The 57671-nt window shown below is 69.3% G+C and carries 51 protein-coding genes and 1 pseudogene (2 of these 52 running past the window's edge); 32 read left to right on the forward strand and 20 right to left on the reverse strand.

Features of this window, described 5'->3' with window-relative positions; all coding sequences use genetic code 11:
- On the reverse strand, positions 1–712 hold the 5' portion of the coding sequence (locus tag OG246_RS28365) for an MFS transporter (protein ID WP_266470965.1). Its footprint begins 452 nt before the window's first position; only the first 712 of its 1164 coding nucleotides appear in the window; its start codon is at positions 710–712; its stop codon lies beyond the left edge, outside the window.
- Between the two features lie 306 nt (positions 713–1018).
- Here OG246_RS28365 and OG246_RS42820 point away from each other — a divergent pair, with 306 nt between their 5' ends.
- The 6 genes from OG246_RS42820 (at position 1019) to OG246_RS28395 (ending at position 8220) form a co-directional block, all read left to right on the forward strand.
- Positions 1019–1273, forward strand: a complete 255-nt coding sequence (locus OG246_RS42820) for a hypothetical protein (protein ID WP_323178334.1) — start codon at positions 1019–1021, stop codon at positions 1271–1273.
- Between the two features lie 75 nt (positions 1274–1348).
- Entirely contained in the window at positions 1349–1804 is a 456-nt protein-coding gene (locus OG246_RS28375; RefSeq protein WP_266469587.1) for a PaaI family thioesterase, read from the forward strand.
- Positions 1805–1850: 46 nt separating this feature from the next.
- Complete coding sequence (locus OG246_RS28380) at positions 1851–2831, forward strand: MBL fold metallo-hydrolase (RefSeq protein WP_266469588.1); 981 nt, start codon at positions 1851–1853, stop codon at positions 2829–2831.
- Between the two features lie 162 nt (positions 2832–2993).
- The gene (locus tag OG246_RS28385) at positions 2994–3542 is read left to right on the forward strand and encodes a YciI family protein (protein ID WP_266469590.1); all 549 of its coding nucleotides are present in this window, start codon (positions 2994–2996) and stop codon (positions 3540–3542) included.
- 117 nt (positions 3543–3659) lie between these two features.
- Complete coding sequence (locus OG246_RS28390; protein WP_266469592.1) at positions 3660–4574, forward strand: expansin EXLX1 family cellulose-binding protein; 915 nt, start codon at positions 3660–3662, stop codon at positions 4572–4574.
- 205 nt (positions 4575–4779) lie between these two features.
- Positions 4780–8220 (forward strand): S8 family serine peptidase, encoded by a 3441-nt coding sequence (locus OG246_RS28395; protein WP_323178335.1) that lies wholly within the window; start codon positions 4780–4782, stop codon positions 8218–8220.
- A 67-nt stretch (positions 8221–8287) separates the two neighbouring features.
- Here OG246_RS28395 and OG246_RS28400 read toward each other — a convergent pair whose 3' ends face one another.
- From OG246_RS28400 to OG246_RS28415, 4 genes are all read right to left on the reverse strand, one after another.
- Entirely contained in the window at positions 8288–8839 is a 552-nt protein-coding gene (locus OG246_RS28400; protein ID WP_266469594.1) for an HdeD family acid-resistance protein, read from the reverse strand.
- Positions 8840–9036: 197 nt separating this feature from the next.
- Complete coding sequence (locus OG246_RS28405) at positions 9037–9441, reverse strand: STAS domain-containing protein (RefSeq protein WP_266469596.1); 405 nt, start codon at positions 9439–9441, stop codon at positions 9037–9039.
- A gap of 173 nt (positions 9442–9614) precedes the next feature.
- Positions 9615–10613: a 3-hydroxyacyl-CoA dehydrogenase NAD-binding domain-containing protein gene (locus OG246_RS28410; RefSeq protein WP_266469598.1), complete on the reverse strand. Its 999-nt coding sequence runs from the start codon at positions 10611–10613 to the stop codon at positions 9615–9617.
- A 91-nt stretch (positions 10614–10704) separates the two neighbouring features.
- Positions 10705–11256 carry an HdeD family acid-resistance protein gene (locus OG246_RS28415; RefSeq protein WP_266469600.1) on the reverse strand — a complete coding sequence of 184 codons (552 nt, stop codon included), beginning with the start codon at positions 11254–11256 and terminating at the stop codon, positions 10705–10707.
- Positions 11257–11563: 307 nt separating this feature from the next.
- Here OG246_RS28415 and OG246_RS28420 point away from each other — a divergent pair, with 307 nt between their 5' ends.
- The 8 genes from OG246_RS28420 (at position 11564) to OG246_RS28455 (ending at position 22643) form a co-directional block, all read left to right on the forward strand.
- Positions 11564–14086, forward strand: a complete 2523-nt coding sequence (locus OG246_RS28420) for a lysylphosphatidylglycerol synthase transmembrane domain-containing protein (RefSeq protein WP_266469602.1) — start codon at positions 11564–11566, stop codon at positions 14084–14086.
- Positions 14087–14228: 142 nt separating this feature from the next.
- Positions 14229–16916, forward strand: coding sequence for a helix-turn-helix transcriptional regulator (locus OG246_RS28425; protein ID WP_266469604.1), 2688 nt, complete (start codon positions 14229–14231; stop codon positions 16914–16916).
- Between the two features lie 111 nt (positions 16917–17027).
- A complete protein-coding gene (locus OG246_RS28430) occupies positions 17028–19679 on the forward strand; it encodes an AAA family ATPase (RefSeq protein ID WP_266469606.1) in 2652 nt (883 codons plus the stop codon).
- 202 nt (positions 19680–19881) lie between these two features.
- Positions 19882–20799: a LysR family transcriptional regulator gene (locus OG246_RS28435; RefSeq protein ID WP_266470967.1), complete on the forward strand. Its 918-nt coding sequence runs from the start codon at positions 19882–19884 to the stop codon at positions 20797–20799.
- A gap of 29 nt (positions 20800–20828) precedes the next feature.
- Positions 20829–20999, forward strand: a complete 171-nt coding sequence (locus OG246_RS28440; RefSeq protein WP_266469608.1) for a hypothetical protein — start codon at positions 20829–20831, stop codon at positions 20997–20999.
- Complete coding sequence (locus OG246_RS28445; RefSeq protein WP_266469610.1) at positions 20996–21649, forward strand: BON domain-containing protein; 654 nt, start codon at positions 20996–20998, stop codon at positions 21647–21649. The genes OG246_RS28440 and OG246_RS28445 overlap by 4 nt, the downstream gene beginning before the upstream one ends.
- A 148-nt stretch (positions 21650–21797) precedes the next feature.
- Positions 21798–22073 carry a hypothetical protein gene (locus OG246_RS28450; RefSeq protein WP_266469611.1) on the forward strand — a complete coding sequence of 92 codons (276 nt, stop codon included), beginning with the start codon at positions 21798–21800 and terminating at the stop codon, positions 22071–22073.
- 189 nt (positions 22074–22262) lie between these two features.
- A complete protein-coding gene (locus OG246_RS28455) occupies positions 22263–22643 on the forward strand; it encodes an SsgA family sporulation/cell division regulator (protein ID WP_266469612.1) in 381 nt (126 codons plus the stop codon).
- Here the strand turns inward: OG246_RS28455 and OG246_RS28460 are convergent.
- A complete protein-coding gene (locus OG246_RS28460) occupies positions 22640–23092 on the reverse strand; it encodes a hypothetical protein (RefSeq protein WP_266469613.1) in 453 nt (150 codons plus the stop codon). The two genes, OG246_RS28455 and OG246_RS28460, sit on opposite strands and share 4 nt — an antisense overlap.
- A 207-nt stretch (positions 23093–23299) precedes the next feature.
- Between OG246_RS28460 and OG246_RS28465 the strand changes: the two genes are divergently transcribed.
- The gene (locus OG246_RS28465; RefSeq protein WP_266470970.1) at positions 23300–24679 is read left to right on the forward strand and encodes an NAD(P)/FAD-dependent oxidoreductase; all 1380 of its coding nucleotides are present in this window, start codon (positions 23300–23302) and stop codon (positions 24677–24679) included.
- A 33-nt stretch (positions 24680–24712) separates the two neighbouring features.
- On the opposite strand, the gene OG246_RS28470 is transcribed toward OG246_RS28465, so the two are convergent.
- From OG246_RS28470 to OG246_RS28480, 3 genes are all read right to left on the reverse strand, one after another.
- Complete coding sequence (locus OG246_RS28470) at positions 24713–26164, reverse strand: alpha-amylase family glycosyl hydrolase (RefSeq protein WP_266469615.1); 1452 nt, start codon at positions 26162–26164, stop codon at positions 24713–24715.
- Entirely contained in the window at positions 26161–28851 is a 2691-nt protein-coding gene (locus tag OG246_RS28475) for a glucosidase (RefSeq protein ID WP_266469617.1), read from the reverse strand. Before OG246_RS28475 ends, OG246_RS28470 begins: the two co-directional genes overlap by 4 nt.
- 117 nt (positions 28852–28968) lie before the next feature.
- Positions 28969–29448: a DUF1003 domain-containing protein gene (locus tag OG246_RS28480; RefSeq protein ID WP_266469619.1), complete on the reverse strand. Its 480-nt coding sequence runs from the start codon at positions 29446–29448 to the stop codon at positions 28969–28971.
- 340 nt (positions 29449–29788) lie between these two features.
- Here OG246_RS28480 and OG246_RS28485 point away from each other — a divergent pair, with 340 nt between their 5' ends.
- On the forward strand, positions 29789–32689 hold the full coding sequence (locus OG246_RS28485) for an AAA family ATPase (protein WP_266469621.1): 2901 nt from the start codon (positions 29789–29791) through the stop codon (positions 32687–32689).
- An 89-nt stretch (positions 32690–32778) separates the two neighbouring features.
- A complete protein-coding gene (locus tag OG246_RS42825; RefSeq protein ID WP_323178336.1) occupies positions 32779–34038 on the forward strand; it encodes a helix-turn-helix domain-containing protein in 1260 nt (419 codons plus the stop codon).
- Positions 34039–34042: 4 nt separating this feature from the next.
- Here the strand turns inward: OG246_RS42825 and OG246_RS28500 are convergent, their stop codons facing one another.
- From OG246_RS28500 to OG246_RS28515, 4 genes and pseudogenes are all read right to left on the reverse strand, one after another.
- Positions 34043–35281 (reverse strand): cytochrome P450, encoded by a 1239-nt coding sequence (locus OG246_RS28500; RefSeq protein WP_266469623.1) that lies wholly within the window; start codon positions 35279–35281, stop codon positions 34043–34045.
- A gap of 81 nt (positions 35282–35362) precedes the next feature.
- Positions 35363–36367: a zinc-binding dehydrogenase gene (locus OG246_RS28505; protein ID WP_266470976.1), complete on the reverse strand. Its 1005-nt coding sequence runs from the start codon at positions 36365–36367 to the stop codon at positions 35363–35365.
- 132 nt (positions 36368–36499) lie between these two features.
- Positions 36500–37102, reverse strand: a complete 603-nt coding sequence (wrbA, locus tag OG246_RS28510) for an NAD(P)H:quinone oxidoreductase (RefSeq protein ID WP_266470978.1) — start codon at positions 37100–37102, stop codon at positions 36500–36502.
- Positions 37103–37222: 120 nt separating this feature from the next.
- Positions 37223–37678: pseudogene (locus OG246_RS28515) on the reverse strand (YceI family protein); the annotation flags it as partial.
- Positions 37679–37838: 160 nt separating this feature from the next.
- Here OG246_RS28515 and OG246_RS28520 point away from each other — a divergent pair.
- Complete coding sequence (locus OG246_RS28520) at positions 37839–38387, forward strand: MarR family winged helix-turn-helix transcriptional regulator (protein ID WP_266469624.1); 549 nt, start codon at positions 37839–37841, stop codon at positions 38385–38387.
- A gap of 31 nt (positions 38388–38418) precedes the next feature.
- Positions 38419–39636, forward strand: a complete 1218-nt coding sequence (locus OG246_RS28525; protein WP_266469626.1) for a thiamine pyrophosphate-dependent enzyme — start codon at positions 38419–38421, stop codon at positions 39634–39636.
- On the opposite strand, the gene OG246_RS28530 is transcribed toward OG246_RS28525, so the two are convergent.
- Positions 39633–40241, reverse strand: coding sequence for a TetR/AcrR family transcriptional regulator (locus tag OG246_RS28530; protein ID WP_266469628.1), 609 nt, complete (start codon positions 40239–40241; stop codon positions 39633–39635). The genes OG246_RS28525 and OG246_RS28530 overlap by 4 nt on opposite strands.
- A 111-nt stretch (positions 40242–40352) precedes the next feature.
- Between OG246_RS28530 and OG246_RS28535 the strand changes: the two genes are divergently transcribed.
- The 3 genes from OG246_RS28535 to OG246_RS28545 all read left to right on the forward strand — a co-directional run bounded on the left by OG246_RS28535 (position 40353) and on the right by OG246_RS28545 (position 43763).
- The gene (locus OG246_RS28535) at positions 40353–41780 is read left to right on the forward strand and encodes an aldehyde dehydrogenase (protein ID WP_266469630.1); all 1428 of its coding nucleotides are present in this window, start codon (positions 40353–40355) and stop codon (positions 41778–41780) included.
- Positions 41781–41885: 105 nt separating this feature from the next.
- Positions 41886–43178: a glycosyltransferase gene (locus tag OG246_RS28540; protein ID WP_266469631.1), complete on the forward strand. Its 1293-nt coding sequence runs from the start codon at positions 41886–41888 to the stop codon at positions 43176–43178.
- Positions 43179–43310: 132 nt separating this feature from the next.
- Positions 43311–43763: a MarR family winged helix-turn-helix transcriptional regulator gene (locus OG246_RS28545; RefSeq protein ID WP_266469632.1), complete on the forward strand. Its 453-nt coding sequence runs from the start codon at positions 43311–43313 to the stop codon at positions 43761–43763.
- 136 nt (positions 43764–43899) lie between these two features.
- Here the strand turns inward: OG246_RS28545 and OG246_RS28550 are convergent, their stop codons facing one another.
- Complete coding sequence (locus OG246_RS28550) at positions 43900–44367, reverse strand: nuclear transport factor 2 family protein (RefSeq protein WP_266469634.1); 468 nt, start codon at positions 44365–44367, stop codon at positions 43900–43902.
- Positions 44368–44416: 49 nt separating this feature from the next.
- Between OG246_RS28550 and OG246_RS28555 the strand changes: the two genes are divergently transcribed.
- Complete coding sequence (locus tag OG246_RS28555; RefSeq protein ID WP_266469636.1) at positions 44417–45064, forward strand: TetR/AcrR family transcriptional regulator; 648 nt, start codon at positions 44417–44419, stop codon at positions 45062–45064.
- Between the two features lie 19 nt (positions 45065–45083).
- On the opposite strand, the gene OG246_RS28560 is transcribed toward OG246_RS28555, so the two are convergent.
- Entirely contained in the window at positions 45084–46613 is a 1530-nt protein-coding gene (locus OG246_RS28560; protein WP_266469637.1) for a GMC family oxidoreductase, read from the reverse strand.
- A gap of 70 nt (positions 46614–46683) precedes the next feature.
- Positions 46684–47562 (reverse strand): LLM class F420-dependent oxidoreductase, encoded by an 879-nt coding sequence (locus tag OG246_RS28565; RefSeq protein ID WP_266469638.1) that lies wholly within the window; start codon positions 47560–47562, stop codon positions 46684–46686.
- Between the two features lie 234 nt (positions 47563–47796).
- Here OG246_RS28565 and OG246_RS28570 point away from each other — a divergent pair, with 234 nt between their 5' ends.
- The 5 genes from OG246_RS28570 (at position 47797) to OG246_RS28590 (ending at position 52480) form a co-directional block, all read left to right on the forward strand.
- Positions 47797–48222 carry a WhiB family transcriptional regulator gene (locus tag OG246_RS28570; protein WP_323178337.1) on the forward strand — a complete coding sequence of 142 codons (426 nt, stop codon included), beginning with the start codon at positions 47797–47799 and terminating at the stop codon, positions 48220–48222.
- Between the two features lie 492 nt (positions 48223–48714).
- Positions 48715–49395, forward strand: a complete 681-nt coding sequence (locus OG246_RS28575) for an SDR family NAD(P)-dependent oxidoreductase (protein WP_266469639.1) — start codon at positions 48715–48717, stop codon at positions 49393–49395.
- 55 nt (positions 49396–49450) lie between these two features.
- Complete coding sequence (locus OG246_RS28580) at positions 49451–50248, forward strand: SDR family NAD(P)-dependent oxidoreductase (protein ID WP_266469641.1); 798 nt, start codon at positions 49451–49453, stop codon at positions 50246–50248.
- 106 nt (positions 50249–50354) lie between these two features.
- Positions 50355–51422, forward strand: a complete 1068-nt coding sequence (locus OG246_RS28585; protein ID WP_266469643.1) for an MBL fold metallo-hydrolase — start codon at positions 50355–50357, stop codon at positions 51420–51422.
- A gap of 161 nt (positions 51423–51583) precedes the next feature.
- Complete coding sequence (locus tag OG246_RS28590; protein ID WP_266469645.1) at positions 51584–52480, forward strand: oxidoreductase; 897 nt, start codon at positions 51584–51586, stop codon at positions 52478–52480.
- Between the two features lie 95 nt (positions 52481–52575).
- On the opposite strand, the gene OG246_RS28595 is transcribed toward OG246_RS28590, so the two are convergent.
- Positions 52576–53049: a MarR family winged helix-turn-helix transcriptional regulator gene (locus OG246_RS28595; protein ID WP_266469647.1), complete on the reverse strand. Its 474-nt coding sequence runs from the start codon at positions 53047–53049 to the stop codon at positions 52576–52578.
- Between the two features lie 470 nt (positions 53050–53519).
- Here OG246_RS28595 and OG246_RS28600 point away from each other — a divergent pair, with 470 nt between their 5' ends.
- Together OG246_RS28600 and OG246_RS28605 are read left to right on the forward strand one after the other, a co-directional pair.
- Positions 53520–53936: a nuclear transport factor 2 family protein gene (locus tag OG246_RS28600; protein ID WP_266469649.1), complete on the forward strand. Its 417-nt coding sequence runs from the start codon at positions 53520–53522 to the stop codon at positions 53934–53936.
- 177 nt (positions 53937–54113) lie between these two features.
- Positions 54114–54602 carry a MarR family winged helix-turn-helix transcriptional regulator gene (locus OG246_RS28605; protein WP_266469651.1) on the forward strand — a complete coding sequence of 163 codons (489 nt, stop codon included), beginning with the start codon at positions 54114–54116 and terminating at the stop codon, positions 54600–54602.
- 92 nt (positions 54603–54694) lie between these two features.
- On the opposite strand, the gene OG246_RS28610 is transcribed toward OG246_RS28605, so the two are convergent.
- Together OG246_RS28610 and OG246_RS28615 are read right to left on the reverse strand one after the other, a co-directional pair.
- Positions 54695–55660 (reverse strand): pirin family protein, encoded by a 966-nt coding sequence (locus OG246_RS28610; RefSeq protein ID WP_266469652.1) that lies wholly within the window; start codon positions 55658–55660, stop codon positions 54695–54697.
- A 68-nt stretch (positions 55661–55728) separates the two neighbouring features.
- On the reverse strand, positions 55729–56034 hold the full coding sequence (locus OG246_RS28615) for a GNAT family N-acetyltransferase (protein WP_266469653.1): 306 nt from the start codon (positions 56032–56034) through the stop codon (positions 55729–55731).
- A 140-nt stretch (positions 56035–56174) separates the two neighbouring features.
- Here OG246_RS28615 and OG246_RS28620 point away from each other — a divergent pair, with 140 nt between their 5' ends.
- Together OG246_RS28620 and OG246_RS28625 are read left to right on the forward strand one after the other, a co-directional pair.
- The gene (locus OG246_RS28620; RefSeq protein ID WP_266469655.1) at positions 56175–56642 is read left to right on the forward strand and encodes a MarR family winged helix-turn-helix transcriptional regulator; all 468 of its coding nucleotides are present in this window, start codon (positions 56175–56177) and stop codon (positions 56640–56642) included.
- 124 nt (positions 56643–56766) lie between these two features.
- Positions 56767–57671 carry the 5' portion of an LLM class flavin-dependent oxidoreductase gene (locus OG246_RS28625; RefSeq protein WP_266469657.1) on the forward strand. Its footprint extends 199 nt past the window's final position, so only the first 905 of its 1104 coding nucleotides appear in the window; the start codon lies at positions 56767–56769; the stop codon falls past the right edge of the window.

A 57671-nucleotide genomic window follows, 5' to 3' on the forward strand; every position in this document is an offset into this window, starting at 1 on the left:
CCAGGTGCAGTGCGCTCCAGTCGGCCAGGGCTCCCTCGCCGTAAGCCGTGCACAGGGCGATCAGCCCGAAGGTGATCACGAGACCGCGGGTGCGGGTGTCCAGGCGGCGCGGCGCGGACTCCGCGGGCGAGGCGCCTTCCGGTGCTGTCGGGGGCTGGAGACGCAGCAGGGCGCGGCCCGCGAGGCCGGTGACGAGCAGACCGATCGTGGTGAGGCCGAGCAGGTGCTGGGTGGGGGACAGGACACCGGCGACGAGCCCGCCGAGTCCGGCGCCGGTCATGCCGCCGAGGCTGAAAGCGGCGTGGAAGGTGGGCATGATGGGCCGCTGAAGGGCCCTCACCAAGTCGACGGCGGCGCTGTTGAAGGCGACGTTGATCCCGCCGTACGCCGCTCCGAAGATCAACAGCACCGCGGCCAAGGCCGGAGCGGAGTGCGTCAGCGGAGGCAGCGCGACACTCAGCGACAGCAGGACTCCGCAGACCACCGTCACCACGTGGCTGCCGAAGCGGCGGCACAGACGTCCGGTGAGGACCATCGTGATGACCGCGCCGGCGGAGACTCCGAGCAGGGCGAGTCCGAGCGCACTGGCGGAGGCGCCGGTCTGTTCCTTGATGGCGGGGATGCGGACGACCCATCCGGCGAAGATGAAGCCGTCGAGGGCGAAGAAGACGGTGAGGACGATGCGGAGTCGGGTGAGGTTGCTGTCCGGCACGACGTTGTGCGGAGTTGTTTTGTTTATTAGCGGCACAAAGTCAGGGTAGGTGGGCGACGGAGGCCGGGCAAGGGGCTCTTGCCGGGCTCCATCCGCGGGGCGCGGCCGTCCGGCCGAAGCGGCGAGGGTGTCCACTTGGGGTGGCGGACAGGGGCACTGAGGCGGGTGACGGTGATCTTGTGGCACCCCCTTGGTCATGGGAGATTCGCCGATTCCGGCTCCGTGGAGAGGATCTTGGTCGGGCTGTGTTCCGGACGCCGGGAAACGTTCCGGCAGTCCCGCGAGGAGCATGTGCATCGGCATTGAGTGATCGGCAGGCCGTACTGCCGGACCTGGCGGCGGACCGGCAGCAGCCTGCCGCCCACCGAAAGCGCCGCCCTGATGCTCGCAGCACCCAGCCCCTTCCCGTACGCCGTCACCGTGGCCTACCTCGCCGTTGGTCTCTTGGCACGCACGGTGTTGAAGACCCGGCCGTCGGCGGCCCGGGCGGTCACCCGTGCCTCCGGTGCCATGATGATCGTCATCGGCGGGTTCCTGCTGGCGGAACGTCTGGTCGGCTGACGCACCCGCCCGACTCCGTTCACACGCGGGGATGTTCGCCGATCACACGCTGAGATGTCCGCCGAAGGAGAGCACGTGGAAGAGCAGGTGCAGCAGGACGAGGCGAGCTCCGAGGTGCAGGCGCGCGTCCGGGCCAGTTTCGACCGCCAGGGGCTGATGGGCCACCTCGGTGCGCACGTGTCCCACATCGCGCCGGGCCGCGTCCACATCGTGCTCCCGAGCCGGCCGGCGGTGACGCAGCAGCACGGCTACTTCCACGCCGGTGCCACCAGCGCCATCGCGGACAGTGCTGGCGGCTACGCGGCCTTCACCCTGTTCCCCGAGAACACCGAGGTGCTCACCGTCGAGTACAAGATCAACCTCCTGGCGCCCGCCGTCGGCGACCACATCGAGGCGGTCGGAACCGTCCTGAAGTCCGGACGCACGCTGACCGTGTGTCAGCTGGAGGTGTTCGGCGTCCAGGACGGGCAGCGAAAGCTCGTCGCCACCGGACAGCAGACGCTGATCCGCCTGAACGGGCCCGAGCAGTGACAACTCACCCGGGTCACGGTGCTCCGGCCCCGGAAGGAGGGTGCTGATGGACAGCAGCCACGAGCTGGTGCCGGACTGGGTGACCTGGCAGCAAAGGCCGTTCCCCGACGCCAACCTGCTCCTGCTGCACGGGCGCCAACCGGCCCTGGTCGACAGCGGCTTCGTCGGCCACGCCGAACAGACGGCCGCCTGGGCCCACGCCCGCACCGGGCACATCGACCTGGTCGTGAACACTCACTGGCACTCCGACCACGTCGGCGGCAACGCCCTCCTGCAGACCAAGGGAACTCTCGTCGCGGCCGGAGCACCGGAAGCCGAGGCCGTCACCCGCCGGGACCCGGGCTGCTGTGCGGCGGAGTACCTCGACCAGCCGGTTCCCCCGTACACCGTCGAAATGCCGCTCGACGACGGCCAGGTCCTCCGGCTCGGAGACGCCGACTGGGAAGTCGTCCACACCCCTGGGCACACCCCCGGCCACCTCGCGTTGTGGCAGCCGGACGAGGGGCTCCTCGTGGTCGGCGACGCGCTGTCGGACTACGACGTCGGCTGGGTGAACCTCGCCTTCGACGGACCCGAGGCGTCCACCACCGCGCTCGCCTCCCTGCACAGGCTGGCCGACCTCGTCCCGCGGGTCCTGCTTCCCTCGCACGGCCCGATCCCGGCGGATCCCGGTGCGGCGTTCGCCACCGCACTGCGCCGCGCCCAGCGACTCGTCGACGACCCGGACGGAGCCGTCTGGTACGGCACGCGGCGGGTCTTCGCCTTCGCCCTGATGATCCGTGGCGGGATCCCGGTCGACGAGGTCGAGCCGTATCTGCACGCCCGGGCGTGGCTGACGGACGCGGCACGACTCCTGGGCCGCACGCCCGAGGGACTCGCTGCCGAGTTGACCCGCACCATGCTCCGCAGCGGGGCCATCGTTTCGCGCGACGGGTGCCTTCATGCCGCGGCCGAGCACACCCCCGTCCCGACGGGATCGCTGCGCGTGCCCTACCCACGTGCGTGGCCGGTGACCGAGCCGCGCTGACAGGCGCTGAACTCGGTGGGCGGGCGCTTGCCGTGCGCTCGGGTCGTGCCCGCGCTTCCGCGATGGCTACGCGGTCCGACGGAACGCTGCCGCGTCCGGAGCGTGCGGGCATCGTCGCAAATCCGGTTGAGATGCGCCCGTGCGTTGGGAGAGTCTCCGGGCATGGAGTTCTTCTGCTACCACCGCGATCGGCCCGACTCCGGCAAGTTGCGCGACGAACTGCTGGAAGACCACTGGTCCTACATGGACGGGTACGCGGCGGAGATGATCGCCCGCGGCCCGACCCTCACCGACGACGGTGAAACGGCCACCGGCAGCGTGCACATCCTCGACCTGCCCGATCCCGCCACCGCCCGCGCGTTCGCCTTCGACGAGCCCAACTACCAGGCCGGCGCATACCGGGACGTGCTGTTGCGACGGTGGCGCAACCTGCTGGGGCGCACCATGTGGGATTTCCCCGGGGGCCGGACCGGTGGCAACCGGTATCTGGTGCTCGGCCTCGGCTCGGGGGAGGCCGTCGATCTGGTCGTCCCGCGCGACCGGGACGAGCTGATCGCGTACGGGCCGCTGCTGTCCGACGACGGCGCCACCTGGCTGGGTACGGCGGTACTGCTCCGGGCCCCGGACCCGGACACGGCACGCGCCGTGCTGACCCAGGACCAGTACGCCGACATCGAGGTCCACGACTGGTACTTCGGCGGGCGGTCGTGATGAACACATAGCCTCAACCGCACACCAAAATAGGGGGCTTGCCGCCGTACTCCCGGGTCTGGCAGGATCACTGGCCCCGTCACTCACAGCAAGGGGCGGCGGCGTCAAGGAGGTTCGGTGGACAGGCGGTGGCTGTTCCTGTCGGCGGCCGTGGCGCTCATAGTCGTCTCCTTGGGCGTGGTGCTCCTCCGCGACGACGAGGCCGACACCAGGCGCGCCGCGGACACGCCCGTCGTCAGCACGCAGGCGAACGTCCCGCCCGCGACGAAGTCCCCGTCCCCCTCCGGCAGTACCACCACCGCGTCGCCGAAGCCGTCGGCCAAGACAACCCCGGCCTCCCCCTCCGCAAGTGCCACCAGCGCGTCGGCGAAACCGCCGACGACGGACAGCCCGCAAGCGGCTTCCGCCGGCGCGCCGTTGGCCGGTCGTATACGGCCCAACGTCACCTACCGAGGCATCGCCACCTTCTACGACGCGGACGGCGGAGGCGCCTGCCTGTACGACCCGAGTGGTGACGTCATGACCGCGGCGATGAACTCCACCGACTACGAGACGGCCAAGGCGTGCGGCGCGTACGTGTCCGTCCGCGCGGCCAACGGAACCTCCATCACGGTCCGCATCACCAATGAATGCCCAGGGGAGTGTGCACCCGGGCAGATCGACCTCAGCGCAGAGGCTTTCGCGAAGCTCGCCGACCCGACGGCCGGCCGGATCGCGATCACGTGGAAGCTGGTGAGCCCCAGCACCGTCGGCACGATGTCGGTCCGGTACAAGACCGGGTCCAGCCAGTATTGGTGCGGCATCCAGGTCATTGGTCACCGGAATCCGGTGGCCCGGCTGGAGGTCCGCGCCGGCAGCGGCTGGCGCCAACTCGCCCGTACCGACTACAACTACTTCCTCTCCGAAGACGGCACCGGGTGCGGCGGCGCGATCAGGATCACCGACATCTTCGGAGAACGGCTCACAGTCGACGGAGTCGCGATCCGGCCGGACGCCGTGCAGTCCACCCGGGTCCAGTTCGCCAAGCGCTGACCCCGCTCGCGAGTCCAGTCCGACGCGTCGACGGATCTGACTGCGCAGCTGGCTGATTCCCCGTCAGAAACGAATGCGAAGTTTTGACAACCCGATGACACCCCCGTCCGTCTCTAGGGCGAGCCGTCGGGTGCACGGGTGAGGCTCCGGGGGTGCCCGGGTCGCAGGACGGCTCCTGTCCGATTCCGAATCGTCAGGAGTTCAGGTGGAGTTACGCGGAAAGCTGCGCGGGAGACGAAGGCGTACGGCTGTGGCGGCGGGGGTGGTTTCCACGGTCCTGGTGCTGGCCGGTGTCCCGGGCGGGATGGCCCAGGCCGCGTCGGTCGGCGGGCATGCGGGGGTGATGGCCCAGGGCGCGGAGGGCGCCGGTGGGGCCAAGGTGGTGAAGACGGTGACGCTGGTCACCGGCGACCGGGTTCAGATGGACGGCGCAGGCCGGGTCACCGGGGTTGAGCGGGCGGAGGGCCGGGAGCGGATGCCGTTCTCGGTCCGGGTGGTTGCCGGGCACACTCAAGTGGTGCCGGGAGACGCGGAGTTGCTGCTGGCGCAGGGCAAGCTGGACGCCCGGCTGTTCGACGTGACCCAGTTGGTGGCGGACGGCTACGACGACACGGGCCGGTCCGACCTGCCGCTGATCGTCACCTTCCGGGGTCGCCAGGCACCCTCGATGAGCCCGTTCACCCGGACCGGGACACGCATCGGCCGTGCGCTCCCCGTCGTCAACGGCAAGGCGATGCGCCCCGTCAAGACGCGCGGCGCCGAGTTCTGGGACGCTGTGACCGACACCGGCGCCGCCCGTAGCGATGCCGAGGGAACGGCCGAGTTCACCGCTTCGACGGCGGTGGAGAAGGTGTGGCTGGACGGCAGACGCCGGGCGACCCTCGACAGGAGCGTGCCGCAGATCGGCGCTCCGACCGCCTGGGCCGCCGGCTATGACGGCACCGGCGTCAAGATCGCCGTACTGGACACCGGAGTCGACAAGGACCACCCCGACCTGGCGGGCCAGGTGGTCGCGGAGCGGGACTTCTCCGAGTCCTCCGGTACCGGCGACAAGTTCGGGCACGGCACCCACGTGGCGTCCACCACGGCAGGGACGGGGGCGAAGTCCGGCGGCAAGTACAAGGGTGTCGCACCGGGTGCCAAGATCCTGAACGGCAAGGTCCTGGACGACAACGGCAGCGGCTCGGACTCCGGCATCATCGCGGGCCTCGAGTGGGCGGTGGCCGAGGGCGCCGACGTCGTCAACCTCAGCCTCGGCGGCACGGACATGCCCGGGATCGACCCGATGGAGGAGGCGGTCAACCGGCTCTCCGCCGACACCGACACGCTCTTCGTCATCGCGGCCGGAAACGACGGCGAGTTCGGCGAGGAGACGGTCGGCTCGCCCGGCAGCGCCGAAGCCGCGCTCACCGTCGGAGCGGTCGACAAGGCGGACCAACTCGCCGCATTCTCCAGCCGTGGCCCGCGCGTGGGCGACGGCGGGGTCAAGCCCGACCTGACCGCGCCCGGTGTCGCCATCACCGCCGCCGCGGCGGCCGGCAGCTTCCTGGAGGGCGAAATCCCCTCCGACATACCCGGATACCTCACCATCGACGGTACGTCCATGGCGACCCCGCATGTCGCCGGTGCCGCCGCCATCCTCGCCCAGCAGCACCCCGAGTGGAGCGGCGAGCGCATCAAGGCGGTACTCACCGGCTCCGCCGCCCCCGGCTCGTACAGCTCATTCCAGCAGGGCACCGGCCGCACCGACCTGGTCCGGGCGATCGCGCAGAGCGTGGTCACCGAGCAGGGACCGCTCGGCTTCGGCAAACAGCAGTGGCCGCACAACGACGACGAACCGGTGACCAAGCAGCTCACCTACCGCAACTTCGGTACGGAGCCGGTCACCCTGGACCTGTCCGTCGACGACTTCACAGTGGACGGAAAGCCCGCCGCCGAAGGCCTGTTCACCGTCTCACCACCGCAACTCACCGTCCCGGCAGGCGGCGAGGCGAGCGCCGACGTGACGGCGGACACCCGCGCCGGCACCACCGACGGCACCATCGGCGGCTCGGTGTCCGCAGCCTCGGCCGACGGCCGGATCAGTGTGCGCACCGCCGTCGGGGTGGAGCGCGAGATCGAGTCGTACGACCTGACGTTGAAACACATCGACGAGAACGGCGAGCCGACCGGCGACGCCTCCACCGCCCTCTCGGGCTTCGACAGCAACTTCTATGCCTCCTACGCCGATGAGCAGGACGGCGAGCTCACGGTGCGGGTGCCCAAGGGCGACTACACCGTCAGCGGTGTGATCCACCCCTACTACTCGTCCGCCACCCACGCGGTGCTGATGCAGCCGAAGTTGCGGGTGGACGCGGACACCAGCGTCACCATCGACGCCCGGCAGGCACAGCCGGTGGAGATCACCGTGCCCGATGCGGCGGCCGTGAACACCGAGGCCGTGATCGCGGTCGGCTTCGACCGGGCCGAGGGGCTGCGCAAGGGCAGCCTCGAATACATTCTCCCGAGCTTCCAGGGCCTGCGGGTCGGGCAGCTCGGCTCCGAACTGCCCGCGGACCAGGCGTTCGCGCAGTACTTCGGCGACTGGACACGCCAGGACGAGGAGGGCAGGCCGGTCACCTACCACCTTGCCTGGAACCGGACCGGTCGGCTGGGCGGCTTCACCGCCGAGGTCGAGCGGAAGCAGCTCGCCAAGGTCGACCTCCAGGCGGGTGTGGCTGTCGCGGACCGGAAGGTGCAGGTCGAGGTCTCTCCCCACACACCGGATGGGGACCTGACCTTCGGCTACAACGACCTGAGGGGCGTTCTGCCGCTGCGCACCACCGACTACATCCTCGACAACGGGGTTCCGTGGTCCCTGCGCATGTGGCAGACCAGCGGCGAGGGCCGCGAGACGCGCTGGGAGTCCTTCCTCATGAGGATGCCCAGGACCTGGGAGGCCGGCCGGACCTACCACGAGCGTTTCAACGTCGGCGTCTTCGGCCCGTCCCTGCCCGGTCCCGCGGACGCCGGACCGGAGAGGGGATACCCCGGAGCCGTGCGGGCCGGGAACGTCATCAGGGCCTATCTGCCGCTGTTCGGCGACGGCGCCGGGCACTGGGGCTCCAGCGACTACACCGCGGCGGAGAGCTCGCTCCTGGCCGACGGCAAGGAAATCCCCGACGACTACGGATTCCCGCCGACCGACGGCGTCACCGAGTACACCGTCCCCGCCCGGGGCAGCACGTACAAGCTCACCCTGGACAACTCCCGTGATCCCGCGGTGTACCCCGTCAGCACCCGTGTCAGGGCGGAGTGGACCTTCCGCTCCGGCGCGACCCCCGAGGACGAGTGGACCGCACTGCCGCTGTCGGTGGTCCGCTTCTCCCCGGAGCTGACCCTGTCCAGCACGGCGAAGGGGGGCAAGCGGTTCGAGGTGCCCTTCACCGTCGTGGGCGCGGCCGCCGGCCAGCGGCCGCAGAAGCTCGCCTTCGAGGTCTCGTACGACGAGGGCACCACCTGGCAGCCCGCCAAGGCCCTCGGCGGTACGCACCTGTCGCTGACCCACCCCGCCGAGGCGGGCTCCGTCTCACTGCGGGCCAAGCTGACGGACCGCCAGGGCAACACACTGGTGCAGACGATCGAGCGGGCCTACCTCACCAGGTAGCCCTATGGATCACCTGTCCGAACCCCGCTCGGGGCGGCGCCGACGCCGTCCCGAGCGGGGCCGTTCTTCAGACGCCGACCGGCTCGGACCGGCTCGTGTCAGGATTACGGCGGCGCTCCTCGAAGGAGGCGAAGACCGCCGAGACGCCGTAGAAGATGCTGAACAGGCCGAAGACGGTGGCGAGTGAGACCGCGCCGATGTCTGGGCGGACGAAAAGCACGAACGCGAGCGCGATCGACACCAGCCCTGTCAGCAGGAACAGGGCCCGCTCGCCCGCCTTCTCGCCGCGCTGGAAGGCCAGGCCGATCTCCATGGCACCGGTCGCCAGTGCCCAGGCGGCGATCCAGATCGTGAGCGCGAGAGCGGTGATGCCGGGCCACGCCAGCGCGACCACGCCGGCCGCCAGCGAGAGCAGGGCGAGCAGCAGCCAGCCGAAGACAGGCCCCACCCGGTCGCCGGCGAAGGCACGGCCACCGTCCGTCACCGCGCTCATGAACGCGTAGACGGCGAAGACGATGACGAAGGCGCCGACGGTGATGCCGGGCCAGGTGACGGAGACTATGCCGATGACGACGGCCAGCAGGCCGCGCCAGAGGAGTGCGTTGGGCGAACTGAGCATGGTGACCTTCCACGTTCGAGGGTGCCGCCTCGCTACTGACACGAAACGGGAATGCATGGTGCGGTGCCCGACCTCGCCCGAGGCCGTGGCGTTCGCGATGAACGCTAGAACCGCGGCTCCGCGCTGCGATCGGTCATACGACTGCTCCCGCTACTTCACCGCCGGCCTGCCCATACCTCGGTGAACTGGCAGGCTCGCTACGGCATTTCGCCGAGGCAGTGCATCAGGCCGGGGGTCATTTCCCAGCCCAGGAGCTGGATCACTTTGCGTGCGCCGGGCGGCGTGGCGTGCAGCAGCAGACGGCGGCCGTCGCGGCTGAGCGTCTTCGCGGCGGTCGTCATCTTGCGGATCCCGGCGACGTCGATGAACGTGACGTCCGTCAGATCGAGGTGCAGATCGCCACGGCAGAACTGGACCGCTTCATCCAGAGCCGCGACCAGCAGATCCCGGGAGCAGAGATCTATTTCTCCTTCGAGCCGCAGCCCGGACGGGCAGTCCGTCCAGATCACACGAAGGAGCGGGTCGCCCCATAGCAGGCGTTCGAGGGCCGGATCAGCCGCGATGGCGAGGGACGACGGACGGGGCGGTCGGCGATCGGTCATGGAAGTCCCGTTCATGCTTGTTGGGAGCGCACCACCGTGGCTGCTTCAGGAGAACCACCAACCGGGATGGCGCGGAACGATGAGAGCACCATGCCCAAAGGCTGTCGGCCGGGGCTTCCGCAATGTGACTGACCGCCGTACCGCGCTGACTGAGACGTCAGACGGTGGGCTGCTCAGTCATCGGATGCCACCCGCTTCCGTGCGGGCTCGGTGGTGAGGGCGAGCGGCGCGGATGCCGCCTGCAACACCTTGATCTGCGCCTCGTCGCGCGCGGCCTCCAGTTGCTCGATACTCGCGCCGAAGTGGGCCTGTCCGGAGAGGAGTTGGTTCGTCGGCTCGTCCAGTTCCGGGGTGCCGAGGTCGCGCCAGAGGCTCTCGAGGCCGGGGCCGAGGTGCTTGAGGAAGTGGGGCAGGCCGCCGGGGCCGCCACCGAGGTGGAAGCTCCGGAAGGGACCGGCGACCGCCCAGCGCAGGCCGATGGAGGAGGTCACGATGTTGTCGAGCTCCGATTCGGTCACCACGCCCTCCACGACAAGGTTGACCGCCTCGCGGAACAGCGCCGCCTGCAGCCGGTTGGCGACGAATCCCGGTACCTCTTTGCGCAGGACCTGTGGCTTCTTGCCGAGCGCCGTGTAGAAGGCGACGGCGCGCTCGACCACGTCCTGGCCGGTCCTCTCGCCCGGGACGACCTCTACCAGCAGGATGAGGTGCGGCGGGTTGAAGGGGTGCCCGATGACGAGTCGTTCGGGCTGTCGCAGCGCCTGTGCGATGTCGGTGGCGCGAATGCCCGAGGTGGAGCTGAGCAGCAGGGCGTCGGGACGCGCGGCCTGCTCGATGCGGGCGAAGAGGTCCTGTTTGACGTCCAGGCGTTCGGGGCCGTTCTCCTGCACGACGTCCGCGTCCGCGACCGCCTTGCCGAGGTCGGCTTCGAAGCGCAGGTTGCGGTCGAGGTCGGCGGTGGGCAGTCCGAGTGCGCGCAGGGTGGGGATGGTCTGCCGCAGTTGGTCGTGCAGTTGTCGATCCGCGTCGGGCAAGGGGTCGGTGACGGTGACGGTCAGGCCTTTGGCGAGGAACAGGGCGGTCCATGAGGATCCGATGACCCCGGCGCCGACTACGGTGACGCGCCGATGGGCGTCCAGAATGCCGTCGGCGGCGATGTGCGTGTCGTTCATGATGGTTCTTCCTGGGTGGGAGTGCGGTCGGAGGACTTCAACCGGGCTGAGGGACGCGGCAGATGATGGTGCGTCAGGTTCCGACGTGGGTTCATGCGTGCGCCGGCTGCGCATTGCCGGTGTCCTTGAGGACACGACGCTCCTGGAAGGACGCGACGGTGCCCGCGGTGCCGTAGAAGATGCTGAACAGGCCGAAAACGGTGGCCAGAGAGACCGCGCCGATGTCCGGGCGGACGAACAGCACGAAGGCCAGCGCGACCGACACGAGGCCGGTCAGTACGAACAGCGCCCGCTCGCCCGGCCTTTCCCCGCGCTGGAATGCCAGGACGATCTCCATGGCGCCCGTGGTCAGCGCCCACGCGCCGATCCAGATCGTCAGAGCAAGGGCCGTGATGGCGGGCCACGCCAGCGCGACCACACCGGCGACGACCGACAGCAGGGCGAGCAGCAGCCATCCGAAGACCGGGCCCACCCGGTCGCTGCTGAAGGCTCGCGCGCTGTCCGTCGCCGCGCCGATGAACGCGTAGACGGCGAACAGGATGACGAAAGCGCCGATGGTGATGCCGGGCCATGCCACGGCGACCACGCCGACGGCGATCGCCAGCAGGCCTCGCCAGAGCAGTGCGTTGGGTGAGCTGAGCATGGTGATCTCCCACGGTGAGGGTGTCGTCTCGTTCCTGGCAGGAAGCGAGGGAGAGGCGAGGCATGCGTGCCGGTGCGCCCGGCCTTGTTCGAGGCCGTCTTCTCCCCATCGAACGCTAGGGACGGCAGGCCCGGATGGTGATCCGTCATCCGACTGCCCTGCCTACCTCAGTGCTTCGCGCCCGCAGGCGGATCGGTCCGCGAACGCGTTTCGGCGGACCTTCACATGACGCGATGCAGTCATGTGACGGATTCGCGGACCGGATTCCGGAGAGAGCATCGGTGCCGCCCGAGCAGGGAGGAGCCGCGTGATCAAGGAGATCGAAGACCATGGCATCCAGTCGGCCTCGGAAGCCGCGGTTCCCGGTACATCGGAAGGCTCCTTGGTGACCGAAGTTCCGCCTCGACGGGCCGTCCGCCGGGCAGCCGACCTGTGGCGGCTGCTGGTGTCCCTGGCTGCACTTGTGGTGACGGTGCTGCTGGGGGTCGCGACGCGCGACTTCGCCCGTGCGGCGCAGCAGGGACTGCTCACCACGGTGACCGCGCTGCCTCCGGCTCTACGGGACGGTCTCGTGGGAACGGTGCAGGTGGTCGCCGTGCTCGCGCCGGTTGCCGCCCTGGCGGTCTGGTCCGTACGGCGTCGGATCGACCCGGTTCTACGGGTCGTGCCCGCGGCGGCGCTGGGTGCGCTGGCCGCGTGGGCGCTCACCCACCTGGCGTTGGTGCGCAGCAGACCGGATGAGTGGCCGGAAGTGTCGGCCGGCCGGGACGGTCTGGTCCAGGCGGGCTGGCCGTCGGCCGTGTACCTGGCCGCCTGTGCGGCGGCGGCCGTCGCCGCCGGCCCATGGCTCGGGTCGCGCCGGCGGCGGGCGCTGTGGTCGCTGACCTTCGCGTGTGCCGTGCTGAGCGTCGCCGCCGCCGGGATCGTGCCGCTGGAGGCCGTCGCCGCACTCGCCGTGGGTGGCGCGGCAGGGTCGGCCGTGCTGCTGCTGGCCGGGGCTCCGGCCGACCGCCCTGCGGCGCAGGCGGTCGCCGACGCCCTCGTCGCCTGCGGAATCCCGGTCGCCACCCTGCGCGAGCTGCCCCCGGACGAGCAGATTCCGGGGGAGGGGACCGTCTACCGAGCCGAGACCACCGCCGGCTCCGCGTTGGCCGTACGGGTGCTCGCCGCCGAGGATCACAACCGCGATCTGTTCCACCGGCTTGCCCGGCGGACGCTCCTGCGCCACCCGGCCGACGCGACCGCCCAGTCACCGCTCGGTGCGGCCGAGCACGAACTGCTGATGCTCGTCTTCGCCGCCCGCACCGGTGCCCGGGTGGACGAACCTGTCATGGCGTATCCGGTGGACGGGGACGGCGCGCTCGTGGCGACCGTCAGGAAGGAAGCCCGCGCGCTGTCCGCGTTGAGCGACGAGGAGCTGACCGACCACGTCCTCATCGGGGTGTGGACGTCCGTGGCACGCCTTCAAGAGCACCGGCTGGGACATGGGGCACTGCGCCCGGAGCACGTCCTCGTCGAACCGGGCGGTGACAGCCGGCTCTCCGCCTTCGCGCGCGCCCAGCTCAACGCGCCGCCCGAGGTGCTCGGCAGCGACATCGCCGAGCTGCTGGCCACGACAGCGGTACGGGTCGGCCCCGAGCGTGCCATCGCGTGCGCACTGGCGGGCCTGGGACCGGATCTGCCGGCGACCGCGCTGCCGTACCTGCAGCCGCTCGCGCTGATGGGCCCCGCGCGGCATGAGGTCGCCCGGTACGACCAGGCACGCGCACGAGCGGCCGGCCGGAGCGCCCGGCGGCGAACGCTACGCGCCGGCGGTCGCCCCAGTCTGCTGCGGGATCTCGCCGCCGAGGTCGAAACGGCCGGCGGCGCAGAAGCGGTTCCGCTCGCGCATCTGGCGCGCTTCACGTGGAAGAGCGCCCTGGGCCTGGTCGGTGCGTTTCTGGTCCTTCACCTTGTGCTCCCGCAGTTGGCCGGCTTCCCGGCGGCCGTCGACGCGCTGCGCGACGCGAACTGGTGGTGGGTACTCGCGGTGCTGCCCGTCACCTTCCTCTCGCAGGCGTTCTCGACCTGCCTGCAGTGGGGCACCATCCCGGACAGGCTGCCCTTCGGCCCCACCTACCAAGTGCAGTTCGCCAGTTCGTTCCTGAACCGGATCACTCCGAGCAACGTGGGCGGCATGGCCCTCAATCTGCGCTACCTGCAGAAGACGGGGATCGAGACCGGGGCCGCCACGGCCTCCGTCGGACTGCAGAGCCTGACCGGTGCGATCTCCAACAGCGTTGTCGCCGCCGTCTTCTTCGCCTGGGCGGGACGGCACCACGCCGGAGCGCATCTGGAGCTGCCCCCGAGCCGGTATCTGCTGTGGGCCGTCGCTCTGACGCTCGCCGCCGGGGGCCTGCTCGTTCTCACCCCGCCCGGCCGGCGCTTCCTGCACGAGAAGATCTGGCCGTTCCTGCGCGCGGCCGGGTCGACCGTCGCGGGGATCGCGGCCGACCCGGCCAAGGTCGTCGTGGGCGTCATCGGCGCCCTCGGCCTGCCTCTCGTCCAGATCGTCGGCCTGGCCATGAGCCTCCACGCGCTGGGCGCCGACCTTCCCTTCGTCCAGGTCGGTGCCGCGTACATGGCGGCCCGCCTGATCGCCAACGCGGCTCCCGTGCCCGGCGGTCTGGGCGCGCTGGAGGCCGGACTCATCGCAGGTCTGACGATGCTCGGTGTTCCGGCCGGGGCGGCCACATCGGCGGTGCTCGTCTACCGGCTGCTCACGTTCTGGCTGAACGTCCCGCTGGGCGCCCTGGCCCTGAGCCTGGTGCAGCGGCGAGGCTACGTCTGAGGTGTGACTTCGGCTCGGTGCCGCCGCTTTGCGGTGCTGGGAACAGTCATTTGACTCAAGACCCGTCGATGCGGTCCCTCCTACCATCCAAGTGAGAACACGCGGGACGTCACGGGACGTACGGAGAAGACTGGGGAGACTCGTGTACGAAGCCGGGCTCCTCGGCCGCGACCAGCAGCTGAGGATCCTGCAGGAACTGATGGGCAGGCTGCCGGACGCCGGCGGCGCCCTGGCACTGCAGGGCGGCCCGGGCGTCGGCAAGTCCGCGCTGCTGCGGGTCGCGACCGAACGCGCCCGGACGGCGGGATGCCAGGTGCTGTGGGTTGCCGGGCACTCCGACGACACACCCTTCAGCGGGCTGCGCGAGTTGCTGCGGCCGGTGCTCGGCACGGCGGACGCTCTGCCCGCGGAACAGGTCGAGATCCTGCGATCGGCGTTCGAGACCGGTGCCGGGCAACCCCCGGAGACACTGAGGGTGGCCCTGGCCGCGTTCAACCTGATCACCGCCGGCGCGGCCGAGCAGCCCGCGGTACTGATCGCCGACGACGTACAGGGGGTCGACAGGCCCACCCGGGACGTACTGGCGTTCATGGCGCGCAGGGCGAGCGACAACCCGATCGTCGTCCTCGCGGCACTCCGCAGCGGACGGACCCGGCCGGTTTCGCCCGTACTGGACGTGCCGGTGCTGGACGAGCCCTCGGCGCGACGGCTGCTGGCCCGTCATGCGGCCACGCTGCCCCCTGCCGTTCGGGAGCGGATACTCGGGGAAGCCCTCGGCAACCCGCTCGCGCTGATCGAACTCCCCGCAGCGTGGCGCCCGACGGGACCGCCGGGTTCGTGGACCCACCTGCCGGTGAGCCCCACCCTGGCGACGGCGTTCGCGGCCGGGCTCGGCGAGCTGCCGGCGCAGGCCCGGGACGCCCTGCTGGTCGCGGCCGTCGACCATGTCGGAGACCTCGCGGAGATCCTGGCCGCTGCCTCCGTCCTGGCGGGGCGAACCGTCACGGTGGACCTTCTCGACAGCGCGGCCGCCGCCTCGTTGATACGGCTCGACAGGACGACACTGCGCTTCCTCCATCCCGTGGTCCGATCGACGGTGTTGGACGCGGAGACCCCGGCCCGCCGACAGGCCGCCAACGCCGCCATGGCGCAGGTGCTGGCCGAGCACCCGGACCGGCGCACATGGCATCGAGCCCAGTCCGTCAACGGCCCCGACGACGAGCTGGCGGACGAACTGGCGGACGCCCACACCTCCTTGCTCCGGCGTCACGGAGTCGTCGCGGCCATCTGGGCGCTCGAGCGATCGGCGCAGCTCACCGCGGACTCGGCCACCCGAGGACACCGGCTGCTGTGTGCGGCCGAGCATGCCTACGGACTCGGCCGCACACGCCTGACCCACTCGCTGATCGACGAGGCGAAGCGTCAGCAACTCGGCGACGCGGACCGGGCGAAGGCCTGTTCGCTGCGGGACATCTCGGACGCGGACCCGCAGCCCGGCCCGGCCCGGACACAGGTACGGGACATCCCCGAACTGTCGGCGGGCGACCCCGACCTGGCTCTCGACCTGCTACTGAGCACGGCGCTCCGTGCTCACAGGACCGGTGCCGACCCCGCTCTGCGGGCCGGCATCGTCGCGGCCGCCGAGCGGCTGACGGGCACCAGCGACCCACGCCACATCGCGGCCCTGGCGCTGGCCGAACCCGTGCTCCACGGACGGGCGGTGGCCGACCGGCTGCCTTCGAACAGGACGGTGTGGTATCGCCCTGACGCCGACGGCCTCCGGCTGTTCGGCATGGCCGCCCACGCGATCGGCGACCCGGTCCGCGCGGTCGACCTGCTCGGCCTAGCCGAACCGATCCTTCGCGAACAGGGCCGACTCGGTCTGCTGTCGGAGACACTCCTCACCGAAGCTGCCGACCTGCTGCTGCTCGGGGACTGGCGGCGTGCCGCTCAACTCACCGAAGAAGCACGCCGGATCCTCGCCGAGACTCGACAGCCGTCCATGGTCGCCGTGCTCACCGGCGCGGACGCGCTCGCCGCCGCACTGCGCGGGCAGGCGGTGCGCGCGGAGGAACTGGCCGACACCGTGGCGGCGTGGCAGCGCACCGATCTGATCCCGACGCTGAGGCTGGCCCGTGGCGTGGCGCGCCTGGGTGAGGGACGGTACACCGAGGCGTACGAAGAGCTGAGGCCGCTCCTCGACCAGCCACCCGCGGGCCTGCGGTGGCAGGGCTTCGCCGCTGTGATGCCGTTCGCCGTCGCAGCGGATCGTGGCAGCAGCCGTGATGAGGCCGCGCACATACTCGACGTCCTTGAGGAAGCGGCGCGCTTGACTCCCGCCCCTCTGCTGCATGTCCAGCTGCCGTACGCGCGAGCCGTGCTCGCCGCCGACGCGGCGGCCGAGGAACTGTTCATGATCGCGTTGGGCCAGGACCTGATCCGCTGGCCGCTGGTCAAGGCGCGGACGGAACTCGCGTACGGGCAGTGGCTGCGACGCCATCGACAGGCCGCCCGGTCGCGCACGATGCTCCTCTCGGCGCGAACCGCTTTCGAACTCATCGGAGCCTCCGACTGGGCGGGCCGCAAAGCGACTCACGCAGCGGACACCCCGCTTCCAGCCGCTACGGAGCTGCTGTCGGCCCAGGAGACAGTGATCGCCCGGCTGGCCGCGGAAGGGCTGTCCAACCGGGAGATAGCGGAACGACTCCATTTGTCACACCGCACCGTCGCCGCGCATCTGTACCGAGCCTTCCCCAAGCTCGGCATCACCTCGCGCAGTGAGCTTGCACCGCTGCTGGACCTGCTGGAACCGGCCGTGAGCGACCACTGAAACCGGCGCTCGGCGCACCTCCGGATGAGTGGGCGGGATCAGTCAAACGACTCAAGCCACCGACGGTGCGGCGTGATTAGCGTGGAACCTCCAGGGAGCCGGGAGGGAGTCATGGGTTCGGCGATGCTGGTGGGAAGAGAGCGGGAGATCGCCGTTCTGGCGAGGCTCCTCGAACGTACGCCGCTGAGCGGTGCGGTGCTGCTGATGCTCGGGGACCCGGGAATCGGCAAGTCGTCGCTGCTGCATGAGGCGGAGTCCAGGGGGCGGGCCCGGGGTTTCCGGATCCTTCGGCTGGTCGGTGTCGAGTGCGAGGCGGCGTTGCCGTTCGAGGGACTGCATCAGCTGGTCGGTCCCGTGCTCGATCAGGTCGCGCTGCTTCCGCGGCACCAGAGGGAAGCGTTGCTGGCGGCGTTCGGCCTGGTCGAGGGTGCGCCACCGGAGCCGTTCCTGATCGATCTGGCGGTCGTGGAGCTGCTGGCGGCCGTGGCGGCCGACCGACCGGTGCTGGTCCTGGCCGACGACGTGCAGTGGCTGGATCCGCAGTCGCACGAGGCGCTGACGTTCGTCGCACGGCGCGTGGCGGGACGCGTTGGGATCATCGCCGCGATGCGCCGTGGCCACACGGGCCCGTTCCTCCGGGCCGGCTTTCCGGAACTGACCGTGGGTGGCGTGGACGACGATGCGGCAGCGCGGATCCTGTCCGCTCACGCTCCTGGCCTGAGTGCGGCCGAGCAGCGGCGCATCCGACGAGAGGCGCTGGGCAATCCGCTGGCGCTGCGCGAGTTGCCGATCACGATGGCGGCCCTGCCCTCCGGCGGACTGCGTCCGCCGACCCTGTCCGACCGGCTGGAACGCACGTTCGCGGGGCGCGGGGCCGTCATGCCCCCGGCGACCCGGGACGCCTTGCTCGTCGCGGCCGTCGATCCGGCGGGCGACCTCGCCGAAGTCATCGCCGGGACCTCGGAGATGCGCGGCGACCCGGTCACTCCTGAGGTGTTCGACCCGGCACGGGCGGTAGGCCTGGTGACCCTGGAAGAGGGCCGGGTCGCCTTCCTGCACCCCCTGATGCGTTCGGGAATCCTGCAGGCCGAAAGCCTGGCCCGGCACCAGTCGGCCCACCGGGCGCTGGCGCAGACTCTGGACGATGTGTACCGGCGGACCTGGCACCGCGCGCAGTCCATCGTCGGTCCCGACGACCGGATCGCGGACGCTCTCGAAGCCAATGCCGCGCAGGCGCTGAGCCGGGGCGCGGTGATCGCGGCGATCAACGATCTCGAACGGTCGGCAGAGCTGACGAGCTGGTCGGCGCTGCGCGGGCACCGGCTGCTGGTGGCCGCCGGACACGCCTTCGGAATGGGCCGGGACGACATCGTCGACGAGTTGCTGCGCTCGGCGGCCAGGACCGATCTGACCGACCTGGACCGGGCGCGTACGGAATGGCTCGGCGAGATGTTCGACCACGGCAGTCCCGGGGACGCTGGCCGCGTGCACGAGTTGTGCGACATCGCCCTTCGGTCCGCCCCCGCCGACCCGGACCTGGCGCTCGACATGCTCCTGGTGGCCGGCTTCCGTTGCTACATGGCCGACACCGGGCCGGCCGCCCGTGCGCGTGTCGTTGCCTGCGCCGACCGGATGCCCGGGACAGCGGGCGACCCGCGCCACCTCGCGACCCTTGCGCTGGCGGAACCACTGCTGCGCGCTCGCCAGGTCATCAAGGCTCTGACCCGGACGCCTCCCAGTGACGACGGGGACGCATTGCGGGTCATGAGCATGGCCGCGCAGGCGCTGGGGCACCTGGACCTGGCGACCGAGCTGCTGGACCGCTCCGAGGAGATCCTGCGCCGGCAGGGCCGACTGGGACTGCTTTCGCAGGTGCTGACCATGCAGGCGCTGACGCATGTGCTGCGCGGGGACCTGGTCCGGGCGGCCGACGCGGCGGAGGAGGGGAAGCGGCTGGCGGCGGAGACCGGGCAGTCGCTGTGGGAAACCGGGACGCTGGTGTGCGACGTACTGCTGAAGGCGCTCGTGGGTGATACGCGGGAGGCACTGCGACGGGCCACCGAGGCGGAACTGCGCGAGGCCCGCGGCCGGAACGCGATGCTGTCGTTGCTCCAACTCGCCCGTGGACTGGTGTCACTTGAGGCCGGGCGGAACCGGGACGCCTACCGGATCTTGAGGGCGGTCTTCGATCTGGCCGATCCCAGCTTCCACCGGGCCGAGAGGTTCATCAGCCTGATGTTCCTCGCGGACGCGGCCGTACGCGCCGGACACCGAGAAGACGCCCGCGGGCTGCTGGCGGAGCTGGAGCTGATCGCACGCGAGACGCCGTCGCCGATGCACCACATCAATCTGTCGTACGCCCGCGCCGTCCTGGCCGCCGACGAGGACGCCGAGGACTTCTACCTCGCGGCGCTGCGGCAGGATCTGTCCAACTGGCCCTATGCCCGCGCGAAGGTCGAGCTGGCGTACGGCTCCTGGCTGCGCCGCCGGAATCGGATCCGTCAGGCGCAGTCCATGCTGACCTCGGCGCAGTCCGCCTTCGACCGGATCGGCGCCCTCCCGTGCGGGGACGAGGCACGACTCGAACTGCGGGCGACGGGCGCCCCGATCGCCTGGCCCGAGTCGTCCGCCGAGCGGTTGAGGCAGATCACCGAGCTGTCCGCCCTGCGGCTGCCGGACGAGGAGATCGCCGAGCGGCTCGGCCTGCGCCCGGCGGTTGTGGCGATGTATCGCGGCAGGACAGAGCCCGGCACCCCCCGGTGAGGACATCGCGGCAGTCGGATGACGCAAGCCCGGCAGCGGGACCTCCGGCAGCATGACACGAGTCCGCTTCTCTCGAGTGGCCGGATGGGACTGAATGGAAAAAGCCGAGAACGGACCGATTTCACGCACATCGGTTTCACACGGATCGATTTCCCCGCTCGATTCGGAGAATTCGGCACCGCAGGGTGTCGAACTGCGCCATCTGCGCTATTTCGTGGCAGTGGCGGAAGCCGGTACCTTCACACACGCCGCGGAGCGCATGTATGTCGGCCAGCCGACATTGAGTCAGCAGATTCGGCGTCTGGAGGAATTCGTCGGCACGCCTTTGCTGCAGCGTCGGCGTGAAGGAGTTCGGCTGACCGAAGCCGGCACGGTCCTGCTGGAGGAATCCCGGGCCGTTCTCTCCCTGGTCGATCACGGCGTCGGTCGAACCCGGCGGGCGGCGGGTCTTGGCCGCTCGCGGCTGCGTTTCGTCGTGCAGCCGTATCTGCCGCCCACGCTCGCCGCGGAGACCGTGTCGCGACTGCGCTCGGTGGCCCCCGAGGTCGACGTGACCTGGCTGGAGACGGCTCTGGACGCCGACTTCTCCTCGATCCTCCGGCGGGAGGCCGACGCCGCTCTGGGCTGGATGAGCCCGGCGAACGACGCTCTGCCGGACACCCTCGACGTGATGGACATCGGCTCCTTCGAACCCGACCTCTGGATTCCGGCACAGCACCGTGGGGCGGTGAACGGGGCCATCGGCCTCGACGAACTCGCCCGCATGCACCTCATCCACGGTCCTCGGCACGCCGACCCCGCAACGTACGACGCGTGGCGCTCGGTGCTGCGGACCAGGAACCCTTCCTTCGACTTCACCGACCCGCCCTTCCGGCAGTCGCTGCCCATGACGCTGGCCTTCGCCGCGACCGGGAGCCGGCCGAGCGCCGTCCTGACGGGACCGTGCCGCACCGTGGGGACCGCTCCGCGACCGACGGCGGACGCGGGCCGGCACGAGATGGTGGCCGTTCGCGTCGAGGACTCCCCGCTGACCGCCACCGCCGGTCTGGTGTGGAGTGCGGACCTCCCCCGTGAATTGCAGCAGGTACTTTTCGACACCGCCGAAAAGATTACTGCCTGAATCGCTACCCGACCCATGTCGTGGAGTCCATGGCGCGGACCAATACCAGAATCATTCACATCGCTTTTACTGGCACCGATTTTCGCGGTGAACTGATGGAAGAGCGGAAATCCGCCGCTTCACCGAAAGATTTCGCCGAAGGCTTTCGCCGGAAGCTTTCGCTGGAAGCTTTCACCGCAACGGAAGGACCCCCCCGATGAGCAAGACCAAGGACATTCGCCAGTCGGTCGAGGCGGAGCTCGTCTTCGATCCGCTGGTGGACTCGACGGACATCACCGTTCACAACCTGGCGGGTGAAGTAAGGCTCACGGGCACCGTCCCGAGCTACCTCCAGTACCTGGAAGCCGCCGCCGCCGCACAGCGCGTGTCCGGCGTCACCAAGGTCCACAACAACCTGGAGGTGGTGCTCCCGCCCGCGCACGAGCGCGACGACACGACGCTGACCGAGACGGCGAACAGCGTGCTGCTGATGAACATCGCCGTGCCGGTCGGTGTCGAGGCGACCGCGAACAACGGCAACCTGACGCTGACCGGCGTCGTCCGGTACGGCTCGGAGCGGCAGGCCGCGGAGCAGGCGGTCGTCGGTCTCACGGGAGTCCGCGGTATCAAGAACAAGATCGAGATCTCCGACGACGCCGACCCGGTCGACGTCATCCTGCTGGTGTCGGACGCGTTGGACCGCAACGCGCTGATCCTCGACGACAGCGAAGTCGCCGTCACCACGAATGGCAACACGGCGATCCTCACGGGCCATGTCCGCACGTGGGCGGAGCACGACGCCGTGATCGCGGCCGCCTGGATGGCCCCGAGCGTCTACGACGTACGCGACGACCTGTACATCACCGGCTGACACCGAGCCGCATCAGGAGTTGCACCAGGGCCGGTCCTCCGGGAATCCCCGCGGGACCGGCCCGCTCCTCATTCTCCGGGGCACCCGATTGCTCAGGACCACCCGAATTCTCAGGACCACCGAACCCGACCGAGAGGCACAGCACGCCATGCACGACGCGGCTCGATCCACGAAGACCCCATCCACGAAGAAGGGCATCGGCCGGTTCCGCGAGCCGGGCACCGAGCTCGAAAACCTGCTGCGGGACGCACTCGCGGTGGTCGCCGGCACGAACGCGGTCTCCCGCACGCCTTCCGACCATCACCGGCTCCGCGACGTTCCGCGCCACAGGCTCGCCCGCTCCGCAGGCCACCTGTTCGGCTACGCACTGCTCGGCTACATCGTCGTCCACCAGCGCCGGAGCCTGAAGAACCCGGCCGCCTGACGAGGGGCGCCGACCACCCGGCGCGGCATGAGGGGCACGCCCTGAGGCCGCGCCGGAGGCAGTTCAGGTGCCCCGGCACGGATCAGCACAGAAAGGGAAGCAATGGCCCGCTCGGACAACGAACCAGCCAGGGACGTACGTTCCTCGGAGCAGGAGTGCGTGGATCTCGCCCTGAGGATGTGGCGGCACGTGTCCCTGCAAGAGTCACTGCCGATCCAGGCCCGCTTCAGCTACGACCACACCCAGCCCCTCGAGGTGCGCGTCGAGTTCCTCAACGACATCGGCGGTGCCGTCACGTGGGTGCTCTCACGGGATCTGCTCATGACGGGCCTGCACCGACCGAGCGGTGACGGCGACGTACGGATCTGGCCGCCGTGCCGGCGCCATGATGGGGACAGCTTCTGGATCCTTCTCCAGGGACGGACCGGCGCGGCACTCCTCGAAGGCCTTGTCGCCCCCCTTGGCGCCTGGCTCGAAGAGACGCTCAGATCCGTTCCCTCGGGCACGGAAGGCCTCTCGATGGACTGGGACGGGGCCCTCGCGCACGTTCTGGCACAGGGGGACGGCTAACTGCCTTGGCGTGCCGCGCCGTTGACGGCCTGGGCCCGATGACGCAGGTCCAGGCCGTCGACGAGGGCGGAGTCCGACAGGCGTATCCGCCCCTCGCGGGCCCGCAACAGGGCCAGGACGATCTGGTCGAGCCCGGTGCGCCGGGGTAGCACGTCGACCAGCCCATGACGCACCGCCCGCGAAAGCTGGGCGCGATCCACGTACTGGGCCACCAGCACGATGCGCGGCCGCCCACGCTCCCCGCACGCGCCGCGCATGAGCGCGAGCGTGGCTTCGTCGAGCTCCGTGGCCAGGACGAGCAGCGCCTCCGCGCGTGCATCCTGCCCCGCTCGCAGCAGGCGCACGCGTGGCCGCGCACGCAGGGCGGTGGAGATGTCACAAGCAAACCGGAGATCACCGGACTTGACGGCCACGGTCACAGGAGAGGTCACTCGTTCCGTTCGTCTCATGACTCCGAAGCTAGGTGGCCGACGACCCGTCGGGCTTCGGTCGGACGACTGCCCACAGGACGTACGACGGTCGTCCGGGCCGTTCGCGTCGCACGGTAGGCGGTTGCGTCATCCGACGGAAGCCCCCGCCTCACCACCCGGATCACGATGGCGGCCCGCGGCCCCCCGGCCCGCTCAGCGCTCGGAGGAAGTGTGATGACCAGTCCGATCAACCCGACCCGTCCCCGTGTCCTGATCGTCGGCGGCGGCTTCGCGGGCGTCGCCTGCGCCCGGCGGCTGGAACGGGTGCTGAAGGCCGACGAAGCCGACATCGTCCTGGTGACGCCGCTCGACTACGAGTTGTACCTGCCGCTGCTGCCGCAGGTGGCGGCCGGGGTACTGACACCGCAGTCGATCGCCGTCTCGCTGCGCAGGGTGCTGCGCCGCACCCGGATCGTCCCCGGCGTCGCCCTGGACGTCGACCTCGAATCCCGGGAGTGCGTGGTGCGGTTGATCACCGATCAGGTGGTCCGCGAGGGATACGACATCGTGGTGCTGGCCGCCGGGAGCGTGACGCGCTCGTTCGACATCCCCGGTGTGCCGGAACACGCCCGCGGCATGAAGAACCTGGGGGAGGCCGTGGCCATGCGCGACCACGTCATCGCCCAACTCGACCTGGCCGACACGACCGAGGACCCGGCGGAGCGTGAGGCGCGGCTGCGGTTCGTCGTCGTGGGCGGCGGATACGCGGGCACCGAGACCGCCGCCCACCTCCAGCGACTCACCGTCGCGGCGACCTATCGCTACCCGGGGCTGAGCCGCGAGTCGATCGAGTGGCACCTGGTCGATGTCTCGCCCCGGCTGATGCCTGAACTGGGCCCGCGTCTGGGCGACAAGGCGCTGGCCCGGCTGCGGCGGCGCGGCATCGAGGTCTCCCTCGGCGTGAGCGTGGCGTCGGCCGGGCCGGGCTGGGTCGAACTCACCGACGGGCGGCGGCTTCCCACCCACACCCTGGTGTGGACCGCGGGGGTCGCGGCAAGCCCGCTGGTCGCGGCCACGGGGGCGAAGACGGTACGGGGGCGGCTCGCGGTCACCGCGGAGCTGACCCTGCCGGGTCACGACGAAGTGTTCGCCCTCGGCGACGCCGCCGCGGTACCGGATCTCGCCGCCGGCGGGGACGCGATCTGCCCGCCCACCGCGCAGCACGCACTGCGTCAGGGCAGGACGGCCGGGAACAACGTCGTCGCGCGGTTGCGCGGCCGGAGTCCGAGCCCGTACCGGCATCGCGATCTCGGTCTGGTCGTCGACCTGGGCGGCCTGGGTTCCGTCGCCAGGCCGCTGGGCATCCCGCTCAGCGGCCTGCCGGCACACTTGGTCACGCGCGGCTACCACCTGCTGGCGCTGCCCACGCTCGTGGCCAGGACCCGCGTCGCCACCAACTGGCTGCTGCACGCGGTGGCGGGAGACGATTTCGTCCGCACCGGCTTCCTCGCCGGACAGCCGAGCACGATCCGGGCGATGGAGCACACCGACGCCCATCCGCCCACTGACGACGTCCACGCCACCGCCGACTCCGAGAAGCCCGCGGGGACGCGGCACGCGTCATGAGGCGGCCGATGCGCACGCGGCACCCCCTTGTGCCTACCGCCGGAGCGAGAGCAGGTGCCACTGCCAGGCGTCGAGTGCGACGAACAGGCCCGGGTCGACCATCTCGTCGCCCTCCCGCTCGTAGGTGTTCCCGCTGATCAGTTCGGTCAGTTCGCACGACTGCCCGTGAAAGTCGGTCCAGGGCACCGGTACCCGCCCCTGGGCAGGCCGGTCCGAGTAGTTGATCACGACGAGATACCGTTCCTGGCCGTCGGTCCAGGACCAGGCGAGCAGACTGTGGTGGGTGTCGTTGTCCGGCCAGCCCGTGCAGGTCAGCAGCCGCCAGTCGCCTTCGCGGACGGGGGCCACGGCGCTCACCAGACGGCCGTAGAAGTCGCGCAGGGACTCGTCGGCCGGTTCCTGGGGCCGACGCGAGAGAAACACGGGCGGACGGACCCGGCGTCCCTCGAACTGGCCCTCGTGCCAGAGGGTCGCGCCGGGCAGGGTCGCGACGGCCACGGCTGCCGCGCGTTCCCGTCCGCCGGGCAGGATGGCGGCGGCCCGGGGTTCGTCGTGGTTCTCCAGGAAGCGGACGAGCCGGCGCTGGAAACCGAGGTCGGCGCCGAGGTGGCCGCGGACGGATCCGGCGTCCTCGTGGACCAGCCGGTCGTAGAGCCGTTTGTCGTAGCAGAGGTCGAAGCCCTGCTGCTGGAGGTCCCATTCGAGGTCCCAGTACGCCTCCGCGACGAAGAGGAGGCCGGGGTGGCGTGCGCGGACGCGTGGAACGACGTACGGCCAGAAGTCCTCGGCGGGTACCGGTCCCGCCCGGTCTCCCCAGGTCTTCGCGAACACGTCGTTCATCAGCAACATCGCCATGTCGCAGCGCACGCCGTCCGCCTGGTTGCCGATCGCGGCCAGCGTGTCCACCGCCGCCGCCCGCAGACCGTCACTGAAGGCATTCAGCTGGACAACGTCCGGCCACGGCGGGAAGAACGGGTCGCGGCCCCGCGCGTACACCTGCCCGCCGGCCTCCAGGAAGGCGCCGGGGTCGCGGGCCAGGTCGTCCGGCGTGCCCCGGACCAGGCAGTCCGGGCGCCCGGTGAGCCAAGGATGGTCCGGGGCCACGTGATTGGGAACGTAGTCCAGGATCAGGCGTACGCCCCTCGCGGCGAGTTCGGCCCGTGCCGCGGCCAGTCCCTCGGGGCCGCCGAGGCTCTCGTCGACGACGTAGTTCCGTACGCAGTACGGCGACCCGGCGATGTCCGCCGGTGTGAGGTCGGGCAGCGCGTCGCGGAAGGAGGCGACCAAGCCGTCGTCCCGCAGGGCGATCTCCAGTCCCGCCGGACTGCGCTCCCACACACCCATCAGCCATACGGTGTCCACACCCGGCCGTGCGACCTCGTCCCAGACCTCGCCGGGCACGTTACCCAGGACGACGCGACGTCCGTACCGGCCGCTCAACTCACCCAGCCAGACCAGGGTGTTGATCTCGTAGATGACGGTCATGACAGGGGCTCCTCCCGCAGGGCACCCCAGTCACCGGCGCCGACGAGATGGAACAAGGTGGCGGTGACCGCGGCCAGGCCGGTCCAGCCGGTCTGGTGGGAGGCGCCGAGGCCGGCGCCGGTGTCTCCGTGGAAGTACTCGTAGAAGAGGATCAGGTCCTTCCAGTTCGGGTCCTTGGCGAACTTGGCCTGGGTGCCGTGCACCGGCCGGTGTCCGTCGCCGTTGCTCAGGAAGGTGGCGGTGAGTCGGTGGGAGATCTCGCGCGCGACCTCGTAGAGGTTCATCCGTCGGCCGGAGCCGGTCGGGCATTCCACGGTGAACTCGTCGCCGTGGTAGGCGTGCAGGTTCAGCAGGGCGCGGATGAGGAGGACATTGACCGGGAACCACACAGGGCCGCGCCAGTTGGAGTTGCCCCCGAACATGCCCGAGTCCGACTCGGCGGGCAGATAGCCGACCCCGTAGGTCTCACCGTGCACGTCGAAGGTGTACGGGTGCTCGGCGTGATGGCGCGACAGCGAGCGGATGCCGTGCGGGCCGAGGAACTCGTCCTCGTCGAGCATGCGGGACAGGATGCGCCGCAGCCGGTCCTCGTCGAACAGGGCGAACAGGTGGCGCCCCGCCTCGCCCGTACCGAGGGCATGGTGGGAGGAGACAAGGGCTTCGACGGCCGGATGCCTGCGCACGAACTCCCGTGCTCCCTCGACCAGTTCAGGGAAACGCTGGTCCGTCCAGCCGCCGATCACGCTGGTCGCGGCGAGCGGGATCAGCCCGACCAGGGAACGGACCTTCAGCCGGGTCGCGCGGCCGTCGGGCAGGCGCAGGACGTCGTAGAAGAAGCCGTCCTCCTCGTCCCACAGACTCTGGTTGTCGTTGCCGATGCGGTTCGTCGCCACCGCGATCCAGGCGAAGTGCTCGAACAGGGTCTGCGCGTGCTCGACGTACACCCGGTTGTCGACGGCCAGTTCGATGGCGATCTCCAGAAGGTTCTGGCAGCACAGGGCCATCCAGGCGGTGCCGTCGGCCTGGTCGAGGTGGCCGCCGGTGGGCAGGGGAGCGCTGCGGTCGAAGACACCGATGTTGTCGAGACCGAGGAAGCCGCCCTGGAAGACGTTGTTGCCGTCGACGTCCTTGCGGTTGAGCCACCAGGTGAAGTTCTTCATCAGCTTCTGGAAGGCGTTCTCCAGGAAGACGCGGTCGCCGTGCCCGGTGCGGTGCTTCTCCAACTCGTAGACGAAGAGGACCGCCCAGGCGTGCACGGGCGGGTTGACGTCACCGAAGTTCCATTCGTACGCCGGGATCTGGCCGTTGGGATGCAGATACAGGCGGCGTAGCAGCAGCTCCAGCTGGGACTTGGCGAACCCGATGTCGACCATGGACAGGGCGATGGTGTGGAAGGCGAGGTCCCAGGCGGCGAACCAGGGGTACTCCCAGGTGTCCGGCATCGACATGATCTCGTCGTTGATCATGTGGTACCAGGCGCTGTTGCGGACCCGGGGATCGGCGGCGAGCGGGTCGAGGCCGTGCTCGGCGAGCCAGCGCTCCACGTCGAGGTAGTAGTACTGCTTGCTCCACAGCATCCCGGCGAGCGCCTGCCGCACCAGACGCCGCTCGTCCTCGGCCATGCCGTCGGGGACGACGCCCTCGAAGAACACGTCGGCCTCGGTCCTTCGCGTGTCGAGCAGCTGGCCGAACTCGGCCCAGGGGTCCATGAGTTCGGTGTCGGTCAGGCGCAGCCGTACGGTGGCGCTGTCGCCGGCGGGCACGGTGAGGACGTGGTGTACGGCGGCCTTGGTGCCGGTCTGCTGAGGGTTGACGGCGCCGGTCTCGCCGTGGACGACATAACGGTCGATGCCGTCCTTGACGTACGGGACGGTGTTCGAACTGCCGAAGACGCGCTCGTTGTTGGTGTCGTTCTCGGTGAACAGGGTCTCCGTTCCGCCGGTGAAGTACAGCCGTCGCGTGCCGAGTTCCTCGTGGTCGGCGCGGAGCGGGCCGCCGGGTTCCTGACGGATGGTCGGTACGGCGGTGCCGCCCGCCCAGGACCAGGTGTGCCGGAACCACAGGGTCGGCAGCAGGTGGAGGGTGGCCTCGTCGGGGCCCCGGTTGTGCGCGGTGATCTCGATCAGCAGGTCCTCGGGGCCGGCCTTGGCGTACTCGACGAACACGTCGAAGTAGCGGTCCTCGTCGAAGACGCCCGTATCAAGGAGTTCGTATTCGGGGTCGTGCCGCTGCCGGGCCTGGTTGACGGCCACCAGATCGTCGTAAGGGAAGGCGCCCTGCGGGTACTTGTAGAGGTACTTCATGTACGAGTGGGTGGGCGTCGAGTCGAGGTGGAAGTAGTACTCCTTGACGTCCTCGCCGTGATTGCCCTCGGCGTTGGTCAGGCCGAACATCCGCTCCTTGAGGATCGGGTCGTTGCCGTTCCACAGCGCCAGCGCGAAGCACAGCCGCTGCTTGTCGTCGCTGACGCCCGCGATGCCGTCCTCGCCCCAGCGGTAGGCCCGTGAGCGGGCCTGGTCGTGGGTGAAGTACGACCAGGCGTCACCGCCGGGGCTGTAGTCCTCGCGGACCGTGCCCCATTGCCGTTCGCTCAGATACGGCCCCCAACGCCGCCACGCCGCTCGCCCCGCGTCGGCATCCGCCAGCCGCAGCCGCTCGGGATCCGCCCCGCCACTGTTCTCCGTCATCGCACGCCCTCCCCATGGAGCACCTTCACCCAGACTCCGGCGTCTCGGACTCGGCCGCAACGCCTGCGGCGGCGACGGGCGGTACGGGGATCCCGGCGGGGGAGGAAGGCGGCGGGCTCACGGTGTCTTCTGAGACGACTGCTCGGTGCCGTTCATCTTCGCCCGGTTCTGCGCGAGGAATACCTGCACCGCCTGTTCGACCTGCTTGGCGTCGACTCCGAGGGCTTGTCCGATGTGGGCCGACCACACCTCGGAGCGGACATTGGTCTCGAAGTCCAGATCGGCGCGGACTTTCTCGCGAAGAGCCTGGCGGTTCTGGCTCACCATCACGAAGGTGGACAGAAAGATCGCCTCAAGGCTGACGATCATGGTGAGCAGTCCGAAAGGGAACGGGTCCCAGATCGCGGACTCGCCGAACAGCCCCTCGTTGACGACAATCCAGACCGCGAACCACGCCGCATGGATATAGACGAATTGCATCGTTCCGGCGAAGGTGGTGATCGCGTCCGCGATCCGGTCCTGGGTCCCGCGCATCCGCGCGAGAACGGCCCGCTCATTCGGAAGACGTACGTCAAACCTACTGGGTTCGGGGGCCATGGCCACTCCTTGATCGGCTGCTCACGAGAGACGCACGACAGCCTAGGCGCGGGGCAGGTGGCCCCCTTGGGTCAAACGACTGTGTACAAAGCCGAAGGCGTACCCATGCGCCGTTCATTGAGTCGATTGGCCGAAGAGAGCCGGGCCGACGCGGCGACCGTGTGACTAGCCACTGCCGTTGGTGCCGAATGCTGTGGCCGGGAACATGGACCCGCGTTCCCCGATCAGTGATGGTCTTGATGTCGATGTGAATCGGACGTTCGCCCACGTGCGCCTGGAACCAGGTGCCATTGGGGTCTTGGTCATCGCAGATTGAAGGAATAGTAAAGGATGCTCTTTCTTGTCAACCCATCATGATTTCTCCGCCGAGCGGCTCGGTGGCGGGAAGCCGGTGAATTCACGGCCCGGAGCGGACCTGGCCGGGCGCGCGGCCGAGCTGGAACTGATGGACTCGCTGTTCGCGGGGCAGGGTCGGGACGGCGGCAGCCTGCTGCTGCGCGGCGCTCCGGGGGTGGGAAAGACGGCACTGCTGGATGCCGCCGCGGTACGGGCCGCGGACGCCGGAATGCGGGTACTGCGCGCCTCCGGCGTGGAGTTCGAGGCCGAGATGAAGTTCTCGGCGCTGCACCAGATGCTCTATCCGCTGCGCAGGCAGGCCAAGGAGCTCGCCGGTCACCATCGAGACGTCCTCGACCGGATCTTCGGTCTCGCCCCGGGACCGTCGCCGGACCCGCCGGCCGCCTCGACGGCGGTACTCGCCCTGCTCGGCGAGGTCGCCGTCGAGCGCCCGCTGTTGATGATCGTCGACGACATGCCGTGCGTCGACCGTGCCAGCGCGACCGTGCTGGGGTTCGTCGTCCGCAGGATCAGTGACGATCCGGTCGTCTTCCTTGCCGCCGCCCGAACGGGAACCGAGGGCCTCAGTCACCAACTCCAGCTGCCCGTACGGGAGATCGGGCCGCTTGCCGCACAGTCGGCGGCCGAGTTGCTGGACGTCCGATGGCCCGGGCTGGCGCCGACGGTACGGCGGCGGTTGCTGGCCGAGGCCGCGGGCAATCCGCTCGCGCTGCAGGAGTTGCCGGCGGCGCTGAGCAGTCGGCAGCGCTCGGGCCAGGACCCGCTGCCCGCGTTCCTGGCCCTTTCCGGGCGGCTGGAGACGGCCTTCGCCTCTGCCGTCGAAAGGCTGCCCGCGCCGACCCGAAGGGTGCTGCTCGTGGCCGCGCTGAACGCCGACGCCTGCCTGACCACGATACGGAAGGCCGCGCGGGACTCCGCGGGCGTCGACGACCTCGCCCCGGCGCAGCGGGCGGACCTCGTCCACGTCGATGCGGCAGACGGCCACATATCGTTTCGGTATCCGCTGGACCGCGCCGCGATCGTGCACCTGGCGTCCCCGAGTGAACGCCGGGGCGCGCACCGCTCCCTGGCCGCGGCTCTGGCCGATTCCCCTGAGCGTCGGGCGTGGCATCTGGCCGAGGCCGCGACCGGACCGGACGAGTCGGTGGCCCGGGCGCTGGACGAAGCGGCCCTGGCCATCTGGCGGCGCGGCGCACCCTCTGGCGCCGCGGCCCGGGCGTCGGACGAGACAGCCGTCTCCGACCGGCGGCGCGTCGCCGCGTCCGCCGCGGTGGCCTGGCTCATGCGCGCCGGTGAGCTCAGCCCGGATCCTGCCGACCGGTCCCGCCGGCTGGTCGAGGCCGCCTACCTCGCGACCATCACCGGTCAACTCGAAGACGTGCAACGGCTGTTGGCCGATGCCGGACAGTCACCCGACACGTCGACCGGGCTGGTGTTCGCCGCCACCGCCCACCTCCTCACCAACGACGAGGGCGATGTCGACGCCGCCTACCGGCTCCTGGCCCGGGCACTCGACGACAACACCGACACCGCCAAGGGCGACGACTGGGGCTGCTACGGCATCCTGTACGCGCTGCTCCTCGTCAGCCTCTATGCGCTGCGTCCCGAGCCGTGGCAGCTTCTCAAGACCGCAATGGCCAGGTTCGATCCGGCCGCGGTAACTCCGTTCAGACTGTGCTACGACGCATATGTCGACCCCACTCGCGCCCCCGAAGCCCTGCGGAAGGGCCTCACCGACGCCTTCGCGGCACTGCCCGCCGACGCGGCACCCTGGCAGCTCATCCCTCTGGCCTTCGCCGCCGTCGCCATGGACACTCTGTCCGACTACCGGTATCTGGTCGCCCGCATGATCGAACGGGAACGTGACGGCGGCGCGATCGCCATGGTCATCCCCGCGCTGATGCTGCTCTGCCACGACTCCTACGGCCACGGGCAGTGGGACGAGGCCGAGAGCCTGGCACAGGAGGGGCTGGACCTGGCAGAGGTCTACGGCTACCACTTCTGGGAGCGGCAGATCCGGGCTCTGCTGGCATCGGGCGCGGCTCTTCGCGGCGACGTGGACCTCGCCCGTACCCGCAGCGAGGAGACCACGAACTGGGCGGCGCCCCGCGGCATCGAGGTGACCGAGGCCTACGCCCGGTCGGCGCGCCACCTCGCGGCCATCGGCCAGGGCGACTACGAGGAGGCCCACGTCCAAATCGGCAGGGTCGATCCGTCCGGCGCACCGAGCCCCGGTATCCCGGGCCGGTGGGTGGTCCTCGACCTGGTCGAGGCGGCGGTCCGCACCGGCCGCACGGACGAGGCGCGCGCCCACGTCGCCGCCGCGCGAGAGGCGGGCATCCACCGCATCTCCCCCCGCATCGCGATGATCACCGCCGGAGCCGCGGCCGTGGCTGCCGAGGAGAACGAAGCCGGCCACCTGTTCGAGGCAGCCCTGTCCCTGCCCCAGGCGGCCCGCTGGCCGTGGGAACACGCCCGCATCCAACTCGCCTACGGGCAGTGGCTGCGCCGCGCCCGCGACTCGCGCGCCCGCCGGCACCTGAGCGCCGCCCTCGAAACCTTCGACCGGATCGGCGCGGAAGCCATGGCCCAGCGGGCCCGCAATGAGCTGCGCGCGACTGGCGTCGCCACCACCGCCGGGCCCGACGCAGCGACCGCCGTATTGACCGTGCAGGAAGGGCAGATCGCCGAGCTGGCGGCCACCGGCCTGACCAACAAGCAGATCGGCGAGCGGCTGTTCCTGTCCCACCGCACGGTCGGCTCCCATCTGCACCGGATGTATCCCAAGCTCGGTATCACCTCACGCGCCGCGCTCCGCGTCGCCCTGGAGGCGATGGCACCCGGCGGGGACGACCAGGTGTCGCTGGAGCCCCCGGCCGGCTAGTCCACCGGCCTCGGGTCGTCGTCGGCCGGCCCCGGCCCGGCGAGGCGGCGGTTCCGCGCCACGGTGCGGCCCGGTGCTCCGGCGGTACGGTGGAGGGAAGACCCCTGACCGGTGAGCCGGAGACGACATTGGCGGACGACGAGGTCAACGCCCTGGCGACCGCTTTGCTCGAACGCGTCGGGGAGCTGGCGAAGGAGATGGCGGCGCGGATCCGCGCCGGCTCGCGGGACTACCACTACGACGTGGTACCCGCGGAGGAGCTGGAAGAGGCTTGCCGGAGCCACCTCGGCAACGCACTCCGGGCGCTGACCGGACAGGTACCCCTGGACACCGAGGCCGCCTCCCGCATCGGCCGTCGACGCGCCCAGCAGAACGTGCCGCTTCCCGCCGTGATGACGGCCTACCGCATCGGCGTGAAGTACTTCTGGGAGGCGGTGGTCGACGAGGCCACCAGGAACTCCCTGGTGGGCAGCGACAGGCTGGTCGAGGCGGCCTCGGCGATGTGGGTGCTCCAGGACGGCATCACCGAGGCCATGGTCTCCGGATACCACGACGCAATGGCCCAGCGACTCCTCGCCGACGAGCACGAGCGTTCTGCGCTGGTGGAGGCGCTGCTGGAGGGCAGGAGCATGGACACCGACGCCGTGTGGTCCGCGGCGGAGGTTCTGGACATGCCGCGCAGAGGTCCGTTCACCGTGGTCGCCGCGGAGGTACCGCAGATCGGCCGGGAGGCCCTGCCGGAGATTGCGGCCCTCCTGAGCCGGCGCGGCATCCGGTCCGCCTGGCGGCTGCGCCCCGATCTCCAGCTGGGCATCGTGTACCTGCGCACCTCGCGGGACCGGGACGACCTCGCCGAGCTGTTGCGGCAGCACGCGGAGCAGCGCGTGGGCGTCAGTCCGTCCTATGACGACCTGCACCTCACGGGGGACGCCTTGCGCTTCGCGAAGGTCGCCATGCGCGGCGGCGACGCGGAGAGCGGTGCCGTGACCGTCTTCGACGACTCCCTGGTCGCGGTCGCGTCCGCCGGCGCACCCGATGTCATGGCCCGCGTCGCCGCCAACGTCCTCGGTCCGATCCAGGCCCTGCCGGTCGGCGATCGCGAACTGCTGCTGGACACACTCGACGCCTGGTTCGCCTGCGGTGGATCGGCCGACGAGGCCGCCAAGCGCCTGTACGTTCACCCCAACACCGTGCGCTCGCGCCTGCGCCGCATCGCGGAACGTACCGGCCGCTCCCTCACCGATCCCCGCGGTATCACCGAGCTCTCCCTCGCACTGCGCGCGGTGCGGCAGACCCCGAAGCCCTCGTCCTCGGAGCCGACCGGCACCACGGACACAGCAGGCAACTGAGCAGTCACCGGTCGTGCGGGGACCCGGACACCACGGCCGACACGGGAAGGCGCCGCACCCCGTGCATCAACAAGCCCGGAGACCACTCCAAGTCGGCCTCGTCCACGGCCAGGGTCAGACCCTCGACACGCTGTACGAACGTGGTGATCGCGACCTCGGCCTCCATCCTCGCCAGCGGAGCCCCCAGGCAGTAGTGGACGCCGTACCCGAAGGCGACATGGCCTGCCGATCGCCCCGGGCGGAACGAGTCCGGCTCTTCGAACCGGGCGGGGTCCCGGTTCGCCGCGGCGAGGGACACCAGCAGCATGTCGCCTCGGCGCACGGGAACATCACCCACCTGCATGTCCTCGGTGGCGAAGCGTTCGGTTGCCGTGAGCACAGGCCCGTCCAGGCGGAGAAACTCCTCCACCACAGTGGGCACGAGGCCGGGGTCGGCTCGCAGAGCCTTCAGGAGCTCCGGCTGACGAGCAAGACCGTGGAGCACGGCACCGATGAGATTGGCGGTCGTCTCGTACCCGGCGATCAGGAGGAGGAAGGCCATGCCGACCATCTCCGCGTCGGTGAGCCTGTCGTCGGCGGTGTCCGTGGCCAACCCGCTCAGCAGGTCCTGTCCGGGGTCGGCCCGCTTGCCCGCGATCAGCTCCGCCAGGTACCCGCTCATCCACACATAGGCCTCCTCCCGATCCCCACCGGCGACCGGGGACACGATCTGCTCCGAGGCCCAGCGGAACTTGTCCCAGTCGCCCAGCGGCACGCCGAGGAGTTCACAGATCACGGCGATGGGGACCCGGGAGGCGAAGCCGTCGACCAACTCCGGTGTCTCCTGGGCCAGTACGTCGTCGGCCAAGCGGCTCGCGATCTCCTTCGTACGGGGCCGAAGAGCATCGATCTTCTGCGGCGTGAAAGCGCGCGCAACCAGCTTGCGGAGCCGGGTGTGTTCGGGCGGGTCCACGGTCAGCATGTAGTCGACGCCGACCTCGTCACGGACACCGCTCATCAGCCAGCCGGGCTCCAGTCCCGCCCGTTCGCTCCGCTTGGACACGCGCGGATCGGTGAGCACCTGGCGCGCCGCCTCGTACCCCGTGATCAACCACTGCGGTGGCGCACCGTCCGGTTCGCAACGGTGCGCGGACCCGGAGTCCGTCAACTGCCGCAGCACCGCATGCGGATCGGCCCGGAAGGCGGCATCTTCGAGTACCGCCCGCAGTGGCCCGCCTTCACCGCGCAGGTCGCTTGTGGTCATGGAGGTCTCCCATCAGTGGCTCGGATCGGTCCATCGCAAGGACCACTACGTCGTCGTCCGGCCGACGTGGTGGTCCCGGTGTCACCCGTTGGGCGCGATGAAGACCTTCATGACCTCCGCGGAGCGAAGGGCGTCGATCGCTCGCAGTGCATCCTCGACCGGCGCGATCTCCGTGGTGAGGTCGTCGACGCGGATGTCGCCGCGGGCGAGCAGTTCGATGGCGCCGTCGAACTCGGAGCCGTAGACGAACGACCCGCGGATGGTGATCTCCTTGAGCAGAACGACGTCGGGGTCGAATCCGCCGCCGGGCCCCGCACCCACGTTGACCAGCACACCACCGGGCGTCAGCAGCCGGAGGGCCTCCGCTCGGGCCGCAGCGCTGCCGGAGCACTCGAAGACCACATCCACCGTGGACGCGTCGAGTTGGCCGCCGGCCTGGGCGGGACTCAGGGTCAGATCGGCGCCTGAGGCCGGGCCGAAGTGGCGGCGCTCCGGAGCCGGCTCCACCAGGATGACCTGGGCCGCACCCCGCTGAGCGGCGATACGACAGGCCAGCTGCCCGATCGGACCTCCGCCGAAGACCGCCACCACGGCGCCCTTGAGGTCACCGGCCAGTACCGCCGCACGCAGTGCCGTGGCCGTGGGTTCGACCCAGGCAGCCTCCAGTCGGCCCATCGACGCTGGCAGTGCCCGCAAGGTGCCCGGGAAAACGGCCATCCGCTGTGCGAGGGCTCCGTCCATCTGGAGCCCCAGCGCTGTCTCCATCGTCGCCTGGTGGCAGAAGTTGGGCCGGCCCGAGAGGCAGTACACGCATCGACCGCACACGTTGCCGTTGGGATTGACGGCGACGCGCTGTCCCACTTCCCATCCCTGGACCGCGTCGCCCACGCGGCTGATCCGTCCCGACGGTTCGTGTCCCATGACGAAACCGCCGCGGTAGACCTGCGCCATCCGTGGGGCGTGAAGGTCGGTGCCGCAGATTCCGCACAGGTCGACCTCCACGATCACCTGGTCGGAACGGAGTTCGGGCTCGGGCCTCGACTCGAGCACGATCTCCCGTTGCGCGTTGAGAACCACCGCTTGCATCACGGCCCTTGCCGCCTTTCCGCCGCTGCCGTGCGCGATCCCGGCCCCCCATTCGATGAGGGCCGGAACGCCCGTCCATGCGTGTGCCGGCGACACCCCCGAATCAGCCGCCGGCACACAACTGCCCCGCTGCTACGCGCCCTTGAACTGCGCGGTGACCGCGGCCACCCGCTTGCCCTGGTACACGGCGGCAGCCCGGGCGGTGTCGTCGACGGGGATCGCTCCCTGGCCGTTGACGTGGCTGGTGCCGTAGGGGTTGCCGTCGGCGAACTTCACCGGGTCGGTGTAGCCCGGGGTGACGATGATTCCGCCGAAGTGGTGCACGGAGTTGTAGAGAGCGAGCAGCGTGGACTCCTGCCCGCCGTGTGCGGTGGCCGTCGCCGTGAAGCCGCTGTAGATCTTGTCGGCCAGCTTGCCCTGCGCCCACAGCCCGCCGAGCGTGTCGATGAACTGCTTCAGCTGGCTGGCGATGTTGCCGAACCGGGTGGGGCTGCCGAATATCACGGCGTCGGCCCACTCGATGTCGGCCCCGGTCGCCACCGGGATGTCCTTCGTGGCCGCGGCATGCGCCGACCACGCGTCGTTGGCGGCGATCGCCTCCTCGGGCGCGAGTTCGGACACGCGCAGGAGTCGTACCTCCGCACCCTCCTTGCGGGCGCCCTCCGCCACGGACTCCGCCAGCTCGTGAACGGTGCCTGTCGACGAGTAGTAGATAACTGCGATCTTGGGAGACATCGGGAATTCCTCTCGCTCTTCTGTGATCTCGACGGCAGGGGCCGCCGTTTCGGGGTCGGGATGCGTGGTGGGGGTGGCGATGACGGCCAGGGAGAGCCGAAGCCGACGCGCCGCGAGTCCCTTCGAGGCGGTCAGCCCATGGCGGTAGCGGTCGACGGTCGTCGACGCCGAAATCCGCAGCGATCCGTTCTCGACGGAAAGGGAGTCCACCGTCAGGTCGACCGGCGCTCGGTCCCCGCGGACGGTGAGGAAACCCTGGACGATCCAGGCGCCGGCCTCACCGCGCGTCACCGTGGCCGACTCGAATCCGATCTCGGGGTAGCGGTCCGTGTGAAGGAAGGCGGGGGAGCGCACATGATCGTCACGGCGGGGCGTGCCTGTCCGGAAACTGCCCGCCTCGATGACGGCCTGTGCGGTCGAGCGGGTGACCGGCTCGGCGACCGTGACGGTCCCCGATTCCAGCTGGAAGGTGCCGGTCACCTTGCCCAGGCCGAACATGTGCCGCGTGGTGAAGGTGAGGGACGACCGTGCTGGATCGACCTCGTAGGTCCCCGCGGGGGGCAATTGAACGCTCATGCCCTTCTGGCCTCTCGCTTGGCGTCGCGCGGTACGGTCCGCAGCGGCGCTGTTGCTTGCTTGGGCAAGTATCTTCTCCCGTCTCGAAATGCTTTGTCAAGCAAGTAAGTATTGTGCTTGAGTGTTCTTAACGGGAGCTTCGGACGGGAGGGGGGAGTAGGTGCCGACGCAGCAGCCGCAGAACCTCGCGAGCCCAGTGGCCTCAGAACCCCTGAACAGTGCGGAGGAACGCCTTTGGCGCTCACTGCAGAAGCTGCTGGTGGCGCTGCCCCGTGCGCTCGACGAGGACCTCTTGCGCGCCACGGGCCTGTCGCTCACGCAGTACATCGTCCTGGCGCATCTCTCCGAGGCGGAGGGTAACCGTCTGCGCATGACCGACCTAGCCGCTGCCACAGCCTTGTCCGCGAGCCGTATCACCCGGCTCGTGGAGACCCTGCGAGTCCAGGGCCTGGTGGTCAAGCGACCTCACTCGACGGACGCCCGGGGGAGCATGGCCGTGCTCACGGAGGCCGGCCTGCTGCGACTCGCGGGCGCCTATCCGGCTCATCTGGCCAGTGCCCGCCGACGAGTAATGGACCAGCTCGATCCCACCCTGGTCCACCAGCTCGCCCAGGAGCTGCAGGCGGTGGCCGATCCGCTCCTCTCGCGGTGCCAGGCGAGCCCCGACCCCTGCGAGTCGAGTTCCGTGTACGGCGAAGTGGTCATTTGACCCAAGCCGGATCGGGCCTCCCGCGCAAAGCATGGTGGGTGCCCCGGCCGACAGTCGGTGGACGAGGACCGACCCCCTCGGCGCCTCGCTCCGGCTGACCTTCGTTCTGTGGAGGCACCCATGCTGCAGGGTTACACCTACCCGCCGTCACCGCGCGGAGAAGCGAACCTCGCCCTTGGTCCGCCGTGGCACTACGCCGGTGACAACGACCTGGCCATGGCCCGCGGGTGGGTGCGGGGCTTCCCGATACGACGTCGGTATGACCGGGCTGTTGGGGTTCACCTCCGGCTACCGGGCGATGGAGCAGTGCGACACGCTGCTGATGCTCGGCACGGACTTCCCGTACCGGCAGTTCCTGCCCGAGCACGCCACCACCGTGCAAGTGGATCTGCGCGGCGAGCAGATAGGACGGCGCACCCGGGTGGACCTGGCGTTGGTCGGCACCGTACGGGACACCGCCGAGGCTCTGCTCCCCAAGCTCGCGCCGAGGAGCGGGTCCCGGCACCTGGACAAGATGCGCGACCACTACGTCAGTGCCCGCGCCACCCTGGACCGGCTCGCCGTCGACGACCGGAACCGCACGCCGATCCATCCGCAGTACGTGGCCAAGGTCGTCGACGAACTCGCCTCGGACGACGTGGTGTTCATCCCGGACGTGGGCTCGCCGGTGATCTGGGCCGCGCGCTACCTGACCATGAACGGCCGGCGCAGGCTGATCGGCTCGTTCAACCACGGCAGCATGGCGAACGCGCTTCCGCAGGCGATCGGCGCTCAGGCCGCGTTCGCGGACCGGCAGGTCGTCGCGCTGTCCGGGGACGGCGGACTGGCCATGATGCTCGGCGACCTGATCACGCTGAAGCAACAGCGCCACCCGGTGAAGATCGTGGTCTTCAACAACGGGGCCCTCAGCTTCGTGGAGCTGGAGATGAAGGCCGAGGGCATGGTGAACTTCGGCACCGACCTCGACAACCCGAACTTCGCCGACGTCGCCACGGCGCTGGGCATCCACGGCCGCCGGGTGGAGCGCCCGCACGACCTGGCCGACGTCCTGCGCGATGCGTTCGCCCATCCCGGGCCGGCACTGGTGGAAGTGATGACCGCCCAGCAGGAGCTGACCATTCCGCCGACGATCAAGTTCGAGCAGGTCAAGGGATTCGCGCTCTACGCGGCCCGCACGGTGTTGTCGGGACGGGGCGACGAACTCCTCGAACTGGCCCACACCAACGTGGTGCGGCACCTCTCCTCCTAAGAAGCGGGGGAGTCGGGGACCTTCAGCCCGATCAGGCTCAGCACGGCCTGCTTGACGGCGTCCAGGTCGTACTCGCCCAGCGGGACCCCCGAGGCGCGCGAGTGCTTCGTGACGCCGACGAACGCACCGAACGCCATCGAGAGCAGGACCTGAGGGTCAGCAGGACGGACAGCGCCGATCGCCTGCGCCTCCCGCAGGATGCCCACCAACTCGGCGTTGAGGCGATCGGCGACCTCGAATGCCTGCGGGCGCAGATACGACCCGTGCACCTGGTGTTCGAGGAAAGAGAACGCCTGGGGATGGGCGATGGCGAAGTCGACCTGATGCCGCCAGACCAGTCCGATGGCCGTCACGGGATCGGCCCCGCGTACGTCATCGGTGATCACGGCGTCGGCGAAAGCCGCCTTCGCCTCGGTGAAGACCGCCTCGCCCAGCGCCTGCTTGTTGGGGAAGTAGCGGTAGATCGTGCCCACCGCGACCCCGGCCCGCGTGGCGATCTCCGGCACGTTGGTGCCGTCCCAGGTGCGCTCGTCGAACAGGTCCAGCGCAGCGTCCATCACCTTCCTGCGCAGGGGGGTCTCGTCGCTCGTCACAGAGGGAGGCATGGGCACGAGTGAAACTTCGTTCAGTGCCTCGATCCTGTCAAGCGGAGGGGGTAGGGTGCGGTGTGAATGAAAATTCATTCACCCACTCGCTCATGAAAATGGAGTGTGCCGATGAGGCGTTACGGGCACTGGATCGCAGGCGTGGAAGTCGAACCGGCATCGGACAGTTGGCTGCCGTCCAGGTCCCCCGGAGGCGACGGGGTCGTGCATGAGATCGCCCTCGGCGACACCACCGACGCGGATCGTGCCGTCGTGGCGGCGGCCGGGGCGGTCGACGGCTGGTGGAACCGTCAGCCGATCGAGCGCGGTCGCGTCCTGGCGGCCATTGCCGCGCGTCTGCGCGAGGAGGTCGCCGGCCTTGCGGAGCTGGAGTCGGCCGAGACGGGCAAGCCCGCCTGGCAGTCCCCGCTGGAGGTGGAGGGTGCGGCCAAGTACTTCGAGTTCTACGCCGGCCTGGTGAACCTGCCCGGCGGCGAAGTGGTGAACATAGGGCCGGGCTTCCATGCGTACACCCGGCGCGAGCCGCTCGGTGTCGTCGCTGTCGTCACCCCTTGGAACGCGCCCCTCAACCAGGCGGCGCGCGCCATCGCTCCGGCACTCGCGGCCGGCAACGCCGTGGTGGCCAAGCCTTCCGAGTTCACCTCGGCGACCACGCTCGAACTGGCCCGCATCGCCACCGAATGCGGCCTGCCCGACGGCGTCCTCAATGTCGTCACGGGCACGGGTGGCACCGTGGGCGATGCGATCGTCCGGCACCCGAAGGTCCGGAAGGTGGCGTTCACGGGCTCGGTCCGTGCCGGGCGCGAGATCGGCCGTATCGCCGCGGACCGCATCATCCCGCACACGCTGGAGTTGGGCGGCAAGTCCCCCAACATCGTCTTCGCGGACGCCGACCTCGCCGCGGCGGCCCAAGCAGCGGTCGAGGCGTTCCTGCCCAACGCGGGCCAGTCCTGCATGGCCGGCACCCGGCTGCTGGTCGACGCGAAGATCCATGACCAGTTCCTGGAAGCGGTGCGCACCGTTCTGACGCACGTGACCCCGGGGGAGACCTACGGGCCGCAGATCACCCGCGCCCAGTTCGACAAGGTCAACGAGTACTTCAAGGTCGCGGAGCAGGACGGCGCCACCCTCGTGACCGGTGGCGGGCCGACCGGGAACGGCTGGGTCGTCGAGCCGACGGTCTACACGGACGTGACCCCGGAGATGCGTATCGCCCGCGAGGAGATCTTCGGGCCGGTGCTCGCCGTCCTGCGCTTCACGGACGAGGACGAGGCGGTGGCCATCGCCAACGACTCCGACTACGGCTTGGTCGCCGCCGTCTGGACCAGCGACGTGACCCGAGCCCATCGCGTGGCCGCCCGGCTTGAGGCCGGCCAGGTCTACGTCAACGCCTATCCGCCCGGCATGATGGTCGAGGGTCCTTTCGGCGGCTACAAGAACAGCGGGTACGGCCGGGAGAAGGGGCTCGAGGCGCTGCACCACTACACGCAGACGAAGTTCGTCGCCGTGCGGCTCCAGGACGACCAGCAGGTGTGGTGACGCCGACGAGAGTCACGGCGCACATGGATTGATCCGCCTGAAATCTGCGCAAATCCGCATCAGTCAAACCCGGAGCACAGTCCGGCCTATCCAGAGAACGAGACCATGGCAAAGATCATTGTCACAGCGAGCCCGTTACCCGGCCATGTCCTGCCTCTCGCGGCGATCGCGGCCAACCTGACGGAACGAGGGCACGAGGTGCTCTTCTACACGGGCGCCCAGTTCGAAGAGCAGGTCCGCAGGACAGGGGCGCGCTTCGTCCCGTACCCCGCGGAGGTCGACCCCAGCAGCGGCGCCTTCAACGCCGTCTTCCTCGATCGCGAGAAGCTCGCCCCCGTCGAACGCATCGCCTTCGACATCAAGCACCTCGGCGCCGACCCCGCGCCGGTCCACGACAAGCACCTTCAGGATCTGCTCGCCGAGTTCCCCGCGACCGTGGTGATCAGCGAGCACACGTCCTTCGGAACGATGCCGACGGCCCTGCGTGCCCCTCGGGGCCGGCGCCCGCTGGTGGTGAGCATCGGCATCACGCCGCCCACCTTCGACAGCGTGGACATCGCACCCTTCGGGCCGGGGCTGCTCCCGCCCACCACCGACGAAGAACGCGCTCGCTACAACGAGATGCGCGTCCAGACGGGGGCGATGTTCGCCGATGCGCAACAGTATGTGGAGGGCGTCTTCACCTCGATGGGCGTCACGCTCCCCGGCCCGCTCTTCAACGCCATGGCCACAGTCCCGGATCACCTGCTCCAACTGACCGTCCCCGCCTTCGAGTACCCGCGAAGCGACGCGCCGCCGGGCTTCCGCTTCGTCGGCCACCTCCCGGCCGACCCGGGCAGCGACTTCGAACGCCCCGACTGGTGGGCGGACTTGTCCTCCGGCCGACCGGTCGTCGTCGTCACCCAGGGCACTTTGGAGAACACCGACCTGTCCCAACTCGTCGTCCCCGCGCTCCGCGCGCTGGCGGACGCGGACGTCACCGTCGTCGCCGCCACCGCACGCGCCGACGGCCCTGACGCGGTACGGAAGGAGATGGGCGGCCAGGTCCCCGACAACGTCCACCTCGCCGGATTCATCCCCTTCGAACAGCTGCTGCCGCTCGCCGACGTCCTGGTCACCAACGCCGGCTACGGCGGTGTCCAGACCGCCTTGAGCCACGGTGTCCCGCTCGTCGTCGGCGGTGAGACCGAGGACAAGCCCGAGGTCGCCGCCCGTGTCGAGTGGTCCGGTACCGGCGTCAATCTGCGCACCGCCCGCCCACAGGCGGCCGCCGTCCGCGTCGCCGTCGACGAGGTGCTCGACGACCCGCGGTACCGAAAGCGTGCGGGCGAGATCCAGGGCCAGTACGCCCAGTACAGCCCCTTCGACCTCATCGCGGAGATCGTCGAGCAGGCCTAGAAGACCGGCCCCCGACTGCTGGTCGACGCGGAGACCCATAACGAGTTCATGGAGGCGGTGCGTCGACCAGCAGTGGGTGAAGCGGGCCGCCGCATGTTGAGGTTCCTTGCTTGAGCACGCTAACCTGAAAGGATGACCGCCGAAGATCCCCTGACAGCCGAGGAAGAGCGTTTCTGGCGCGCCTTGATGCGCATCATCGTCGCGCTGCCGCGTTCGCTGGATGAAGATCTGCTGCGGTCGACAGGGCTGACGCTCACCGAGTACGTCGTGCTGATGAACCTCTCCGAGGCCGAGAACCAGGAGCTCCGGATGGCGGATCTCGCCTCGGCGACCGCGCTGTCGGCGAGTCGTATCACCCGCGTGGTGGACGCGCTGCAGAGCCGCGGCCAGGTCGTCAAGCGGCGCTACGAGGGGGACGCCCGGGGGAACGTCGCGACCCTCACCCCGGAAGGGCTGAAACGACTTCAGGCGGCATATCCGGTACACCTGGCGAGCGCCCGCAAGCGGGTCATGGACCATCTCGACGGTCGGTCCCTGCCGGCCATGGTGAGGCAGTTCGGAGCGGTGGTTGAAAAGCTCGACTGAGTTCCACGCAGCGGTGGTCGAGAAGCTCGACTGAGATCCGTCGTCGTCATCGCGAACGCGGAAGGTCCCGGACACGCTCTTCGTGTCCGGGACCTTCCGCGTGCCGGGGTAGTGCTTCGCACCGCCCTCCGACCCCTCAGGGCGTGGAGGGGCGTGTCTCGGTCCAGTCGACCATCAGGCGGCGCTCGGCGAAGAACCAGCCGCCGTCCTCCTTGGTGAATTCGTCGAGATAGCGAATCGACGCGATCATGAGGGTGCGCTGCCCGGACTCGTCGACCGAGACATGGTGGGCCAGGCAGTAGCTCTCGCCCGTCGCCCGGTTCCCGTCCAGAGTGATCGTGCTCTGGCCGTTGAAGTGCGTTGTGGCCCGGTAGACATTGAGGTTCTCGAACACCGGGGCGAGGGACTCGCGGCCGTGCAGTTCCTGTGTCGGCTCTGCCACCGTGGCGTCCATGAACACCAGGAAGCGGCTGTCCTCGGTGAACAGGGCCATCTGACCCTTGGCGTCCCGCCGGTCCGCGCAGTGCGCGTAGGCGTCCACCAGCTCACGGATGGCCAGCCGGTCGGCGGCTTCCTGGGGCGAGATCGAAGTGTGGGAGGCCAAGACGGTTCCTTTCGGCACACTATTTTACAGATGTATAAAATCACTGCTCATGGCAGGGTGCAACGTGAACAGCAGGGAGGGCGGAATGCTGAACGACCGGATCGATCCACGCATCACCCGCACGACCCAGGCCTTCGAGCAGGCCATCGTGGACCTCGCCGCGCAGCGGCCCGTCTCCCGGATCACCGTCGCCGAACTCGCCGACCGGGCCGGGGTCACCCGTGCGACGTTCTACAACCGCTACCGCACTCCCCTCGACCTGCTCATCCAGGTCCTCCACGCGGACCTGGAGCGAGGCCACCGCCTGGAGGAAGAGCGGCGTGCACAAGGCGGGCACTCGGCCCGCGAGCTGCTTCGCCTGGCCACGACGGAGGTGGCCGACCACGTGGAGCGGTTCGGCGCGGTGTACCGGCACTCCCTAGCTGATCCGGCGGACAGCGGGGTGTACGAGGCGCTCGTACGTCACTTCGGCGACTACGCCCTGGCGTTCATGAACCGTGGCCACCACCCGGGGCTTCCCGAAGCCAACCGTCACGTGATCGCGCAGTTCATGGCCCACGGCTTCGCCGGCGCCATCCGGGCCTGGCTCAACGACCCGTCGGTCACGAAGGACGACATGGTCGACGCGTCCGTGGCCTGCGCTCCCGCCTGGTGGGCGGTCGACGCCGTCGCCACGGACACGTCCGATCGTCCGTAGGAGCCGCCGCCGAGTCCCGTCAACTCCCGTACGCCCGCCGGGCGATGTGCTCCGCGATCATGATGGTGGTCGCGTTGGTCACGGTCGACGGGACCTCGGGCATGATCGATGCGTCGACCACGCGCAGACCCGCCAGTCCCTTCACCGCCCCCGACTCGTCGACGACGGCCCACTCGTCCCAGGGCCCTCCCATGGGCACGGTCGACGTCGGGTGTCCGTAGGTGGAGATTCCTGCCGCGATCGCCGCCTCCAGCTCCTCGTCGCTGCGCACCGCGTCACCCGGTACGAGTTCGGCGGCCACCGCACCGGCGAAGGGCGGGGCGCTCGCCAGACGTCGTACGAGCTTCACGCCCTCCAGCATGCGACTGCGGTCCCTGGCCGTCGCGAAGTAGTTGTTGTCGATGACCGGAGCGTCGTGGGGATCACGACTGGCCAGCCGCACCGAGCCACGCGACTCCGGCCGGGTGACGGCCGCGGCGAGGAGGATCGCCCCGCCGGTGGGGCTGAAGGAGCCGTCCAGCAGATGCGTGGCGACGACGCTGAGGTCCAGTTCGCCGACGTGTGCCTCGCGCGAGGCGAGCCACAGATGGGCCTGGAAGGCGGACGCCATGGTCTGGTGCTCGGGTGCGAGGGCGAACAGCGAGTGGAAGAACGGGTGATCCTGCAGCCTTCGGCCGACCGGGAGGTCGGCGACCACGTCAATGCCCAGGGCCCGCAGATCCTCGGCCGGGCCGACACCGGAGCGCAGCAGGATGGCCGGGCTGCCGTAACTGCCCGCCGACAGCACCACCTCGGCGGCCCGGAAGACCGTGCCCGACGCGCTCACGACGCCTCGCGCCACGCCGTGCTCGATGAGCACCTTGTCGATCGTGATGTCGCTCAGCACCGTCAGATTCGGGCGGCGCCGCACCTTCGGTGTCAGGTACGCCAGGGCGGTGTTCTGGCGCACCCCGTCGACGATGTTGACCGGGTAGCCGCCGGTGCCGTCCTGCCGGGCGCCGTTGAAGTCGTCGTTCCGCCGGAACCCCAGGTCGGCCGCGCTGTCCACGAACGCCCGCAGAGGGGACGTGAGTTCCTCGTACGTCCACTGCCGGATGGGAAAGGGGCCGGTGCGGCCGTGGTAGGTGTCGTCACCGGCCGGCGTGTTCTCCATGTCCCTGAAGGCCGGGAGGACCTCCTCGTACGACCACCCTTTGATCCCGTAGCGGTCTCCCCAGGCGGCGAAGTCCGCCGCGCGTGCCCGGATCGCCGCACCCGCGTTCACCGAGGAACTGCCGCCCATGGTCCGGCCGCGCGGTGCGGGGATGCTCGGGGCGCGGTCGGTGGCACGTGCGCTGTAGCCCCAGTCGTGGTCGGGATCGGCCAGTAGGTGCGGGGCCAGCAGTGCTTCGGGGAGCCGGTCGGCGGCGTAGTCCGGTCCTGCCTCGATCAGCAGGACCGTGCGCCGCGGATCCTCACTGATCCTGGCGGCGAACGCGGCGCCGGCGGAACCTCCGCCGATGATGACTACATCGGCGCCGTGTCTGATATTTCCGCTTGCGGTGCTCATCTGTGTCTCCTTATTTATATGCTTCAGCAAGCAAGTAAAGTGACGATCGTCGACTGTGCGGTGTGCTCGGTCAGATGTGCAGTGCTTCCGGTACGAGGCGGTCGCCCAGCAGTCGCAGCGAGGCGTGCTGATCGGCTCCGCGGATCGGCCCGATGACGTGGTCGATGCCGATGTGACCCAGTCGGCGCAGTTCCGCGAGCAGGGCCCGGATGTTCTCACCCCGTGCGCCGGGGTCGAGTGGGAGCAGGACCGTCTTCTCGATCTCGTCGTAGTCGCGCCCGACGTGATCGCAGTGTCGGCGGAGCACGTCGAGTTTGTGCTGGAGGTCGGGTCCGTGGAAGAGGTTGCAGGCGTCCGCGTACTCCGCGACGAGTCGCAGGGTTTTCCGCTCGCCGGATCCGCCGATCAGGATCGGTGGGCGGGGTTGCCGTACGGTCCTGGGGGAGTTGAGGGTGCGCTCGAGTCGGTAGTAGCGGCCATCGAAGGGCTTCTCGTCGTCGCTCCACATCTGCAGGCAGATCCGAAGCGTCTCCTCGAGTCGCTCGAACCGCTCCGACACCGGAGGGAACGGCAGGCCGAGTCCGCGCGCCTCGGCGATGTTGAAGCCGGCTCCGACGCCGATACCCAGTGCGGCGCGGCCCTCGGACAGGACGTCGAGCGTGGTGATCATCTTGGCCAGCAGCCCGGGTTCGCGGTAGCCGACCGAGGTCACCAGGGCGAGAAGCTCCGCGCTTTCGGTGGACGCCGCCAGGTAGCCCAGTGTGGTGTACGCCTCCAGCATCTCCTGCTCGGAGGCGCCGACGATCCCGATCTGGAAGAGGTGATCCATGACGGCGATGCGTGTGAAGCCGTACTCCTCCGCGGTGCGGGCGAGACGGCCCACGTGACGTGCGATGCCTGTCGGGCCCCCGGGCTGGGTGAAATCCGCGATGGCGATGCCGAGGTTCATGCCGGCCTTCCGTCGTGCGAACCGCTGGATCGATCGCCATCGAGTATGCCTGGGTCACTATGTGCTTTGTCAAGCAATAAAAAGGGTGCGGGAGAGGTGAGAGCGAGTGCTGCAGGTGCCGCCGCCTCTGTGCGCGATGTGGCCTGCTGTGCAGTCAGACGACCGATGACGTGACGTTCCCTCCGCGGCGACGCTGGGTCCTCAACCGGACCGCTGACTCCGGGAGGAATCATCGTGATCAACCGACACCGCCCTCTGCTTGCGCACTGGGATTGGCAGATGCGAGCGCTCTGCCGCGGCATGGACAGTGCCCTCTTCTTCTCGCCGCACGCCGAACGCGGTACTGAGAAGCAGGCGCGGGAGGAGAAGGCCCGGGAAATCTGCAGGCGCTGCAGCGTGATCGAAGCCTGCGCGTGGACCGCGTTGAGCAGTCGTGAACCGTACGGAGTCTGGGGCGGCTTGTCCGAGAACGAGCGCCGCACGCTTCAACAAGCCCCAGGCCGTGGCCCCGTGACGGAAAAGGCGCCCGGTCGGTCCCGCTCGGGCGGCGACCGGCCGCAGTCGCTTCGCACCCTTCCGCGCGCGGCGCGCCCCGGACGAAGCGAAGGTCGCCGAGATGCCGTGGACGATGCTGAACAGGTCGAAGACCGTGGCGAGTGAGACCACGGCGATGTCCGGTTGCGGAGGGAAGTCATGGACCCTCCGGTACTGGTCGGTCGGCATCGCGAAGTCAGGGTGCCGGCCGAGCTCTTCGAGCGAACGCCGCCCGACAGTGCGGTTCTGCTATGTGCTTGACGGCGCAAATAGTTGTAAAGGTCTGCCGACAGCCCGCCAGTAACAGCAGGTGACCTGTGTACTGGGTAGGGTGGCCGGTGGCCGGTGGCCGGTGGCCGGTGGCCGGTGATCAGTGACCCGAAGCCGAGGCCGCCGCCGAGTTGATGCTCCTCTCCGGAGTTGCTTGACAAGCGGGGGGCAGAAGGAGAGTCTTGTTGCCGACGCAAGCAAATGAATACCTCCGTCCGTGACCGTCGATGGCCGCCCCGGATCCCCCTCGGCGCACCCATCAAGGAGAAGCGACATGACCCCTGAACTAGGCCTGTCCCTGCCCGAGTTCGGCACGCACGTACCGCCTGTCAGCAAGGTGGTGGCGCGGTGAGCGGCAGCGTGGCGATCGTGGTCGGCGCCGGTGGTGCCCTTGGCCGTGCGACCGCCTTGGCCCTTGCCGCCGACGGCTTCACGGTTGTGGCCGTCGACCGCAACGCGCACGCGCTCAAGGAGTTGCCCGACACCATCGGCCGCGAAGTCGGCGACGCAACCGATCCGGACGTGGCCAGGGCTCTCGTCGACCGGATCGCCGCTGAGGCCGGTCCTCCGGACGTGCTGGTGAACGCCCTGGGTGCGTTCGATCTCTCCGACACGTTCACCACGACGCCCGAAGCGCTGCGCCTCATGGTCGACGTGAACCTGGGTGCGGCCCTGTGGCTGAGCCAGGCGGCCGGGGTCCACATGCGAACGCGTGGGTCCGGAGCCATCGTGCACGTCTCCGCGCGACCGGGGGTCGAACCGACCGCGGGCCTGACGGCCTACGGCGTCAGCAAGGCCGCGCTCGCGCACCTCGTCCGCATCCTCGACCTCGAACTGCGTCCCAGCGGCGTCCGGGTGAACGCGGTAGCCCCGCAGCTGATCGACACCCCCAAGAACCGCGGCTTCCTCAGCGAGGAGCAGCTGGCGCACGCGGTTTCCCCGGAAGCGATCGCGAAAGTGATCGCCTTCCTCGTGAGTGATGCCGCCGCACCGATCAGCGGAGCGATTCTGCCGACCTACGGCGGCTGACCCCGGCCACCGCGGCAGGCGCTTACCGCGGCAAGGCGCCGCAAGGAGAAATCCCATGCCAGAGAACAGTGTCTCCGCCCGGACCGCACCGATGGCCACCCACGCGGGCCGCGTCGCGGTCGTCACCGGCGCGGCCCGCGGCCTCGGCGCCGCCATCGCCCGTGGGCTGGCGCGCCGCGGCGCGACCGTCGCCGCTGTCGACCTGACGATCGCCGAGCAGACCCGGGAAGAGATCGAGAAGGCCGGCGGCACCTGTGTCCCACTGATCGCCGATGTGTCCGACCCGGACGCCGTACAGGCACTTCACGCAGCCGTGCGCGCCGCCTGCGGGCCGACCGACATCCTGGTCAACAACGCCGGGATCGCCGGCGTGGCACCGCTGGCCGACGTCGACTTCGCCCACTGGCGCCGAGTGCTGTCGACCAACCTCGACTCCCAGTTCCTGATGGCCATGGCGTTCGCCGGGGACATGCGGGAGCGCGGCTGGGGACGGATCGTCAACATGAGCTCCTCGTCGATCTACACCACGACCAGGAACATGACGCCGTACATGGCCAGCAAGGCCGGGATCCTCGGCCTGACCAGTGGCCTGGCGAACGACCTCGCCGCCGACGGCATCACGGTCAACGCCGTGTCCCCGGCGTTCACCCGCACCCCGCTGATCGACGAAACGGTCGCCGAGGGGGCCATGCCGCCCGACATCAACACCCTCCTCGCCGACGAGCAGGCGATCAAGCGCCCCGCCGTACCCGAGGACATCGTCGGCACGGTGCTGTTCCTCACCGGCGACGACGCCGAGTTCGTCACCGCCAAGTTCATCGCCGCCGACGGCGGCTACACCCGCAACTACTGACCACGACTCACCCGGGCCTCCGCCCCCGGGGCGCGCCGGGTGCCTGATCAGAACCAATTTGCGACCAGATCAGCCGAATCAATTGATTGTGAAAGGCAGTAGCGACATGTCTGAGCTCGATTCCTCCACGAACCGTCGTTCGTTCCTGGCCAGGTCAGCGAAGATCGCGGCCGTACCGGCGATCGCCGCCGTGGCCGGCGGTGTCCTCGCCGAGCCGGCCGCCGCGGCCTCCACCGAACTGCCGGACTACGCCCCGATCCCCGCCTCGGCACTCGGCCCCGCGGTCAACGCCCAGGGCTATTACGTCGGCCGGATCAAGCGGAACCTGTACTGGGTCACCGACTCCACGTACCAGGCCGTGTTCCTGACGACCAAGGAAGGCGTCGTACTGTTCGACGCGCCTCCGACCATCGGGCACAACCTGCAGCGCGCCATCAACGAGATCGCCGCCGCCAACGGCACCTCCAACAAGGTCACCCACATCGTCTACTCCCACCACCACGCCGACCATCTCGGGGCCTCGTCCCTGTTCGGCCGTCACGTGGAGCGGATCGGCCACGTGGAGAACCGCCGGCTGCTGCTGCGCGACAACGACCCGACGCGCCCGGCACCCAACGTCACCTTCGAGCGCCACAAGACCCTGCGCGTCGGCGGGGAGCGCATCGAACTGTTCCACAAGGGCACCAACCACAGCGCCGACAACATCTACATCCACTTCCCGGACCACGACGCCCTCATGCTCGTCGACATCGTCCTGCCCGGCTGGGTGCCGTTCCAGAACCTCAACATCAACGAGGACGTCCAGGGGGCCATCGCCGCGCCGGGCAAGGCCCTCGAGTACCCGTGGACCCACTACATCGGCGGGCACATGGGGCGCCTCGGCACCCGTCGCGACATGACCGTCCACCAGCAGTACGTCGACGACATCGTCGACGGGGTCAAGAAGGCGATGGCCAACGTCGACCCGACCCCGTTCTTCACCAAGTACGGCAACAACACCTGGGCAGGCGTCAAGACCTACCAGGACGCCCAGGCCGAGTACGCCGCCGCCCCGGTCATCAAGAAGTACACCGGCGTCCTGGCCGCCGCCGACGTCTACACCGCCAGCCACGCCTTCACCATCCTCGAGTCCATCCGCCTCGACCTCGGCTACGGCTCCCAGGTCCACGCCTGAGCATGGCAAGACATGGCAAGACCAGGTCCCTGCCGCTGTGGGGGAGCGGCGGGGACCTGCCACACCTGGTCCTCGATCCAGCCGTCCGGCAATCAGCCCATCAACACACGTACACCACCGTGTACTTCACGGCCGAGCGGCCTCGGCAAAGGAGAAACGTCGTGTCAGGTTCCGTACACGATCTCGAACAGGCCGGGTCATTCGCACTCGGCAACTGGCGCGTACGCAGAGTCGGTTACGGCGCGATGCAGCTGGCCGGTGACAACGTCTTCGGGCCGCCCCGCGACCGCGACGAAGCCCTGCGTGTGCTGCGTGCCCTGGTCGAGAGCGGGGTCAACCACATCGACACCGCCCAGTTCTACGGACCGGGAGTGGTGAACGACCTCATCCGCGAGGCGCTGCACCCCTACCCGGCCGACTTGGCGATCGTGAGCAAGGTGGCCGCCCGCCGTGACGCCGACGGCGCCGTGCTGCGGTTCGACGAGCCGGACCAACTGCGCCAGGGCATCGAAGACAACCTGGCCACCCTGGGCACCAGCCGCCTGGCGGCCGTGAACCTGCGCACCATGGACCACTCCCCGCCCGGCAAACGGTTCGACGCCCAACTGGCGAGCCTGATCCGAGCCCGCGACGAGGGCCTCATCGACGGGATCGGCCTGAGCAACATCTCGCGGCAGCACCTGTTGCGAGCCGTCGACCAGACCGAGATCGTCTGCGTGCAGAACCTGTTCAACCTGGCGGACCAGAGTTCTGCGGACGTCCTGACCGAGTGCACGCTACGCGGTATCGCCTTCGTTCCGTTCTGCCCGCTCGGGTGGCCGCGCGCCACCCAGAAAAAGATCCTCACCAGCCCTGTACTCGCGGCGCTGGGATCCAGGTTGCAGGCCTCCCCGGCGCAGATCGCCCTCGCGTGGCTTCTCGACCTCGCACCGAACATTCTGCTCATCCCCGGAACCAGCACCCGCACCCACCTGACCGAGAACCTCCACGCCGCCGGCGTCGAACTCGACGATGCCTCCCGCGAGGAGTTGGCCAGGTACTTCCCGGCCGCCAAATGATCGGGCTTGACCGGTCCCGTCGGAGGAGCATCGACTCCGTCACAGGAGCACCGACTCCGCCGGAGTAGCACCGACAGGAATGAGCCCGCGGCGGCTCAGGTGCGGCGGGCGGCTGTGTAGGCGCGCTCCAGTTCCGCCGCCGCGGTCATGAAGCCTTCCTGCCCGGTCTCGTGGATCGCTTCCACAGCGAGTCGCTCAAGGGTCGTCCACACAGCGGTGATTGGCTTACGCATCGCTTCTCCGTTCTCGGAGAGCGAGACGATCATGGCTCTGCGGTCGCTGGCGGACGGCTCACGGGTGAGCAGGCCGGCATCCACCATCCGTCTGATCGAACGCGACACGGTCGAGTGGTCAAGACCCACGGCCTGCTGGAGCTCGGCCTGGGTTTGGCCGTTCCTCTCGAAGAGCTGCATGAGGATGAGCTCCTGCCCTGGGTGCAGACCGATGTCGGAGAGCAACTCGGCGCCGTAGCCGTGCAGGGCCCGGGCCAGCGCGAACAGCCCGAAGCTCACGGGTGCGGTGGCTACCAGGGCGGGTCGGCGGATCATCCCCTCCGGAGCATCTGCCATGGACGGTCCTCCCGAAATCAGGGTGCGATTGCTTGACATTGTGTGGCTAGACACGTAATTATGTAGCTAGACAAGTTCTTCTGGCGCCGGATCACACTTTCCCAGGTTGACCTGCGCAGGAAGCGCTTTAGTGAAGGTGGTTCGCATGCCCCGGTTGGGTCGTCTGTGGATCATCGGCACGTGCGACACCTGGTCCCGGGGTCGGCTTCGGCCGACGGTGCACCAGCTGCGGTGGACGGCCTCAACCCGCTGTCACTGAGCTGTCTGCGGTAGCCCTCTGCATCGCTGCCCCCGTCTCCAGCCTCCGCGGCGGGCTCGCCGACGTCCGGCAACGCCGGTGCGTCGCCCCTGCCGAACTGTTTCCGGCCTTTCCAACGACGGCGCGTTCGTCGTTCCGGCGGCCGCCCATGCCACTTCCGGCGGTTCGCCATCGATATCGCCCGTTTGTCATCAATGAATCGGAGTAAATGATGAGTACCTCCCTCACTGCCGTTGACCTGCTGCGGCGCAGCCTGGACAAGTTCCTCGCCAAGGACATGAAGGGTTGGGCGGACCTGTGCGCCGACGACGTCGTCGCCGAGTTCCCCTTCGCTCCTGAGGGCACTCCGACGAGGCTGGAAGGCCGCGATGCCGTCTACGAGTACCTGCGCAACTATCCCGACGTCATCGACGTACGCACGCTCCCCTCGGTGCGGATCCATGCGACCGACGACCCGAATCTGGCCGTCGCGGAATGGAGCGCCTCCGGCACGGTCCTGACCAACGGGAACCCCTACGAGATGAGCTATGCCACCTTCGTGACGATCCGCGACGGTCAGATCGTCAACTACCGCGAATACTGGAACCCGCAGGCCTTCCTGGCGGCCATGAGCGGCTCGGAGTTCTAGAGGGCGAGGATCGGGACAAGTGGCCGGACCCTGAGCAGTGTCGGCCGACCCCACCCCATGCGGGCGGGGCCGGCCGATGCCGGCGCACGGGCCGGAGGCACTCCCAGACCGCTGGTCAGGCGTGTGTCCGCTCGCCCGGTTAGACTCCCTCGCGGGTGCGAGTGGAGGATGCGGCGGATGGCAGAACACAGGGCGGACACGACTTCGGAGGGCGTCCTTGTGCGTCCGGGAACCGCGGATGGCGGACCGGTTAGTTACGCGATCATCGCTCTGGCGCGAGTGCACGGCGGGTACGCCGGCGAACTGTTGCGCGGTCTCGGTCTCCACGTAGGCCAGGAGCTGATCCTGATGCAGCTTCTGGAACGCGATCACCAGAGCCAGTCCGAGCTTCTCAAGGCCTTGGGTATGGAGCATTCCACGGTGTCGCGGTCCCTTCGCCGGATGCAGGAGGCCGGGTTCGTGACCCGCAAGCCGGCGGACCGTGACCGCAGGGTCATGATCGTGTCCCTGACGGAGAAGGGGAAGGCGACTCGTGAGCCGCTCGCCCAGATGATGGCGAGGCTGGAGCAAGCCACCGTGGAGTCCCTCGACGAGGCGTCCCGCGAGACGTTCATCGCTCTCGCGCGGGCGATGGAGTGCACGATCTCGGCTCAACGCGGTCGGTGAACTCGCAGTCCACGGGCGGCGGATGACGGCTCGCGGGCGGACAGCAGGGCCGGAGCGACTTCGGGTGACGCACCCGTGCTCATGTGCTCACGTCAGCGGACCCTTCCCCGTGCTTTCAGTGGCACCGGCGGCAGTTCGGGGGCGGGCAGCGGTGACCCGTCGTACCCCTTCACTTCGCCGAAGCGGGTGCCGGTCATCCACTCGGAGCGGGCCTGTGCGATGTCCTCCTGGGAACGCCCGACGAAGTTCCACCACATGACGATCTTCTCCTCGAAGGGTTCACCACCGAGCAGCAGCAGTCCGCTGTCGCTGAGGGCACGCAGCGGGAGTTCGGTCCGCCCGCAACCCAGATAGAGCATCGATCCCGGGTCCAGACGCACTCCGTCGACCTCGGTGGCTCCCGACATCGTCAGCACGGCGTACTCGAAGTCGGGATTTACCGGCAGTCGTACGTCGGTACCCTCGGCGATCGTGAGATCGGCGCCGACCAGCGGGGAGTACGTGGTGCCCGGCGAGGCCGTGTGGTCCAACTCGCCCAGGATGACGGTGGCGGTGAGGCCCGAGGCCGTGACTACGGGCAGGTCGGCGTGGTGCTCAAAGGCGGGTGTGACGTCGCGGTGGGCATCGGGCAGGGCGACCCACAGTTGAGCGCCGTGTAGGAAGCGGGGATGGGACTGAGTGCTCTGCTCGGCGTGGGCGATGGCTCGGCCGGCTGTCATCAGGCCGAGTTCGCGGGGCCGGATGGTCGACTCACTGCCGATGCTGTCGCGGTGCAGTACTTCGCCGGCGTGCAGCCAGCTGACCGTCTGCAAACCGGTGTGCGGGTGCGGCGGGACCCGCATGCCGGGCTCGTCCGCGATGTCGTCGGGACCGTAGTGGTCCACGAAGCACCAGGCGCCGACCATCCGGCGCCCGAGATTGGGCAGCAACCGGCGGACCACGGTCGAGCTGCCGATCTGTGCCTCCCGGGGGCTGAGCAGTTCGCGGACCGGGTGGGCGGAGACGTCGGATCGCCCGCCGCACAGGCGGGTCGGTGGGTGGATTTCGAGATTGCTCATGGGCCTTCGCCCCTTCCGTCAGCGATGCGCCCGGGTGATCCGGACCGCATTCTCAGGGATCAACCGGCTCACAGCCCGAACCGGGCGCGCTGCCCCTCGGGCACCAGGTCGACGTACTCAGGGTGCTTGGAGATCCAGCCGCGGATGTACGCGCAGAACGGAAGCACGGCGAGCCCCTGCTCCCTGGCCGAGTCGAGGGCTGCCCGAGCGAGTTTCCCCGCCAGGCCGCGTCCCTCGAAGCGGGGGTCGATCTCGGTGTGGATGAAGGCGATCTCGTCCTTGAACCGGTGATATTCGGCGAACCCGACCCTCTCCTCCGCTTCGAAGATTTCGAAACGCGACTGATCCGGATTGTCTGCAACCAGGGTTCCCATCGCTCCTCCTTGAGTGCCGTCACTGATGGCTGGCGCCGAGTGCGCGTGTGTCCCTCTGGGCGATTCTAGTTGATGCATCAACTAGAGCAGGATGGAGTACCGCAAGATGACGCGTCAACAAATCGTTTACGCTGGAGCGTATGACTGAGGCGACGCGCTGGCTCACCGAAACCGAGCAACACGCCTGGCGCAGCTTCGTCAGCCTGCAGGAGAAACTCGTCGGTCGGCTGGCCCGCGAGGTGCAGGCCGATTCGGGTCTGTCCGGCGCCGACTACGGCGTCCTTGTGCACCTCACCGAGGTGCCGGAGGGGCGACTGCCTGTACTGGCGTTGGCCAAGGCGGTGGAGTGGGAGAAGAGCCGGATGTCCCACCATGTCAATCGGATGGCCAAGCGCGGTCTGGTCGTCCGGGAGGACTGCCCCACTGATGGACGGGTGGCGTTCATTGCCGTCACCCCTGCCGGCCGCGAAGCCATCGCCGCCGCGGCCCCTCGTCATGTCGAAGCGGTCCGTCGCCTGTTCATCGATCCGCTCGGCCCGGCAGAGCTTGCCATGCTCGACCAGATCTCCAACCGGCTCCTCGAAGGGCTGGGCAAAGACTGCCTGTGATTGAGCGGTACGGGGCGCGGCGACCCCGCTGATCTGAGGTGTCACCCCTTGTCGGAATAGAGGCGGGGCGTTGCATGTTCATCATATGGTTGATGTGTCAACTATATGAAAGAGGGTGAGCGCGATGCAGATCGGGATCTTCACCGTCGGTGATGTCACCGCCGATCCGACCACGGGCCGGACGCCGACCGAGCACGAGCGGATCAAGGCGATGGTCGCCATCGCGCAGAAGGCCGAGGAGGTCGGCCTGGACGTGTTCGCGACCGGCGAGCACCACAACCCGCCCTTCGTACCGTCGTCCCCCACGACCATGCTCGGCTGGATCGCGGCGCGCACCAACCGGATCATCCTGTCCACGGCCACCACGCTGATCACCACCAACGACCCGGTGAAGATCGCCGAGGACTTCGCCATGCTTCACCACCTGGCCGACGGGCGCGTGGACCTGATGATGGGCCGCGGCAACACCGGCCCCGTCTACCCCTGGTTCGGCAAGGACATCCGCCAGGGCATCAACCTCGCCATCGAGAACTACGCCCTGCTGCACCGTTTGTGGCGCGAGGACGTCGTCGACTGGGAGGGCAGGTTCCGCACGCCGCTGCAGAGCTTCACTTCCACCCCCCGGCCTCTGGACGACGTACCGCCGTTCGTCTGGCACGGATCGATCCGCTCCCCGGAGATCGCCGAGCAGGCCGCCTATTACGGCGACGGCTTCTTCGCCAACAACATCTTCTGGCCCAAGGAACACTTCCAGCGGCTCATAGGCCTCTACCGGGAGCGGTACGCGCACTACGGCCACGGCACACCGGAGCAGGCCATCGTCGGCGTCGGCGGCCACATCTTCATGCGCCGCAACTCCCAGGACGCCGTACGGGAGTACCGGCCGTTCTTCGACCACTCACCCCAGATGGGCGGCGGCCCTTCGTTGGAGCAGTACATGGAGCAGACCCCGCTGATCGTGGGCAGCCCCCAGGAGGTCATCGACAAGACGCTGACCTTCCGCGAGCACTTCGGGGACTATCAGCGCCA

The organism is Streptomyces sp. NBC_00620, from assembly GCF_026341825.1.
Taxonomy (GTDB): Bacteria; Actinomycetota; Actinomycetes; order Streptomycetales; family Streptomycetaceae; genus Streptomyces.

What these genes read in the sequence shown, in the direction of transcription:
- OG246_RS28380 (WP_266469588.1), top strand. Translation starts at nt 1,851, where the DNA reads ATGGACAGCAGCCACGAGCTGGTGCCGGACTGGGTGACCTGGCAGCAA.
- OG246_RS28475 (WP_266469617.1), bottom strand. Translation starts at nt 28,851, where the DNA reads ATGACGGAGAACAGTGGCGGGGCGGATCCCGAGCGGCTGCGGCTGGCG.
- OG246_RS28545 (WP_266469632.1), top strand. Translation starts at nt 43,311, where the DNA reads ATGACCGCCGAAGATCCCCTGACAGCCGAGGAAGAGCGTTTCTGGCGC.
- OG246_RS28540 (WP_266469631.1), top strand. Translation starts at nt 41,886, where the DNA reads ATGGCAAAGATCATTGTCACAGCGAGCCCGTTACCCGGCCATGTCCTG.
- OG246_RS28460 (WP_266469613.1), bottom strand. Translation starts at nt 23,092, where the DNA reads ATGAGACGAACGGAACGAGTGACCTCTCCTGTGACCGTGGCCGTCAAG.
- OG246_RS28560 (WP_266469637.1), bottom strand. Translation starts at nt 46,613, where the DNA reads ATGAGCACCGCAAGCGGAAATATCAGACACGGCGCCGATGTAGTCATC.
- OG246_RS28565 (WP_266469638.1), bottom strand. Translation starts at nt 47,562, where the DNA reads ATGAACCTCGGCATCGCCATCGCGGATTTCACCCAGCCCGGGGGCCCG.
- OG246_RS28480 (WP_266469619.1), bottom strand. Translation starts at nt 29,448, where the DNA reads ATGGCCCCCGAACCCAGTAGGTTTGACGTACGTCTTCCGAATGAGCGG.
- OG246_RS28450 (WP_266469611.1), top strand. Translation starts at nt 21,798, where the DNA reads ATGCACGACGCGGCTCGATCCACGAAGACCCCATCCACGAAGAAGGGC.
- OG246_RS28555 (WP_266469636.1), top strand. Translation starts at nt 44,417, where the DNA reads ATGGCAGGGTGCAACGTGAACAGCAGGGAGGGCGGAATGCTGAACGAC.
- OG246_RS28430 (WP_266469606.1), top strand. Translation starts at nt 17,028, where the DNA reads ATGGGTTCGGCGATGCTGGTGGGAAGAGAGCGGGAGATCGCCGTTCTG.
- OG246_RS28605 (WP_266469651.1), top strand. Translation starts at nt 54,114, where the DNA reads ATGGCAGAACACAGGGCGGACACGACTTCGGAGGGCGTCCTTGTGCGT.
- OG246_RS28470 (WP_266469615.1), bottom strand. Translation starts at nt 26,164, where the DNA reads ATGACCGTCATCTACGAGATCAACACCCTGGTCTGGCTGGGTGAGTTG.
- OG246_RS28620 (WP_266469655.1), top strand. Translation starts at nt 56,175, where the DNA reads ATGACTGAGGCGACGCGCTGGCTCACCGAAACCGAGCAACACGCCTGG.
- OG246_RS28500 (WP_266469623.1), bottom strand. Translation starts at nt 35,281, where the DNA reads ATGACCACAAGCGACCTGCGCGGTGAAGGCGGGCCACTGCGGGCGGTA.
- OG246_RS28580 (WP_266469641.1), top strand. Translation starts at nt 49,451, where the DNA reads ATGCCAGAGAACAGTGTCTCCGCCCGGACCGCACCGATGGCCACCCAC.
- OG246_RS28535 (WP_266469630.1), top strand. Translation starts at nt 40,353, where the DNA reads ATGAGGCGTTACGGGCACTGGATCGCAGGCGTGGAAGTCGAACCGGCA.
- OG246_RS28530 (WP_266469628.1), bottom strand. Translation starts at nt 40,241, where the DNA reads ATGCCTCCCTCTGTGACGAGCGACGAGACCCCCCTGCGCAGGAAGGTG.
- OG246_RS28585 (WP_266469643.1), top strand. Translation starts at nt 50,355, where the DNA reads ATGTCTGAGCTCGATTCCTCCACGAACCGTCGTTCGTTCCTGGCCAGG.
- OG246_RS28615 (WP_266469653.1), bottom strand. Translation starts at nt 56,034, where the DNA reads ATGGGAACCCTGGTTGCAGACAATCCGGATCAGTCGCGTTTCGAAATC.
- OG246_RS28610 (WP_266469652.1), bottom strand. Translation starts at nt 55,660, where the DNA reads ATGAGCAATCTCGAAATCCACCCACCGACCCGCCTGTGCGGCGGGCGA.
- OG246_RS28525 (WP_266469626.1), top strand. Translation starts at nt 38,419, where the DNA reads ATGGTGGGTGCCCCGGCCGACAGTCGGTGGACGAGGACCGACCCCCTC.
- OG246_RS28600 (WP_266469649.1), top strand. Translation starts at nt 53,520, where the DNA reads ATGAGTACCTCCCTCACTGCCGTTGACCTGCTGCGGCGCAGCCTGGAC.
- wrbA (WP_266470978.1), bottom strand. Translation starts at nt 37,102, where the DNA reads ATGTCTCCCAAGATCGCAGTTATCTACTACTCGTCGACAGGCACCGTT.
- OG246_RS28445 (WP_266469610.1), top strand. Translation starts at nt 20,996, where the DNA reads ATGAGCAAGACCAAGGACATTCGCCAGTCGGTCGAGGCGGAGCTCGTC.
- OG246_RS28505 (WP_266470976.1), bottom strand. Translation starts at nt 36,367, where the DNA reads ATGCAAGCGGTGGTTCTCAACGCGCAACGGGAGATCGTGCTCGAGTCG.
- OG246_RS28415 (WP_266469600.1), bottom strand. Translation starts at nt 11,256, where the DNA reads ATGCTCAGCTCACCCAACGCACTGCTCTGGCGAGGCCTGCTGGCGATC.
- OG246_RS28595 (WP_266469647.1), bottom strand. Translation starts at nt 53,049, where the DNA reads ATGGCAGATGCTCCGGAGGGGATGATCCGCCGACCCGCCCTGGTAGCC.
- OG246_RS28400 (WP_266469594.1), bottom strand. Translation starts at nt 8,839, where the DNA reads ATGCTCAGTTCGCCCAACGCACTCCTCTGGCGCGGCCTGCTGGCCGTC.
- OG246_RS28410 (WP_266469598.1), bottom strand. Translation starts at nt 10,613, where the DNA reads ATGAACGACACGCACATCGCCGCCGACGGCATTCTGGACGCCCATCGG.
- OG246_RS28385 (WP_266469590.1), top strand. Translation starts at nt 2,994, where the DNA reads ATGGAGTTCTTCTGCTACCACCGCGATCGGCCCGACTCCGGCAAGTTG.
- OG246_RS28405 (WP_266469596.1), bottom strand. Translation starts at nt 9,441, where the DNA reads ATGACCGATCGCCGACCGCCCCGTCCGTCGTCCCTCGCCATCGCGGCT.
- OG246_RS28440 (WP_266469608.1), top strand. Translation starts at nt 20,829, where the DNA reads ATGGCGCGGACCAATACCAGAATCATTCACATCGCTTTTACTGGCACC.